Genomic DNA, 56,149 nt, shown 5'->3' with positions numbered 1-56,149 from the left:
CGCGTCCGTCGGCACGACGACCAGGCTGAGCCGGCCGCGACCGTGGTCGTCGGTAGCGGTGCGCACCACGACCAGGATGGCCGCGGCCTCGTCGACCCCCGAGATGTAGTACTTGGTGCCGTTGAGCACCCACTCGTCCCCGACCCGCCTGGCGGTCGTGGAGATCTCGTGCGAGTTCGATCCCGCGTCCGGCTCGGTGATGGCGAACGACATGATGACCTCGCCGCTCGCGATGCCCGGCAGCCACCGCTGCTTGAGCTCGTCGCTGCCGAACGCCTGGATGATCGTCCCGCAGATGGTGGGCGAGACGACGGTCATCAGTAACGGGCAGCCGGCCGCGGCCAGCTCCTCGCCGACGATCTGCATGTCGTAGATGCCACCGCCGCCCCCGCCGTACTCCTCGGCGATGTTCACGCCGAGGAACCCCTGCTTGCCGACGGTCTGCCAGAGCTCGGTGCTCTTCTCCCCGGCGAGGGACTTGGTGACGTAGTAGTCGTGCCCGAAGTCCTTGGCGATCTCGGACACTGCCTTGCGGAGGTCTTGGCGCTCCTCGGTCTCGTGCAGCTGCATCTCGCTCCCTACCACGGTCGGGCGCACCGCCGGGCGGCGGCACGCATGTCGCTCACGGCTGTTCCGCGCCGTCCTCGTCCTGGGTCGCCTCGACCACCGCGAGGACGTCGCCCGTAGCCACCTGGGCCCCGACGGTGACCGGCACCTCGGCCAGTACGCCGTCGACCGGGCTGGTGACGGTGTGCTCCATCTTCATCGCCTCGAGCACGACGAGCGCTTGGCCGGCCGTGACCGCCTCGCCGACGGGCACGGGCAGCCGCAGCACCGAGCCGGGCATCGGAGCCGTGAGCGACCCCGGCGCCATCTGCGTCGACGGGTCGACGAAGCGGGGGACCGCGGTGAACGCCGCCGATCCCGCCGCGCTGTCGACGTAGGCGCGGTCGCCGTCCAGCACGACGTCGTAGCCGCGTCGCACGCCGCCCGCCTCGAGGACGACCCGATCGGGGCTCTGCCCGAGCACGGTCACCGGCGACACCGGGATGCCGTCGACCTCGACGTCCAGGCCGTCGCGCGCGAGCAGGTAGCGCACCGTGACCTCGCGGCCGTCGCCCACCGTCCAGACCGCGGTCTGGTGCTGAGAGGGGTTGTTGCGCCAGCCGGAGGGCAGGGTCGGCTGGACCCGTGCCCCCGCGCGCCGCGCCGAGACCTGGGCGAGTGTCGCCGCGACCGCGTGCAGCCGCTCGCCGACCTCGTCGATCAGCGGCGCGCCGAGCGCAGCCGGGTCGTGGCGGTCGAGGAACCCGGTGTCGGTGCCGCGGCCCGCGAACTCCTCGTGGCGGAGCACCCGGACCAGCATGTCGCGGTTCGTGGTGACCCCGTGGATCCGGGCGTCGGCGAGGGTGGCGGCGAGGGTGCCGAGGGCCTCCTCGCGAGTCGGCGCCCACGCGATCACCTTCGCCAGCATCGGGTCGTAGAGGTGGCTCACGACGGAGCCGTCCCGCACGCCCGAGTCGACGCGGACCCCCGGGCGGTCGGCGAACCGCACGGTCCGCAGGGTGCCGGTGCGGGGCAGGTAGCCGTGGGCCGGGTCCTCCGCGTACAGCCGCGCCTCGACGGCGTGCCCGTTCAGCCTGGGCTCCAGCGCCGCGGCGGGCAGCGGCGCACCCGTCGCGACGTGCAGCTGCAGCGCTACCAGGTCCAGGCCGGTCACCAGCTCGGTGACCGGGTGCTCCACCTGCAGCCGGGTGTTCATCTCGAGGAAGGCGAAGGTGCCGTCCTCCGGGCCGCCGTTCGCGTCCAGGACGAACTCGACGGTGCCCGCGCCGACATAGCCGACGGCCTTCGCGGCCGCCACCGCGGCCGCCCCCATCTCGCTGCGCAGCTTCTCGTCGACGACCGGGGACGGGGCCTCCTCGATCACCTTCTGGTGCCGCCGCTGCACCGAGCACTCGCGCTCGAACAGCGACACGACCGTGCCGTGCGTGTCGGCCATGACCTGGATCTCGACGTGCCGCGGGCGCTGCACGTACTTCTCCAGGAACACCGTGCCGTCGCCGAACGCGGACGCCGCCTCGCGGGTGGCGGACTCGACGGCCTCGCCGAGCTCACCGGCGGCCGCCACGATCCGCATCCCGCGACCGCCCCCGCCCGCGCTGGCCTTCACCAGCAGGGGGTATCCGACACGGTCGCCGAGCTCGCGGAGCCCGTCGGGGGAGAGCCCGGTGGCGTCCCCGCCCGCGAGCACCGGCACCCCGGCGTCGGCCATCATCCGCTTGGCCGTGAGCTTGGAGCCCATCGCGTCGATGGCGTCCGGCGGCGGGCCGACGAAGAGCAGGCCCGCTTCGGCGCAGGCCCGGGCGAACCCGGCGTTCTCGGAGAGGAACCCGTATCCGGGGTGGACCGCGTCCGCCCCGGCCCGCTTGGCGGCGTCGATGACCGCGGCCGCGTCGAGGTAGGTCTCGGCCAGCGTGGCCCCCGGGAGGCGGACCGCCTCGTCGGCCTCGTCGGTGTGCCAGGCGTCGGCGTCCGCGTCGGCGTACACCGCGACGGTGGCGATGCCGAGGTCGCGGCAGGTGCGGAAGATCCGACGGGCGATCTCGCCGCGGTTGGCGACGAGCAGCTTGCTGATCACGGGCATCGTCATCACATCCGGAACACGCCGTAGCCGCGACGGCCACGGACCTCGGCGTTGTGGATCACGGACAGGCACAGGCCCAGGACCGTGCGGGTGTCGCGCGGGTCGATGATCCCGTCGTCGTAGAGCCTGCCGCTGTTGGCCAGGGCCAGCGACTCCCGCTCGATCTGCTCCTCGACCCGGCTGCGCATGGCGGCGTCGGCGTCCTCGTCGAACGGCAGGCCGCGGTCGGCCGCGGACTCGCGGGCCACGATCGAGAGCACCCCGGCGAGCTGGGCGGGCCCCATGACCGCGGACTTGGCGTTCGGCCACGTGAACAGGAATCGCGGCGAGTAGGCGCGCCCGCACATGCCGTAGTTGCCCGCTCCGTAGGAGGCGCCCATCACGATCGTCAGGTGCGGTACCGCGCTGTTGGACACCGCGTTGATCATCTTCGCGCCGTCCTTGATGATTCCGCCCTGCTCGTACTGCGAGCCGACCATGTAGCCGGTGGTGTTCTGCAGGAAGATCAGCGGGGTGTCGACCTGGTTGGCGAGCTGGATGAACTGGGCGGCCTTCTCGGCCTCCTCGCTGAACAGGATCCCTCGCGCGTTGGCCAGGATGCCGACCGGGTAGCCGTGCACCGAGGCCCAGCCGGTCACCAGCGACGTGCCGTAGAGCGGTTTGAACTCGTCGAACGCCGAGCCGTCGACGACCCGGCCGATCACGTCTCGCGGGTCGAAGGGCACCTTGGGGTCCACCGAGGCGATGCCGAGCAGCTGCTCGGGGTCGAGCAGCGGCGGGGTGGGCGCCATCGTCGGGCCGGGACCCTGCTTGCGCCAGTTCAGCCGGGCCATGACCCGGCGGCCGATCCGGATGGCGTCCTGCTCGTCCTCGGCCATGAAGTCCGCGAGCCCGGATACCCGGGCGTGCATCTCGGCCCCGCCGAGCGACTCGTCGTCGGACTCCTCGCCGGTGGCCATCTTGACCAGCGGCGGCCCGCCGAGGAAGACCTTCGAGCGGTTGCGCACCATGACCACGTAGTCGCACATGCCGGGCACGTACGCCCCGCCGGCGGTGGAGTTGCCGAAGACCAGCGCGAGGGTCGGCAGACCGAGCGCGCTGTGCTGGGTCAGGTCGTGGAACAGCTGCCCGCCCGGGACGAAGATCTCCGCCTGGGTGGGCAGGTCCGCGCCGCCGGACTCCACGACGTTGATGATCGGCAACCGGTTCTCGCGGGCGATGGCCATGCCCCGGAACACCTTGCGGAAGGTGTACGGGTTCGACGCCCCGCCCCGGACGGTCGGGTCGTGGCCGATGATCATCGACTCCACGCCCTCGACGACGCCGATCCCGACCACGACGCTTCCGCCGACGGGGAACTTCGTGCCCCACGCCGCGAACGGCGAGAGCTCCAGGAATGCCGTGTCGGGGTCGAGCAGGAGCTCGATCCGCTCGCGGACCAGCATCTTGCCCCGCTTGCGGTGCCGCGCGACGTACTTCTCGCCGCCTCCCCCGTTGGCGAGCGCGAGCTGCTCGGCGATCGAGTCGAGCTGCGCGAGCAGCCCGTCGCGGTTCTGGACGTAGCCGGCCGCACTGGGCTCGACTCGGTCCGGTAGGACGTCCACCAACGTGTTCCTCCGAGCGGGGTCGCCATCGATCTCCTGGCGCTTCACGTTAGCGGGCGCTAACGTCCGACGACAACGGGGTGGCCCGAAACGTGGCGTCGGCAGGCGCCCCGAGAACGAAGGAGGAGAGCGCATGGTCGGAGTGGCCGAGCACGTCCAGGACTCGGTGGACCCGTGGACCACGCAGGAACGTGCGGCCCTGCGCCAGATGGCGGTTTCCTTCACCCGCAAGGAGATCGCGCCGCACCTGGCGGACTGGGAGGACGCGGGTGAGCTGCCCCGCGAGCTGCACCGGCGGGCGGCCGAGGCGGGCCTGCTCGGCATCGGGTTCCCCGAGGAGGTGGGCGGATCGGGCGGGGACCTGCGCGACCTCGTCGTCCTCACCGAGTCGGTGATGGCGGGCGGCGGGTCGTCGGGTGTCCTCGCGAGCCTGCTCACGCACAACATCGCGGTGCCGCACATGGTCGCCCAGCGCGACCCGGAGCAGATCCGCCGCTTCGTCGCGCCCACGCTCGCGGGCGAGAAGATCGGCAGCCTGGGGATCACCGAGCCGGACACCGGCTCGGACGTGGCCGGGATCCGGACCACGGCCCGACGCGAGGGTGACCACTTCGTGGTCAACGGCGCGAAGCTGTTCATCACCTCGGCCGTGCGGGCCGACTACGTCACCACCGCGGTGCGCACCGGCGGGCCGGGCGCCGGGGGAGTGTCGCTGCTCGTCGTCGAGCGGGGCACCCCCGGCTTCACGGTGTCGCGGCGGCTGCGGAAGATGGGCTGGCACTGCTCGGACACGGCCGAGCTGGGCTACGCCGACGTGCGGGTGCCCGCCGCCAACCTCGTCGGCCCGGAGAACAGCGGCTTCCTGCAGATCATGCAGCAGTTCCAGGTGGAGCGGGCGTTCCTGGCCGTCCAGTCCTACGCCACCGCCCAGCGCTGCCTCGACCTGACCCTCGAGTGGGTCAAACAGCGCGAGACCTTCGGGAGGCCGCTCTCCACCCGCCAGGTGGTCCGGCACAAGATCGTCGACATGGCGACCGCGGTCGACGTGGCGCGGACATACACCCACGCCGCCGTCGACCGCATCATCGCGGGCGACACCGACGTGCGGATGGTCTCGATGGCGAAGAACCAGGCGGTGGAGGCCTGCGACCTCGCCGTCGACACGGCGGTGCAGCTCTTCGGCGGCATGGGCTACCTGCGGGAGTCGGAGGTGGAACGGCACTACCGCGACTCGCGGATCCTCGGCATCGGGGGCGGCACCACCGAGATCATGAAAGAGATCATCGCCAAGCAGATCGGGCTGTGAGCCGACCGCCCGCGCGACCACGACCAAGGAGCACGCAGTGGACTACGGCAAGTACGAGTACCTGACCTTCGAGCGGCCGTCGGACGGCGTCCTGCTGATCACGATCAACCGGCCGGAGCGGCTGAACGCGACGAACAAGCGCCTGCACTGGGAGCTCAGCACCGTCTGGCTCGACGTCGACGCCGACGACGAGTGCCGCGTCGCCGTCATCACCGGCGCGGGCAAGGCGTTCTCCGCGGGCGGCGACCTGGACATGGTCATCGACCAGGCGAAGGACTTCAAGCAGGTGGCGGCAATCTCCAAGGAGGCGGCCGACCTCGTCTACAACATCGTGAACTGCCAGAAGGTGGTCATCTCCGCGATCAACGGCGTCGCCGTCGGCGCGGGTCTCGCGGCAGCGCTGATGGCGGACATCTCGGTCATCGCCGAGGACGCCCGGCTGACCGACGGGCACCTGCGCCTCGGCGTCGGCGCGGGTGACCACGCCGCGATCGTCTGGCCCATCCTCTGCGGGATGGCCAAGGCGAAGTACTACCTCCTGACCGCGGAGTTCATCGACGGGAAGGAGGCCGAGCGGATCGGCCTGGTCTCGCTGTGCAGGCCCGTCGAGGAGGTGCTCTCGACCGCGCTCGGGGTGGCGGAGAAGCTCGCCGTGGGCCCGCAGCACGCGCTGCGCTGGACCAAGCGCTCGCTCAACCACTGGATCCGGGATGCGGGCCCGATCTTCGAGGCGTCGCTGGCCTACGAGATGCTCAACTTCTTCGACGACGACGTCCTCGAAGGGGCGCAGGCGATCAAGGAGAAGCGGGCCCCGCGCTTCCCGTCCGTCGCCGGGCCGTGAGCGAGCCGCGGGTGGCCCGGTAGGCCTGCGGCCACCAGCCCCGCGGGAGGCGCCGACCGCGGCGCCCCCCGCGGGGGTGTCTCAGCCCTCGAAGTGGCCCCGGTGCTCCTCGCGCAGCACGTTCTTCTGGATCTTGCCGGTGGCGGTGCGGGGCATGGCGTCGACGAACAGCACTGCCTTGGGCACCTTGAACCCGGACAGCCGGGTCTTCGCCGCGGCGATCACGTCGTCCTCGGTGAGGTCGGTTCCCGGCTTGGGCGTGACGATCGCCGCGATGGCCTCCGACCAGCGCTCGTGTGGCAGCCCGACGACGACGACCTCCTGGATCCGCGGCTCCGCCTCGTAGAGCGCCTTCTCCACCTCGATGGAGGCCACGTTCTCGCCGCCGGACTTGATGACGTCCTTCTTGCGGTCGGCGAACCAGAGCAGGCCGTCGTCGTCGAACCGGCCGACGTCGCCCGAGTGGAACCAGCCGTGCGCGAACGCCTCCGACGTGGCCTCCTCGTTGCGCAGGTAGCCCTCCATCGCGTGCGGGCCCCGGTAGACGATCTCGCCGGTCTCGCCGACCGGCAGCAGGGTGCCCTCGTCGTCCATGATGCCGACCTGCACGTTGGGCACCGGGAGGCCGACCGAGCCCGCGTGGCTGAGCTGGTACTCGGGCGGGAAGACCGTCGTGATCGGGTTCATCTCCGTCTGCCCGAAGCCGAGCGCGAAGTCGCAGTCGAAGACCTCGATCGCCCGGCGCAGGTCGGTGTCGGGCATCGGCGCCATGGCGTAGAGGGCGAGCCGCAGGCTCGACAGGTCCCGCTTGTCGACGTCCGGGTGGTCCATCAGCGCCCGGTACATCATGGGCAGGCCGAAGATCTGCGTGATCCGCTCGGTCTCGATCGTGGCCAGCAGCGCCGCCGGGTCGAAGGCCCGCATCAACACGAGCGTGCCGCCCATGTAGAGCAGCCCGGTGGTGAAGCCGTTGAGCTGCGCCGTGTGGAACAGGGGCATCATCGCGACCGAGCGCTCGCCGGCGTTGATGCCCAGCACGAGCGGCGCGTTGAGCGACTCGATGTAGACCGCGACGTGGCTGCTGACGACGCCCTTCGGCGCCGAGGTGGTGCCGCTGGTGTAGAGGTAGCTGATCGGGTCCCGGTCGCCGACGACGCACTCGGGGTCGGTGCTCGGCGCGTCGCCCACGAAGGCGTCGAGGGACTGCCACGTGCCGGCGGCACCCGGCTCCCACGCGGCCCCGGTCCCGGGCGCGACCAGCACGTCGGTGACCGAGGAGGAGGACGCCACCCGCTGGATCGCGGCGTCCACCAGCGGGGCGAGCTGACTCTCCACCACGACGCCGCGCGCCCGCGAGTGCTCCAGCACGTAGCCCACCTCGGGCGGGCCCCACGCCAGGTTGATCGGCACGCACACGACGCCCGTCTTGGCGCAGGCGAAGTACGTGGTGAGGAACTCGACGCTGTTGCCGCTGGCCAGGGCCAGAACGTCGCCCCGGCCGTAGCCCGCGGCGAGCAGCGCGTGGGCGAGGCGGTTGACCTCGTCGTCGAGCTCTCGATAGCTGAGGCGACGCGGCCCGTCGACGACGGCCAGGTGGCCCGGGCTGCGCCAGGCCGCCCGGGTCAGCATGTCGCCCACGTTCACCCTGGTGATCAGGTTGGTGTTCAGCTCGTCCTGGGGCACGGAGGTCCTCTCGTCGGGTCTGCGCTGGCTCATGAGGGAACGAAACGGACGATGCCGAGGTCGCCGATGCGCTCGAAGGCGGCGCGCACCGCCATCCCGGCGACCACGGTCTCGGGCGCGCAGCCCTCCACCGTGGACACCATCTGCGGGCCCTCGGCCAGCTGGACGACGACCACGACGTACGGCGCGGACCGCGGCAGGTCGTTCCACGGCGGCCTGCTGACGAGGGCCGCCACCAGGACGGTCGCCTCGCCCGAGACCTCGGTCCACGCGAGGTCCGCCGAGTGGCAGCGCGGGCAGAACGGGCGCGGGTAGTGGAAGAGCAGACCGCATCCCGAGCACTCGCGCACCGCGAGGCTGCCGCGGGCGGCGGCCTCGAAGTGGCCCCGGTTGACCTCGTCGACACGGGGGAGCACGGCGGGGTCTGCGAGACCCTCCAGGAAAGCGGTGGTCATGATCCCTCCAGGACGACGGTGACGTGGCTGCAGAGCATCGAGCCGTAGGCGTGCACGACGGCCCGGTCGGCCCGCTGCACCTGCGTGCCCGCCGCACGGCCGGTCATCTGCTGGTAGGCCTCGAGGACCCCGCAGATGCCGGAGGCGGTGCCCGCATGGCCGAACCGCAGCAGACCGCCGTTGGTGTTGACCGGCAGCCGCCCGCCCGGGCGCGTCGCGCCCTCCCGGTACAGCTCGACCGCCTTGCCCCGCTCGGCGAGCCCGAGCTCCTCGAGCAGCATCACGGGGTTCGAGCTGAAGGCGTCGTAGAGCTGGGCGAGGTCCACCTCGGCGGGTGTGATCCCCGCCTCCGCGAAGGCCTTCGCCCCGGACCGGGTGGCGCCGGTCGTGGACAGGTCCGGCATCGAGGTGAGGAACCCGTGGGTGTGCCCCTCGCCGATCCCGACGACGTGGACCGGGCGGTGCGGCAGCCTCGCCGCACGCTCCGGGGACACCAGTAGGAAGGCTCCGCCACCCTCGCAGGGGATGGAGCAGTCGAGGTAGCCGAACGGCCCCGCGATGTGGCGGGCGGCGAGGACGTCTGCCGCGCTGAACGCCCCGGCATCGGCCCCGATCGCGGTCGGGTGCGCCACCGCCCACTCCTGCTGGGCGGCCACGGCCTCGGCGAACACCTCCCGGGTCTGTCCGACCTCGTTCAGCCAGGCCTGGGCGATCAGCCCGTAGAGGGTGGGGATCGACGGCGCGTAGGGGAGCTCGTAGTCCGGGTGGCAGGTCATCGTCATCAGCTGCCTGCCGACGTCGCGGATCGGCGGGAAGACCCCCGCCGAGACGCACAGGACCGCCGAGCACTGGCCGGACTGGATGGCTCGCGTGGCGACCCCGAGCATCGCCAGGTGGCTGCCGCCGCCGAGCTGGACGCCGAGCTGAAGGCCCAGGTTGTGCAGTCCGAGCGAGTCCTGGATCTCCTCGGAGAGGAAGGTGTGCTCGATCGACTCGCCCATCATCGAGCCGACGCACAGCAGTCCGTCGACCTCGTCCGGTCCGAGGCCCGAGTCTCGCAGCGCGGCGACCGCAGACTCGAGATGGAGGTCGAGGAACGGGCGGTCCAGTCTGCCGGGCGCCACCTCCGCGAAGCCGGCGAGTGTTGCGAGGGGTGTGGGCATGGGTGGACGTTAGCAGCGGCTAACATCGGGGGCCACAGTTCGAATACGGAACGACGGCCGCCGGAGGCGACGTGACCAGTCCTGAGTCCCCGTCCGCCGACGAACAGCGGTTCAGCATCGAGTTCGGCGACATGCTGTGCATGGGCTGTAGGCCTCGGGGCCGCTGCCGGTTCGGGATGGTCCTCCACCGCGGACCCGAGGGTTCGGTGGAGGGCGTCGCCCACTTTGGACCCGAGCACGAGGGCGCGGGTGGTGTCGCCCACGGCGGCTCGGTGATGGGCGCGCTCGACGAGGCCTGCGGGGCCGTGTCGCTGGCGGCCGCGGCCCTGTCGGTGACGGCTGAGATGGACGTGCGGTTCCGCCGCCCGGTGCCGCTGCAGCGCGACCTGCTGGTTCGGGCCTGGCCGGAGTCGCGCAGCGAGCGCGGCCACTGGGTCATCCGGGCCACGCTGGCCATGCCGGACGCCGATCGGCCCTTGTGCGAGGCGCGGGCCCGGTTCGTCGAGCGTGACCCCGCCCGCCACTACGGCCGCTTCCACCAGTGGCTCGCCGAGCGGGACGGCGGTGCACCCGTCAGTTGACCCCGCGCTCGCGGCCCGCCCAGTAGGGCTCCCGCAGGTCGCGCTTGAGGATCTTCCCCGCCCCGGACTCGGGCAGCGGGTCGGCTCTGAGGTCGACGGTACGCGGGATCTTGACGCAGCCCAGCTTGCTCCGGCAGTGCTCGATGAGCTGCGCTGGGCTGCACGAGGCGCCGCGCCGCGGTACGACGACGGCACGCACCCGCTCGCCCCACGTGTCGTCGGGCACCCCGATGACGGCGGCCTCGAGGACGTCCGGGTGGGTGTAGAGGATGTTCTCGACCTCGGCGGAGTAGACGTTCTCCCCGCCGGAGATGATCATGTCCGTCACGCGGTCGACGATGTCGATGTAGCCCGCCCACTCCGGCGCGCCGCCCTCGCTGTCACTCGGCGCGCCGGCTCGGCGTGGTCGGCCGCAGCGGCCGCTGCCCGCTCGGCGACGGAGGAGCAGCGTGGATGGCTGCTGGCACTGGCCGACGCCGTCTCGGGACCGCGAGGGCACCCGCCGCGGGCACATCGGGATCGCGCGCGCCGTGGCGGCGAGCGACCCGGACCGGGCGGCGAGGTCATGCTCCGCCATCTGCAGCAGTTCGAGGAGGTGCTGGACGCGCGGGGGAGGCTCGACCAGCCGGTCGTGCCGCGGGAGCGCTGGCTGGAGGGTGGGCTCGACCGGTCGTGACCAGGCCGCGGCAAGGGTGATCCGGGCCGCAGTGTGGGTGCTGTCATGGACAGGTACTTACGCATTGCGTAAATTACGCAGTGCGTAAGAAACGCCAACTCAGGAGGACACCATGGCCCGCAAGACCAGCATCACCGGCTTCCTCAGCGATGTCACCGACAACGTGAAGGACCTGGTCGACGACGTCATCGACCGCGGTCGCGACCTGGAGAAGGACACCCGCAACTCGGTGTCCGACGCGGTGTCCGAGGACCGCGACGAGGACAAGAAGGCCTGAGTCGCGCACCGGCCGCCCCCGGACCGCCCAGCGGGTCCGGGGGCGGCGTCGTGTCCACGGCCGGTCCGGGCGGACTCAGCCCGCGCCGGACAGGCGGACGGCGATGACGAGGGCGGTCACCAGGACGAGCCCCGCGACCAGGATCGCGACCAACCGTGGATCGACGGCCACCGTCCAGCGGCGGCCGGCAGGCGGAGCCGGGATGTCCATCGGGCCCAGGCTGTCCCGCACCCGGAAACGGTCGTCGAAGTCGGCGGCGTCGCGCACCCCGTCGAGCAGCTCGGCGACCGGTCCGTTCGCGACCAGGCGGCCGTGGGCCAGCACCGCGAGCCGCCCACCGAGCGCGCGGGCCAGCTCGATGTCGTGGGTGGTGACGACCACGGTCGAGCCTCGCCGGGCGTGGACGTCGCGGACGGCTGCGACCGCTCGGGCGACGGTGGTGGAGTCGAGGCCGAGGTCGATGTCGTCGAGGACGATCAAGGGGGGCTCGGGGGCCAGCGCACGGGCCAGGGCGACCCGCCGCCGGGTGTGTGCGGGCAGCTGCTCGGGGAGCCGGTCGTGCGCGTCGGCGAGCCCCAGGGTGCCCAGCCAGCGGCACACCGTCGCGTGGACCGTCTCGTCGTCGTCGACGCGCAGACGCAGCGGGTAGGCGACGTTCTCGTAGACGGTGAGCGAGCCGAACACCGACGAGTCGAACAAGGTCGCGCCGCCGAGCAGCACACCCATCGACCCGCGCAATGCGGTGAGTCCCCGCTTGTCCAGGGTGTGCACCACGCGCCCGCCCACCTCGATGCTCCCGGAGTCGGGCTTGCGCAGGCCGACGAGGTGCCGCATGAGCGTGGTCTTGCCGCCGCCGGACTCGCCCATCAGCACCGTCAGCTCGCCCGCCGGGAACTCGCCGCGCAGCCTGCGCAGCACCGGTTCGTCACCGAACCGGACGGTGATGTCGTCGAACCGCACGGCGGGTGGCCCCGCGTCCCCGTCCCCTGTCATGGACCCTCCTGTGCCGCAGGCCGCGCCGCCGCCTCGTGGCGGTGGTCGAATGGTCCCGCGCGTCGCGCGCCGAGGCGACACCGGGGCGGCTGCGCCCCGTCAGTCGAGATGGCGCCGCTCACATCGGCTGGACGCAGAATTACGCATTGCGTAAATTCGGTTCCGACGGGGGGATCCCCGCGACACCGACGATCGGAGCGTGTGACATGGCCCGCAAGAAGACCAGCCTGACCGGCTTCCTCAGCGACATCGTGGACAACACCAAGGACCTCGTCGACGACATCGTCGACCGCGCCAAGGACGTCGAGCGCGACGTGCGCAACTCCGTCGGCGACGCCGTGGCGTACGACCGCGAGGACGAGAAGCCCGCCGCGACCACCGGTACGCGCGCGACCGCCTCGGCCAAGGCCTGAGCACGTCTGCGACGCATCCGTCGACGGGCCCCGGGGGACTCCCCGGGGCTCGTCGGCGTGTCACGCGAAAGCGTGATTGGATCGGGACCGTGGACGGTGTAGAAGGCGGCGGTGCCGCGAGCCCCGGGGACGCGCGGGTGATCAAGCGGTACGCCAACCGCAAGCTCTACGACACCGGTGAACGCCGGTTCACCTCACTGGCGGCGATCCGGCGCCTGGTGCGCGACGGCGTCGAGGTCGTCGTGCTGGACCACGACAGTGGCGCCGACCGCACCGAGGAGGTGCTCACCCACGCCCTGCACCGGACCGAGCCAGGCGGGGAGGGGGCGGGCATCCCGGTGATCGCCGAGCTCATCCGCGCGCCGGGCAGGCTCGCGCGCGCGGTGCTGGGCGAGGGCGAGGGCGAGCGGGACGTCGCAGAGCTCCAGCGTCTGCGCGATGAGGTCGACGCGCTCTCGCGCAAGCTGGACCAACTGCTCGCGGAGCGCGACGGGGCGACCGGCGACCGCGAGCAGCGGACCTGACGGACCGCGCCGTCAGAGCAGCTTGAGCGGCAGGTCGACCACTCGGCGCACGGCGATGATGGGGACCACCCGCCGCATCTTCGCCTCGTCGCTTCCCGGCAAGGACGTGACCACGGTCGCCGACGCCCCGGCGACGGCGTCGGCGGTCGAGGTCACCAGCTTGCGTACGGTTCTGATCAGCACGGCTGCCTCCGAGGTGGTGTGATCGCATCGTTGCGACCAGGTGGACGGAAGGCTACTCGTCGGTAATGGACTCGTCACCCGGAGGTCGGGTGACAGCGGGCGGCCGACGCTCTCGCTTAGAGTAATCTCCCTTCAACCGAAAGTCATGAACAGGTTCGAGGAGCGCTCCATGTACAGCTCGATCGTCGTCGGCACCGACGGCTCGCCGACCTCGCACCGCGCCATCGCGCGAGCGGCGGAACTCGCCCGCGGCTCATCGGCGAAGCTCGTGATCGTGTCGGCCTACACACCCGCCAGCAGGCTCGACGAGGCAGACGCCGCCGACGCCCTCGGCGACGAGGCCTTCCTGGCCCGCGGTGCGAGCCCGGCCGAGGAGGTGCTCAAGCTCGCCGCGGACGTCGCCGTCGAGAGCGGCGCCACCGACGTCGTCACCCAGGCCGTGGACGGCGCGCCGGTAGACGTGCTCAAGGACGCCGTGAAGGAGCACGGCGCCGGGCTCGTGGTCGTCGGCAACCGCGGGCTGAACAGTGTCGCGGGCAGGCTGCTGGGCTCAGTGCCGAGCGGCGTCGCCAGGTCCGCGGGCATCGACGTGCTCATCGTCCACACCACGGACTGAGAGAGTGTTGTGAAACCTGGGCGGTCAGCCGTCGGCGCCTTCTGCTAGCTGTGCTGCCCGGACAGGTTGGTCAACCGGGTGATGGGTGGCTGACCTCGCAGGGCGGTGTGGGGCCTGTGATGGTTGTACTCGTGCAGGAACGCTGGGAGGGCCTTCCGGCGTTGCGACTCGCTGGAGTAGAGGCGTCGGAATGCCCAGCGGTCGGCCAGGGTGCGGTGGAAGCGTTCGATTTTCCCGTTGGTCTGGGGCCGGTAGGGCCGGGTCCGGCGGGGTGAGATGCCGAGCTCGGTGCAGGTGTCGCGCCACAGGTGTGAGCGGTAGGCCGGGCCGTTGTCCGACAGGACTCGCACGGTGGTGACGCCGCGTTCGGCGTACCAGGCCACGGCTCGACGGAGCACGGCCGATGCGGTGGTGGCGGTCTCGTCGTCGTGGATCTCGGCGTAGGCGACCCGGGAGTGGTCGTCGATCACGGTGTGGACGAACGCGGTGCCCATTTTCACGTTGTAGTGGCGGTTGCGGGTCTTGCCTGGGGTGGCGGCGCGGTGGCGATCGCCCTGGGCTCGGCCGACGAAGCGGTGGCCGCCGCCGTCGGGGATGTTGCCCAGTTTCTTCACATCGACGTGGAGCATGTCTCCGGGGGCGGGGTGTTCGTAGCGGCGCACCGGCTCTCCGGATGCTCGGTCCAGCCCGGAGAGCCGGTTGATCCCGCAGCGGCGCAGCACCTGATAGGCGGTGGAGGGTGCGATGCCGACGCGGGCGGCGATCTCGACCGGGCCCAGGCGCTGCTTGAGCCGCAGGTGCACGACCTTGCGCTTGATCGGCTCCGGGGTCTTGTTCGGGCTGTGGTGCGGACGCGACGAGCGATCCAGCATCCCGGCCGGGCCTTCGGCGCGGTAGCGGTCGGCCCAGCGTTTCGCGGTCTTCCAGGACACCTGGAACCGGGCCGCGGCCAGCGAGACCGGCCAGTGGTCCTCGACGATCAGACGCGCCAGCCGTAATCGGGCACGCGGGGTCAGAGCAGCGTTAGCGTGGAGCACGAGGGCCTCCCGGAGTCGGGCGTGGATGCCGTCAGACAGCTCCACACCACTCCGGGAGGTCCTCACCCATCAAGATCATTAGACCGTGTCGTCACACGACCCCCAGTTCGACCAACGTCCCCGGGCAGCACAGCTAGCCGGCGTGCGGCCTCGATCTCGACCGGGCTGGTCGGTGCGGGTAGCTCGTCACCGGCCAGCCGGGCGGCCATCAGCCGGATCATCGCGAACTTGACCGTCGCCTCGGAGTGCGCGGTCTTGCGTTCGTAGTCCCGTGCCAAGCATCTGCACCTCGTCAACCAGCCGAAGGTCCGAGCTGCGGGAATCGACGCCGGACACCGCCCAGGACCAGCTTCGCTCCGTCCCGGTGCTGCACCGACGCCGAGTGAACCACCACCACCACCGCCGACGCCAGCCCGATCGTGCCGACGAGCAGATGCGGTTTGCGGCCACGCACGCGTTTCCCGGCGTCGTAGCCGATCGCATCACCACCTTCGCTCGTCTTGATCGACTGCGAGTCGAGCACGGCGGCAGAGGGCTGCGGGTCCCGGCCGTCCTGCTCACGGACCCGATCGCGCAACGTGTCGTGCACCCGGTCCCAGGTTCCGTCCGCGGTCCAGGCACGACACCACTGGTAGGCGATCGACCACGGGGCCAGGTCATGCGGCACCATCCGCCACGCGCACCCGCTGACCAGCACATAGCTGATCGTGTCCACGATCAAGCGGCGCGAGTACACGTGCGGACGCCCGCCCAGACTCGGCGCTGTCCGCGGCAGCAGCGGCTCGATCACCGCCCACTGCCGGTCACTCAGCGACGAGTCATAAGCCCTGCGACACGAGCACACGCACACCCGCTCGGATGATCAACCACCGAGATCGACTACCCGACACGCCGCGCCGGACCGCATCCGGGTTTCACAACACGCTCTGAGGCGCGGGTCGCGCGTCAGTCGGCCGCGGCCGGTCGGGCCGGCCGTCCGATGGTCGCGGTCAGCGTGCCGACGGCCCCCCCGGGCCAAACCTGGCCCGTGCCGTCGGTCACGTGGAGCAGCCGGGGTCGGACATTCTATATCCTCACTTCCGGTCACAGCGTAGTGAGGAGCGGGATGACATCCGCAGTGTCCGAGGCCATCGACGGAGTCCGCGATGTGCTCTCGCGTGCAGGGGACAGCGTGGTCGTGGGCGGCAAGCCCGGTCCGTCGGCGACCGGCGAGGTCATCGACACGCTCGACCCGGCGACGGGTGAGGTGGTCGCGTCCATCGCCGCGGGGACGGCGGCCGACGTCGACCGGGCCGTGGCCGCGGCCACCAGGGGGCTCCGGTCGTGGCAGGAGCTCAGTGCCGCCGCGCGAGCGCGGGTGCTGTACGACATCGCCGCCCTGATCGAGGAGCACGCCGAGCAGCTGGCGACCCTGGAGACCCTCGACAACGGCAAGCCGCTCACCGAGTCGATCTTCCTCGACGTCGGGATCGCGGCCGAGGTCTGGCGGTACTACGCGGGGTGGTGCACCAAGATCTCCGGGCAGACGCTCCCGGTGTCGCCACCCGTGGGCAGCAGCTTCACCTACACGCGGCGCGAGGCGCTCGGCGTGGTCGGGCTCATCGTTCCGTGGAACTTCCCGCTGCTGATCACCTCGTGGAAGCTCGCGCCGGCCCTGGCGGCCGGCAACAGCGTGGTGCTCAAGCCATCGGAGATGACCTCGCTGTCCGCCCTGCGCCTGATGGAGCTGATCGACGAGGCGGGCATGCCGCCCGGCGTCGTGAACATGGTGACCGGCTACGGCCCCGACGCGGGCCAGGCCCTCATCGAGCACCCCGACGTCGCCAAGATCTCGTTCACCGGCTCGACCGCGACGGGACAACGCATCGTCGCGGCGAGCGCGGCGAGCCTGAAGAAGCTCACGCTCGAGCTCGGGGGCAAGTCGGCGAACATCGTCTTCCCGGACGCCGACCTGGAGAACGCGGCGCAGGGGGCCCTGACGGGCATCTTCCTGAACCAGGGCCAGGTCTGCTGCGCGGGCTCCCGCCTCTACGTCCACCGCAGCGTGCACGACGACATGCTCGCGGCCCTCGAGTCGGCGGCTCGCGGTATCGAGCTCGGTCACGGACTCGCCGACGGCACCGAGATGGGGCCGCTGATCTCCGCCGCGCAGCGCGACCGCGTGGAGGGCTATCTGCAGGCCGGGACCGAGCAGGGGGCGACGCTCGTCTGCGGCGGCGAGCGGCCGGGCGGCGAGCTCGCCGCGGGGAGCTTCCTGACCCCCGCGGTGTTCTCCGGCGTTCGCGACGACATGCGGATCGCCCGCGAGGAGATCTTCGGGCCGGTCCTGTCGGTGTTCGCCTTCGACGACGAGTCCGAGGTCGTCGGCCGGGCCAACGGCAGTGACTTCGGGCTCGCCGCCGGGGTGTGGACCTCCGACATCAAGCGAGCCCACCGGGTCGCCCACCAGCTGCAGGCCGGCACCGTGTGGATCAATCAGTACAACATGCTCGATCCCGCGGCCCCGTTCGGCGGGTACAAGGCCTCCGGTTACGGCCGGGACCTGGGCGAGGAGTCACTGCTCGGATTCACCCAGACCAAGTCGGTGTGGGTCAGCCTCGACTGACCCGCGCACCGACTGGACCAGTTCGACATCCCAAGGAGAAGACACATGGGCGTGTTCAATGACGAGGCCGAGGTCTACACCTACCTCGGCGGCATCTTCGAGATCGCGACGAAGCAGGAGGGCCTGTCGGACAAGCTCGCCGACTCCGGCGTCGTCCTCCGGATCCACTACACGGACCCGGACGCCACGATCACCGTCGACATGCCCGCCAAGACGGTCGTGACGGGGCCGGGCAGCGACGCCGAGCCGAACGTCGAGCTGTTCATGACCGCCGACACCGGCAACAAGTTCTGGCTGGGCAAGGTCAACCTGTCGGTCGCCATGGCGCGCGGGACCGTCCGGGCCAAGGGCCCGGTGCCCAAGCTGCTGAAGCTGATCCCCACCGCCAAGGAGCTCTTCCCGGAGTACGAGAAGATGCTGAAGGAGGCCGGGCGGGACGACCTCGTCGCCGTCTGACCCCCGAACCGACGAGAGGATCGCACCGTGCACAGCACGATGCAGGACTTCCCACTGACGGTGGGCTCGGTGCTTCGGCACGCGGTCGCCGTCTACGAGGAGCGAGAGACGATCACGGCGGTCGCTCCCGGGCAGGTCCGCAGGACGACCTACGCGGACCTCGGCGTCCGCTCCGCACAGCTCGCGAACGGGCTGCGTGAGCTCGGGGTGACCGGTGACCAGCGGGTCGCCACCTTCCAGTGGAGCAACCAGGAGCACCTGGACGCGTACGCGGCGGTGCCCTCGATGGGCGCCGTGCTGCACACGCTGAACCTGCGGCTCACCCCGCAGCAGCTGGCGTACGTGGCGAAGCACGCCGAGGACCAGGTCGTGATCGTCGACGACTCGGTCGCTCCGCTGCTCGCGCGTGCCCTGCCCGAGATGGACACCGTGCACACGGTCCTCGTGACCGGCTCGGGAGACGTCTCGGCGCTCGAGGGGCACGGCAAGCAGGTCCTCCGCTACGACGACGTCCTGGCGGGCCAGCCGGGCACGTTCGACTGGCCGGAGGTGGAGGAGACCGCGGCGGCCGCCATGTGCTACACGAGCGGCACGACGGGCAATCCCAAGGGGGTCGTCTACAGCCACCGGTCGATGTGGCTGCACTCGCAGGCCGCCTGCACGAGCAACGCGCTGAGCGTCGGCTACGACGACACGATCCTCGCGATCGTGCCGATGTTCCACGCGAACGCGTGGGGCCTGCCGTACGCCGCCATGATGGCCGGTGCACAGCTGCTGCTGCCGGGCCCGTTCCTCCAGGCGGCGCCGCTCGTGGCCCTCATCGAGGCGGAGCGGCCGACCATGTCGGGTGCCGTGCCGACGATCTGGAACGACATCCTGAACTACGTCCGGGACAACCCCGGCCACGACCTGAGCTCGCTCAAGTTCGTGGCCTGTGGTGGCTCGGCGGTGCCTCGGTCGCTGATGACGGCGTTCGACGAGCTGGGTGTCCGGATCGTCCAGGCGTGGGGGATGACCGAGACCTCCCCGCTGGCCGCGGTCGCGCTGCCGCCCGCGGGCTCCTCGCCGGAGGAGGCGCTGCACCTGCGGGGCACGCAGGGACGCGTGGTCGCCGGTGTCGAGGCCCGGATCGTCGACGACGAGGGCGCGGTCCTGCCCACCGACGGGAAGTCCGTCGGTGAGCTGGAGGTGCGTGGTCCGTGGGTCACGGCCGGCTACCACGGTGGCGAGGACCCCGAGAAGTTCCACGACGGGTGGCTGCGGACCGGCGACGTCGGGACCATCGACCCGCGTCAGTTCATCACCCTGACCGACCGCGCCAAGGACGTCATCAAGTCCGGCGGTGAGTGGATCTCCTCCGTCGAGCTCGAGAACGAGCTCATCGGCCACCCCGAGGTGCTGCAGGCCGTGGTCATCGGCGTGCCGGACGAGAAGTGGCAGGAGCGCCCACTGGCGGCGATCGTCGTCAAGCCCGGGTCGACCGTCACCCCCGACCAGCTCCGGGAGTACCTCTCGGACAAGGTCGCCAAGTGGTGGCTGCCCGAGCGGTGGGCGTTCGTCTCGGAGGTGCCGATGACCGGCACCGGCAAGTACGACAAGAAGGTTCTCCGCCGTTCGCACGCCGACGGCCAGCTCGAAGTCGAGGTGGCCGGGAGCTGACCCGCCGAGGCGGATGAGCCGACCACGCAGAGCGCCCGGCCGGGGATCCTCGGCCGGGCGCTCTCGCGTCCGGGTGCCCTCGGGTCAGGTCCGGGCGGTCTCAGCCGCCGGAGTCCCGCCGCCTGCCGACCACGAAGCCGGTGAGTCCGCCGACCACCACGGCCACGGCCGCGGTGCCGACGATCTGCCCCCACCCCACGGCGGCGAGGCCTGCCGTCCACAGCACGAGGGGGAGCACCAGGACGTACGAGCCCAGCGCGGCGCACGCCCCGTGCAGCGCGGCGTTGCGGGCGTCGCCGATCCGCCATCCCGCCACGACGAACGCCGCGACGGCCACGATGCTCAGCCAGAACTGTCCGACCACGGGCAGGAACTGGGCGGCGATCGGGGCGGCCAGGCCTCCGAGTAGGAGGACGGTGAACCCGGCAGAGGCCGCGCGGACCGCCGCGGGCCCGTCGATCGGACCGGTGGCGTGTGGGGCATTGCGGGCGTCGCTGCTCGTCACAGCCACCCACGCTACCGTGGTCCTCCGGCTGTCCCGGTCCGGGGCCGGGACGGCGATGCGGAGGAGGCAGGGCCATGTCCGGTCGCGAGGGCGCGACGATCCCCGCGATCGACCTCACCAAGACCCTGCTGTCCTACGCCGACGTCGACGGGCTGCTCGACACGGTGGCCCGGACGGTGTGCGAGTCGACCGGGTTCGAGCGCTCGTTGATCCTCGACGTGGACAACACGACCGGTCGGGTGCGCGGCCGGGCCGGCTTCGGCATCCCCGCAGACACAGTCTCCGCGGTCCACGGCCCCGGCTCCGAGTTCCCGATCCTGGCGGTGCTGGGCGGGCGTGAGGACGCCCTGGTCGCCAGGCCGAACGAGCTGCGCCGGCTGGTCCCCGCCGAGTACCTGAAGCTGTTCGACGTCCGCGGCGCGGTCGTCGCCCAGCCCATGCGCAGTGACCGTCTCGGCCTGCTCGGGGTCGTCTTCTGCGACTCGGGCACCGCCAGGGCCGCCGTCGACCGCCGCGACATCCAGACGGTGGGTGAGCTGTCGTCGATCGCGGCGGTGGCGTTCCAGCACGTGCTGCTGGTCAGGCGGTCGGTGGCGCTGCAGAGCCTGCGCGAGCGCGCGCGGATCGCGGCGGAGCTCCACGACGGTGTGACACAACAGCTCTACGCGGCCAACCTCGACGTCGACGAGCTCCGGTCGAACCTCACCGGTCCCGCCGCCGAGGACCCGGCGCTCGGCAGGCTCGCCGAGCGCCTGGAGACGGCGCTGGAACAGCTGCGCGCCGCGCTGGTGGAGATCGCGCGGGGCGAGGTGCCGACCAGTGGCTCGCCCCGGCGGCGCGCGGGCGAGGGCGGCGACGTGGTCGGCCGGATGCGCGGCCTGCTCGACGAGCTGGGGGAGATCGACGGCCCGACCGGGGACTTCGACGTCTCCGGGTCCGGGACGGAACCCGTCGGACCGTGCGCTGACCTGCTGGTGAGGGTGGTCCGCGAGGGACTGGCCAACGTCACCAAGCACGCGTCGGCGACGCAGGTCGAGGTGTCCGTGCGCCGAGGTGCGCAGTGGTGGACCGTGGAGCTCGACGACGACGGGGGCGGCCGGGCGGAGGAGATCCAGCCGGTGCTCACCAAGGGCAGCGGGCCGTCCTTCGGTCTGCGGAGCCTGTCGGAGGAGGCGGCGAGGCTCGGCGGTCGGCTCTGGGTCGAGCGGGCCCCGCGGCTCCTCGGGCTCCGTCTGGGCGTCGAGGTGCCCGTCGACGCCGGACGCAAGCAACAACCACCCCCCAGGTGGGGGGAACCGCAAACCCCTCAGTAGGCCCCGTATCCCGCCCGAGCGTTAGGCCGTTAGGGGGTCAAGCGGTTCGGAACTCCCGCGTCGTGAGGCGTGTGCTCCACAGGGCCGCCCTCCACGACGTCGACCGCGTGTCGCACGGCCCCTGCCGTCGGCATCGACGTCCCGACCTCGATGAGGAGGCGAAGCGTGAGCAATCCGTCGGCCACTGTTGTTCCGGCGCCCGAACGGAAGACGCGCAGCCTGCCGAGCCCCGGCAGGGCCTGGGGTGCGATCCAGAGCCCGCTCGCCCAGACGGGCGAGATGGTCCAGCTCATGGGCCAGGTCCTCTGGATGGCCATCCGCCGGCCCTGGGGCTACTGGGGCGAGGTCCGCGACCAGATGTTCGACATCCTGAAGCTGTGCTGGCTGCCCATGGCGGTGTCGTGCACGGCTTTCGGGCTGGGTGCCCCCGGGCTCCAGGGTGGAAACATCTTCAACCTCTTCGGCATCCCGGAGCGACTGGGTTCGTTCTTCGTCATGGCGAGCATCCGGGAGTTCGCCCCCTGGGTGAACGCCATGGTCGTCGCGGGAGTGGTCGGCACGGCGATCACCGCCGACCTCGGGGCGCGCCGGATCCGCGAGGAGATCGACGCCATGGAGGTCCTCGGCGTCGACCCGATCCGGACCCTCGTCCTCCCGCGTGTCGTCGCGCTGTTCATCATGACCGGCCTGCTCGACCTCGTCGCGGTGATCTTCGGGATCCTGGGCGGCTACATCGCCGCCGTCCCGATCCTCGGCGCGAACCCGGCGACCTTCACCGACAGCCTGTTCAACAACCTCTCCACCACCGACGTCTGGGGCAGCGTCCTCAAGACGGCGCTGTTCGGCCTGATCATCGGCGTGGTCTGCTGCTACAAGGGAATGCGGGCCTCGGGTGGCCCGATCGGTGTGGGGCGAGCGGTCAACCAGGCCGTCGTGATCGCCTTCGCGGCGATCTGGATCTTCAACATGGTGTTCACCACCATCCTGCTCGGGCTCAACCCCGACATCCAGGTCTACCGGTAAGGAGCCCGAGGTGACCAGCACGCTCGACCGTCCCGGGCCGGAACAGCCCCCGGAGACCACGCCCTCCCACGTCGAGGTCGGCTTCGGCGCGGACAAGGTGAAGGAGTCCTTCACCACCGGCGGCCAGATCGCCAAGTTCTCGGCCAGCATCGTCCGCAACCTCGGTGACGTCCGGCACTACGCCACCGAGGTCTTCCACCAGAGCGGGATCCTGATCCTCTCCAGCGGGCTGATCATCTGGGTCATGCAGTTCGTGATCGGCTACCAGTGCGGCCTCGAGGCGAACTACACCCTCAAGCAGATCGGTGCCCCGCTCTACTCGGGCATCTTCACCGCCTGGTGCGCGATCCGCGAGATGGGCCCGTACATGTGGGGCTACATCTTCGCGGCGAAGGTGGGCTGCGGACTCGTCGCCGAGCTCGGCTCGATGCGGATCTCCGACGAGATCGACGCCATGGAGGTCATGGGCGTCCGCTCGCGCAGCTACCTGGTCGGCACGCGGATCATCGCGGCCTGGGTCGCCATGCCGTTCCTCTACACGGTCGGGCTCGGCATCATGTACGTCGCCGAGTACCTCACCGTCGTGGTCCAGCTCGGCGGTGTGTCGCCGGGTGGCTACTCGTTCGTCTTCTGGCTCTACCAGAACCCGCTGGACTTCCTGTACTCGTTGATCAAGGTCATGAGCATGGGAACAGTCATCATCTTCGTCGGCTGCTACTACGGCTACAACGCGAGCGGCGGCCCCGTCGGGGTCGGTCGGAACACCGCGAAGTCGATGATGCTCAACATGGTGCTGATCCACGTCGTGGGCGTCCTCGGGACCCAGCTGTTCTGGGGTCTCGCGCCCAACGCACCCATCGCCAACTGACCGACCTTCGAGCGCTCAGCTCCCCCACCGGAGGTACCACGATGTTCGCGCAGTCCCGCCCGGACGCGGACGGCAGGCATACCCTGCACGACGACCCACCCACCGAGGTCATCCCGACCGCGCACTCGATGGTCGTCAAGAACGTCCACAAGCGATTCGGGTCCTTCCGCGTCCTGCAGGGGCTCAACCTGCAGTTCAAGCCCGACTCGATCACGACGATCCTGGGGCCCTCCGGTACCGGCAAGAGCGTGCTCATCAAGCATCTCGTCGGGCTGCTGGAGCCCGACCAGGGCGAGGTCCTGATCTTCGGGCAGGACATCTGGCGGATCTCCGAGCGCCAGCGCTACGAGATCCGCAAGCGGTTCGGGGTCCTGTTCCAGGACGGTGCCCTGTTCGGCTCCATGAACATCTTCGACAACACGGCCTTCCCGCTGCGCAAGCACACCGAGAAGGGCGAGGACGAGATCCGTGAGATCGTCATGGCGCGTCTGCAGGAGGTCGGTCTCGAGCGAGCCGTCGGCAAGTACCCGAGCGAGGTGTCCGGCGGGATGCGCAAGCGCGCCGGCTTCGCCAGGGCGCTGGTGCTGAACCCCGACATCGTCCTGTTCGACGAGCCCGACTCCGGCCTGGACCCCGTCCGGACCAGCCTGCTCAACGACCTGATCCTCAAGGTCCACGCCGAGCACGGCGGCACCTACATGCTGGTGACCCACGACATCCGGACGGCCCGCAAGGTCAGCGACTACGTCGGCCTGATCTGGAAGGGGCAGGTCGTCCACTTCGGTGAGTGCGAGGAGGCCTTCGCCTCGCAGGACCCGTTCGTGCGGCAGTTCCTCGCGGGCGAGTCGGCCGGCCCGCTGGGGATGGACTGACCATGCGCAGAGTCCTGCTCGCCCTGACGGCGGCGGTCGTGGTGCTCAGCACCTCGGCGGCCGGCTTCATGGCCGTCAACGGGCCCTACCGGGTCAGCGTCGTGCTCGACAACGCGACCAACATCATCGTCGGCAGCCTCGTGAAGGTCAACGGCTTCGACGCCGGCACCGTCGATGCCATCGAGGTCGTCGGCGGCAAGGCGAAGCTCGTCCTCGACCTCGACGGCGACCACGCGCCGCTCCACGACGGCGCCCAGGTGAGCGTCACCTGGAAGGCGCTGCTGGGTGAGCGGCTCGTCAACATCACCGACGGTCCCGACGGCAACGCCGAGATCCCCTCCGGCGGCATGATCACCGGGACCCAGCAGTCCCCGGTCGAGCTCGACACCGTGCTCGCGGCCCTCGACGCGCCGACGCGGGACAAGCTCAACTCCCTGACCCGGAACCTGAACGAGACCCTCGCGGGCAGCGAGCCGGACATCAACGGCACGCTCAAGACGGCAGGCCCGGCGGTCGGCGCGCTCGGCGACGTGCTGCGCGGGATCGGGACCGACGGCGAGGCCGTGAAGCAGCTGGTCACCCAGCTGAACCGCACCATGGAGATCCTGGCCCGCCGGGACAACGACGTCGCCCGCGTGGTGGACCAGCTCGGCGGCGCGGTCGACCAGGTCGTCGCGCAGCGCCAGGCGCTCGGCGACACCCTCAAGCAGCTTCCGGGCACCCTCGACCAGGCGGTCACGACCTTGGGCAACGTGCCGGACACCGTCGACGCGGCGGTGCCGCTGCTGCAGGCGCTGGAGCCCGCCACCGAGAAGCTCCCCTCGGTCTCCGGCAACCTCCGCCCGCTCCTGGCCGACCTGCGGCCCGCGATCGGTGACCTGCGGCCCACCCTGGTCTCCGCATCGAGGCTGCTACAGGAGACCCCCGGCCTGCTCGACCTCGGCGCCACGACGGTGCCCGAGCTGAACACCACCTTCACCGGGCTGACGCCGGCGCTGGACTACCTGCGTCCGTACAGCCCCGAGCTCGCGGGCTTCCTCACCAACTGGAACTCCGCCAACGCCAACTACGACGGCAACGGCCACTACGCCCGCATCTACGTGACCGCCGGCGCCGAGAACGTCAACGTGAACCCGGGCGTACTCCCGCCGGGCACCACGAAGGACCTCGCTCCGCTGCCCGGCTCGCTCGTCGACCAGCCGTGGACCGACGCCTTCGGGGAGGGAATGCGATGAAGAGCTCAGTGCTGCGTGTCCTGGGCGTGGTCCTGGTCGCCGCGCTCGGCACGACCGGCGCGATGAGCGGCGCCGCGAGCGAGAACCCGGCGAGCCGCGGGATGACCCTGGTCGCCGAGTTCACCGACTCCGGGCCGATCCTGACCGGGAACGACGTCAAGATCGACGGCGTCGTCGTCGGCACGGTCGCGGAGACATCGGTCCGCGACGGCCGGGCCGACATCGTCCTCTCGCTCGACCCGGCCGCCCTCCCCGTCTACAGCGACGCGCGGGTCGTCATCCGGCCCGTCAGCCTCCTCGGCGAGCGGTACGTGGACCTCGAGCGCGGGACCCCGTCGGGGAACGCGCTCACCGACGGCGCGACGATCCCCACGAGCCAGACCGGGGTCAACGTCGGGCTCGACGAGATCCTCAACACCGTCGACCAGCCCACGGGCGAGTCGCTGGCCTTCCTGGTCACCACACTCGGGGACGGCCTGCGCGACAACGGAGGCGACGTCGACGCCGCCCTGAAGGAGCTCGCGCCCGCGATGCGCGACACCCAGGCGCTGACCTCGGTCCTCGCCGACCAGAACGCCCTGCTGGGCAGCCTGGTCGACAAGGTCCAACCGGTCGCCGGGGCGCTCGCCACCGACAACGGCAAGTCGCTCGACACGCTGGTCGCCTCGACCGACCGCCTGCTGGCCGCCAGCGCGGCCCAGCAACAGCAGCTCGACCAGACCCTGGGGCAGCTGCCCGGGGCGCTCGGCTCCGCGCGGTCGGCGCTCGGCGAGCTCGCCGGCACCGCCCAGGAGACCACGCCGACGCTGCGCTCGATCCGCCCGGTCACCGAGAACCTGTCGGCGATCTCCGACGAGCTGAACACCTTCGCCGACTCGCTCGACCCCGCCCTGGCGAACGCGCAGCCGGTCCTGGAGAAGGCGCAGGCGCTGCTCGACCAGGCCCAGCCCGTGGCCGCCGACCTGCGGACCGGGTCTCCGGACCTGCGAGCCGCATCGGCGTCCGCCCGCCCGGTCGTCGACGACCTGAACGGGAACCTCGACAACGTCCTGAACTTCATCCGGTACTGGGCGATGACGACCAACGGCCACGACGGCATCTCCCACTACTTCCGGGCGCACATCATCGTGAACCCGGACATCGCGGGCGGGTTGCTGCCGCAGGGAGCACTGCCCCAGATCCTGCCCACGCCGCCCGCCGTCGGGGGGCAGCAGCCCGGCAGCGACGTCCCCGGCACGGCCGCGGCACCTCCGGTCGCGGGTGGCCTGCTGCAGGCCCCCGCCCCGCAGGACTCCGGGGCCGGACCCGACGCGACGGGACTGTCGCCTGAACAGGAGCAGGGCATGGTCGGCTACCTTCTCGGAGGGAATCGATGAGCGCGATGCGCAAGGCGCTGGGCTCGCGAGGGCTCTCGGCCCTCATCGGCCTGATCGTGCTGGTGCTGTTCGTGGTGTCGGTACTGTTCGCGTTCCGCGCGCAGTACGGGCTCCCCGGCGCGCCGACGACGATGGTCAAGGCGGCGTTCGGCGAGGTGGGGTCGCTGCGTGTCGGTGACGACGTGCGGGTGGCGAGCTCGCGAGTCGGCTCCGTGGACTCCGTCGACTACGTGGACGGCCGGGCCGTCGTCAGCCTCAAGCTCGACGGCGAACGACCGATCTACAAGGACTCCAGCGCCTCGACCGCGTCCGTGGGCGCGCGCTCGGCGCTCGGCCAGAAGTTCGTCGACCTGGACCCGGGCACCGCCTCGGCGGGCGCACTCGACGCGGGCGGCGTGATCCCCGAGCGGGTCAACCGCGGCGCCCAGGAGGTGAGCGACCTCTTCAACGTGTTCGACGAGTCGACCCGCACCGCGCTGGGCTCGACGCTGCGCGAGACCGGCGGCGGCCTGGCCGGTCACTCGCAGGACCTCAACGACGCGCTCAACGCCGCACCGACCATGCTGCCGGACCTCGGCGCGGTGTCGACCGCGCTGACCACGGACGGTGGGCGCGACCTGACCGCGCTGCTCCGGTCGGCGGACGCCCTCGCCGGGCGCTTCGAAGGTCGCCAGGAGGAGATCGCGACACTCATGACGAACCTCAGCTCGACCCTCGACGGCGTGGCCGTGGACGGGGCGAAGCCCTTCGACGAGACCTTGCAGAAGGCCCCGGACACCCTGCGCGAGGCGCAGACGGCGCTCGACGACCTGACCCCGGTGCTGGCCGACACCCGCTCCGCGGTCACGGTGGTCCGCCCCGGCGCCGAGGCGCTGGGCCAGGCCACTCCCGACGTGCGCGGCGTCCTCCGCGAGGCCGTGACCCCGCTCGACAAGGTCCCGGGCGTGGCCGACCAGGCCGAGCCCGCGGTCGAGGAGCTCACCGGCCTGATGACCGACGCGAGGCCGCTCACCCCGCGGCTCGTCCAGACCCTGCGGGACGCGGCCCCGATGCTCGCCGACGTGGCGCCGTTCTCGCCGGAGATCTCCCACTTCTTCACCAACGCCACCAGCGCGCTGGGCGACGGTGACGCGGCGGGCCACTGGCTGCGCTTCTTCCCGATCGTCGCTCCCGAGACCGTCAGCGGCATCCTGCCGGTGCCGGACCCGACCGTGGCCCGCAACGGCGACCCCGCCCCGGGGGAGCTCGAGCAGGACCGCAAGCCGCTGCCCATCATCGGAGGCAGGCGATGAGCACGACGACAGGACGCTCGCGTCCGGTGTTCACCCCGATCCGCATCGGGATCCTGGTCACCCTGATCGGCCTGGTGTTCGGCGCGGCGCTGTTCGGCAAGGACCGGATCATCACCACGCTCACCCCGGGCGAGACGGTCACGGCGAACTTCCCGCAGCAGTACGGCCTGCAGAACTACACGACGCGCGTCAAGGTCGCCGGGGTCCCGGTGGGCAAGGTGGTCGACGTCGAGCAGCAGGACGACGGCACCGCCCTCGTCACGATGAAGGTGGACCACGGCACGACCGACCGCGTCGGCACGACCCCGTCGGCCGAGATCCGGCCGACGACCCTGCTGGGCGGCGGCTACTACCTGGAGATCGTGCCGGGCGGCCCGCCCGGCACCTGGGAGGGCGAGATCCCGCTCGACCGCACCGCGGTGCCGGTGGAGCTGGACAAGGTCGCCGCGGCCCTGCAGCCCGACGCTCTGCGCGGGCTCCAGAACAGCACGGGCAACCTCGACCAGACCCTCGCCGAGGGCGGCGGCGACGCGCTCAAGGAACTGACCGCGACCGCGCCCGCGACCCTCGGTCCGGCAGGCGGTGTGCTCGAGTCCGTCCGAGGCACGCGGCCGGAGGTCGACCTGACCGAACTGGTGCGTGGCCTGGAGTCCACCTCGCAGGCGCTCGCGGAGCACGACGGCGAGCTCGACTCGGTCGTGTCCGGCCTCGACACCCTCTCCGCCACGCTGGACCGGCGCGGGGGTGACATCTCGACAGCCCTCGGTGGTCTCCCGGAGACCCTGCGCCAGACCGACGCCGGGCTGAAGAGCCTCGACGGAACCCTCGGCCAGCTCCGGGAGACCGCGGGCCCGGCCCAGGCCTCGGTCGAGCAGCTGGACTCGCTGCTGGGCCGCACCGACCCGGTGCTGGCCAAGGCCCGCCCGGTGGTCAACGACCTTCGCGGCGTGCTGGTCGACGCCCGTCCGCTCGTGGACGACCTGGTGCCGGCCAGCTCGGGCCTGACCACCGTGCTGGACAACCTGCACGGCCCGGTCCTCGACCGGGTCAACGGGCCGGTGCTCGACACCGTGAACGGCCCGTTCCAGGGCACCGGACCCTACGAGGGCGGAGGCGGCGACAACCCGCTCTACCAGGAGCTCGCTCACATGGTGACCAACCTGGACAGCGCGTCGGCCCTCACCGACGAGAACGGTGCGGTGATCGGCTTCAACCCCGGCGTCAACGGCGGCACCGTCGCGGGCCTGCCCGGCGTCAGCGTCGAGCAGCTGTTCGCGAACCTCGCGAACTTCAAGGAGATCCAGCGATGAGCGGCACGTCCGCCACGAAGGGCCGCCTGGCCCGGTCGTGGGAGCGCACCCGCAGCGAGCCGGGCCTGTTCCGGAACGTCGCGATCATGGCAGTCCTGCTGCTGCTCGGCCTGACCGTCGGCGGGGTGATCCTGGCCAACCAGCGCTTCAACCCGCCGTGGGCCGACGACCAGGTCTTCTTCGCGACGTTCGAGTCGGCGCCTGCCATCAGCCCCGGCAACGGCCAGGAGGTGCGGATCGCCGGCATCACGGTCGGCGACATCCGCGGCGCGTCCGTCGACGAGGACGGCCACGCCCGGCTCGAGCTCGCGGTGCAGGGCGACCACCCGGTGTACGACAACGCCACGGTGGTGCTGCGGCCCAAGAGCCCGCTGAACGAGATGTACGTCGAGCTCAACCCGGGCGGTCCGCCCGGCAACCCGCTGGGGGAGGACGCCGTCCTCCCCGTCGGGAGCTCGCAGAAGCCGGTGCAGGTCGACGAGGTGCTCTCGCACCTCGACGACAACACGCGGTTCGCCCTGACCAGCCTGCTGTCGGAGTCCGACACGGCGCTGGCCAACGCCCCCCAGACCCTCCCCGAGGGGTTGACGAACACCCAGCAGGTGCTCGAGGACCTCAAGCCGGTGGTGGACCAGCTCGACACCCGCCGCGACAAGATCGCCCAGCTGGTGACCGCGCTGAGCCAGGTGTCCACCGCCGTCGGCGGGGACAACGAGCGGATCAGCAGGCTGGCCACCAACCTGCAGCAGACCCTGACCGTGCTGGACCGGCAGAACCCGGCCCTGGACTCGTCGCTGGCACAGCTGCCGGACCTCAACACCCAGCTCGACGCCGCCATGCGGGGGGTGACCGACCTCGCCGGCGAGCTCGACCCGGCCCTGGGCAACGTGCGCGCGGCCAGCGACCGGCTGCCCGCCGCGCTGTCCCGGGTCGAGGACTCGGTCGGCACGCTCGACACCACGCTCGACGTCCTCTCACCGGTGCTGGCGAAGGCCCGCCCGGTCGTCGGGGACCTGCGGCCCGCGTTGGTGGACGTCAACGGCGCACTCGGCGACCTGATCCCGATCTCCGAGCAGCTCGACCCCGTCACCTCGGCCGCGCTGCCCTACCTCACCGACCTCCAGGCCTTCGTGTACAACACGAACTCGGTCGTCAGCCTCCGGGATGCCAACCGCGGCATCCTCCGCGGGCTGCTCCAGGTCTCGCCGACCACCCTCCCGCTCCCGCTCCAGGGTCTCGCGACCCCGACCCCCCGGTAGGCGACGATGCGTATCCCCGTCTCCGTCCTCCCCGTCGCCCGAAGTGTCATGGTCGCCCTGTTCGTCGCGTTCTGCGTGCTCGTGCTCGGCTACCTCTGGTCGAACGCGGGCGGGACCATCCCGCTGCTCACCAAGCAGGGCTACACCGTGTCCCTCGCGATGAAGGACGTCGACAACCTGGTCCCGAACTCCGACGTCCGGCAGGCCGGTGTCAGGATCGGCAGGGTCTCGGCGGTCTCCATCGAGGGCGGCGACGCCCAGGTGACGCTCGACATCGACCCCGCCTACGCGCCGCTGCACGAGGGCGCGACGGTGACCATCCGCAACAAGACGCTCATCGAGGAGACCTACGCCGACGTCGCGGACGGCTCCGGTGCCGTGTACGCGGAGGGCGCGACCATGCCCGCCGACGCGGCCCGGCCGAGCGTCCAGCTCGACGACGTGCTGACGAGCCTGGACGAGCCGACCCGTGAGGCGCTCGGTTCGACGGTCCGCTCGCTGAGCAGCGCGACGGAGGGGTCGAAGGACGACATCTCCGCCACCATGGGCGGGCTCGGAGAGCTCGGCCGCGAAGGCGGCACGGCGCTCTCCGCCCTCGCGGAGCAGTCGCAGGACCTCGCGGCGGTCACCGGCAACACGACCGCGCTGCTGCGCGCGCTCGACACCGGCCAGGGTCGCATCGCGGACCTCGTGCAGGACGCGGGCAACCTGACCGGGGCGGTGTCGGAGAACCGCGCCGACCTGGAGGCGGTGATGCGCAAGCTGCCCGGCGTGCTCGACACGGCCAAGACCGCGAGCACCAGCCTGACCACGCTGTCGGAGTCGCTCGCGCCGGTGGCGCGCAACCTCGACACCGCCGCCCCGGATCTGTCGGCGGCGCTGCAGGAGCTTCCGGCGACGTCGGCCGACCTGCGCGGCCTCGTGCAACCGCTCGACGAGACGCTCGACCGCGCACCGGACACCCTGACGCGTGTTCAGCCGTTCAGCGACGCGACCCGACAGCTCATCCCCACGCTGCAGATCAACCTCTCGGACCTGAACCCGACCCTGGGCTACCTTCGGCCGTACGGCAAGGACACCGCACTGTGGTTCGCGGGTCTGAGCCAGACGCTCGGTGTCTCCGGTGACGGGAACGGCAGTGCGCTTCGGGCCTTCGTGGTGGTGAACGAGAAGTCGGTGAACCAGCCGCTGAACACCCAGTTCGGTCCGTTGGAGAAGTGGAACCCGTACCCGGAGGCCGGCGCCAACTCCGATCCACGGCGCAGCTTCGACGGCGAGTACCCCCGCATCCAGGAGGAACCGCAGCCGAACTGACCGACAAGGCGTCCCGGTCCCGCCCCCTCCCCGGGGTGGGCCGGGACGCATCCGTTCGTCCGATGGGCTCCCCGCAGATGACCGACAGACAGCGCGCGGCGACGACGCCACGCCCCCCCGGCCGTGTCCGGAAGGCGCTGCGCGCCGCGACGACCGCAGTCCGGTCGCGGCGCAGAGCGCTCGGCTGGAAGGCGGTGGGCGGCGGTGTGCTGCTGGTCGCCCTCGCGGCCGTCGTGGTCGGCGGGCTGCTCCGCCTCCACATCGACGCGGGGACGGACTCGTTCGTCGCGCCGGACGACCCGAGTGCCCTGGCACTGCAGGAGGTGGGCTCCGCGTTCGGCGGGGACCCCGTCGTCGTGCTCCTGGAGCAGGACCAGCCCCGCGCGCTGCTGTCCAGCGCGACCCTGCCGAAGCTCCTCGACCTCGAGGGAAGGCTCGCCCGGCTCCCCGACGTCGCGGCGACCTACGGGCCGGCGACCGTGCTGAACCAGGTCGCCGGTCGCTCGCAGGACCTGCTGGCCGAGCTGAGCGGCTACCGCGACGGGCTCGCGTCCGCCGCGGCGCAGCGGGCCCAGCAGGCGGGAGCCGACGCGGCCGGGGTCGCGGCGGCCGCCAGGGCGGCCACCGACGACTTCGACCGGCGCTACGGCCCGCTCCTGGTCCAGGGTCTGCCGACGGGGCTGCCGACGCTGCGCAACGACCGGTTCGTCGGCAACGTCGTGTTCGACGAGGCCGGCGACCCTCGTCCGCAGTGGCGCTTCGTGGTGCCCGGCCCCGGGTCCGCCGCGGTCCTCGTCCGCCCGCGCCAGGACCTCGACCAGGCCGGCCTCGAGCAGCTGGTCGCCCACGTCCGCGAGCAGGTCGACGCCAGCGACCTCGGCCCGGACACGCGGGCGACGGTGTCCGGGGTCCCGGCGATCGCGGCGGCGCTGGGCGACCGCGTGCGCACGGAGGTGCCCTTGCTCGGTGCCGTCGCCCTGGCCGCGGTGGGAGCGTGCTACCTCGCCGTGCGGTGGACCGGCAGGCGCGAGCGGCTGCTGCCGCTGGCCGCCACCGGGATCGGCACGGCGGTGACCCTGGCGGGCTTCGGCTGGGCCGGACAACCGCTGTCGCTCGGCGTCATCGCGTTCCTGCCGGTGCTCATCGGGGTGGGCAGCGACTTCACGACCTACCTGACCCGACGGGCCTCCCGGCGGCTGGTGGTCGTCGTCGGGGCCGCCACGGCCGCCAGCTTCGCCAGCCTCGCGACGAGCCCCGTCCCGACCGTGCGGGACCTCGGCATCACACTGGGGATCGGAATCCTCGTGGCGGTCGGGTCCGGGCTCGTGCTGGCCCGGCGGGCAGGCAGCCCCGAGCCACCGCAGGCGACTGCGGTCCCGGGGGGCCGTGGTGTGCCCCTGCGCACCAGGCTGGTCGCCGGTGCCGCCGCGGTGCTGCTCGCCGGGGCCGGATGGGCCTTGCTGCCGAGCCTCGAGCTGCACGCCGACCTCCAGGGCTTCGCGGGCGGCCTGTCGGCGCTCGACGACGCCGAGCACGTCGAGAACGTGCTGGGGTCGGGCGGTGAGTTCACCATCGCGGTGTCCGGCGGCGGGGTGGCCACGCCGGAGGTGATGAGCTGGATGACCGAGGCGCAGAACGCCGTGGTCGCCGCCGAGGGGGACCGGATCCGGCCCGTCGTGTCGCCGCCGTCCATGATGTCGTTCCTCGGCGCCGCCCCCACCGCCGAGCAGGTCGACGCCGCGCTGCGTCTGCTGCCGCCGTACCTGACGGGCAGCGTGGTCAACTCGGACCGCTCGTTGGCGGTGATGACCTTCGGGACCCGGCTCAGCGACGCCGAGGAGCTGCGCGACCTGCGCGACTCCGTCCTCGCCACACTCCCACCGCCGCCACCCGGGACCTCCGTGGAGCTCACCGGTCTGCCGATGGTCGCGGTGTCGGCCTACGAGGACGTCTCCGCCGACCGCTACCTGGCCAACATCCTGGGGATCGTGGTGGCGGCCGCCGTGCTCGCCCTCGGCCTGCGCCGGCGCGTGGACGCGGTGTGGGCGGGAGCCTCCGCCGCGGTGGCGACCGGCGTCGGGCTGCTGTTGCTGTGGCTCACCGGTACCGGTCTCACCCCCGTCACCGTCGCACTCGGGTCGCTGACCGCTGCCGTCGGCTGCGAGTTCACCGTCCTGCTGCTCGACGCCGCGCGTCGCGGGGACCGCGGGCTGCGCCGGGCCGTCCTGCTCGCCGCGGCCGCGTGCGCCACCGGCTACGCGGTCCTGACCCTTTCCCAGCTGACCGTCGTCGCGCAGTTCGGGCTGCTGCTGGCCCTGTCGGTGGCGGTCGCGCTCGGCGCGGCCCTGCTGACGGAGTGGCTCGCCCGTACCCTCGGGCCCGCTCGCGCGTTGGACGACGAAAAGCGCGAACCCGATCTGGTGGGAGTGCACTGATGCACCGACAGCACACGGCGGAGCCGCACGGCGTCGACGACGTCCCGGGCGCCGAGACGGCCGAAACCGTCGAGACGGGAGCAACGGGTGAGGACGGCGATGGTGCGACCGACCACGCCGACCCCACCGAGACCTCGGACGCAGTGGACACGCTGGACGGCGCCGATGCCGCGGACACGGTGGACGACGCGGACGCCGCCACGACACGGAGCTGGTGGCCGCCACGGGTGCCGACCCCGGCGCGCGGGCGGATCGTCGCGGCGGTCCTGGCCGTGGTGCTCCTCGCCGGTGCCGGGACCCTCGCGTGGTGGCGCGTCACCGCACTGCCCGAGGACGCCGCCTTCCGCTATGCGGGCCAGGTGACCACCGTCGACCAGCTCGACCAGCGGATCGACGCCCTGCGCGCGCTCTACGGAGTGGAGGAGCCGCAGGACCCCGCAGAGGCCGACGCCTTCCGCCGCGACGTCGCGAAGTCGGTGGCGCTGAGCGACATCCTCGACGACGCCGCGGCGGCCGATCAGGTCGTGGTTGCCGACAAGCAGGTCAGCGACACCCTCGACCGCTACATCGAGCAGCAGTTCGGCACCGACGGCCGCGCCGCGTTCGTCACGGCGCTGGGCAACGTGGGAACGTCGGAGGCGGCCGTGCGCGACGAGGTCCGCAGGCAGCTCACGGTGAGTGCCCTCATGACGAAGGTGGTCGGCACGATCACCGTCACCGACGACGACGTCGAGGCTGCCTACGACGAGCGGCGAGCCACCCTCGGCACCCCGGAGCGGCGCAGCCTGCGCAACATCGTGGTGAAGGACCAGGCGGCGGCACAGGCCGCGCTCGACCAGCTCCGGTCGGGGGCCCCGATCGAGACCGTGGCCGCGGGCGCCAGCCTCGACGCCAGCACGAGGGACAAGGGCGGGGCGCTCGGCGACGTCGCGAAGGGCGAGCTGGAGGCCTCGGTGGGCGAGGCGGCCTTCGCCGTCGCCCCCGGCGCGTTCTACGGACCGGTGCAGGGCGAGCACGGGTGGAACGTGGGTCGGGTCGACGGGGTCACCCCGTTCGTGCCCGCGAGCCTCGACCAGGTGGCCGCGGGCCTCAAGCAGGCGCTGCAGGTCGAGCGGACCCTCGCGGTGTGGAAGGACTGGCTCGGCGCCCGTATCCAGGACGCCGACGTCGAGTACGCCGACGCCTACCGCCCTGCCGACCCGGACGCGGTCCCGTCGACCTTGACCCCGACCGAGCCGGCGCGATGATCCCGGTGTTCGTGAACGTCGGTGGTTCGGTGCTGCTGGGGGTCATCGCGCTGCTGATCGGGACGTGGGGGGTTCGCAACGCCGGGGCCCTCGTCCCGGCGAGCCTGCCCGAGCAGACGAGGCACAGCCGTGAGCGGACGCTTCGCCGCGGCGCACGGACGTGTCAGGTGGTGGGCCCGGCGCTGGCCCTCGCGGCGCTCGCCCTGACCGTGTGGTGAGCGCTCCGCCCGTGCCCCCCGGACCCCGGGCGGTCCTCGTTGACGACCACGAGATCGTCCTGGAGGGACTGGAGCGGGCCCTCGTCCGGGAGGGCATCCCCGTTCTGGCGTCCTTCCGGGACGCGGAGTCGGCGCAGGAGTTCCTGCGTGGCTCCGAGGTCGAGCTGTGTGTGGTGGACCTGCGGCTCGGCGCCGAGTCCGGCACCGATCTCGTGCGCGCGATCCGGAGCCTGCGACCACAGACGAGGGTCGCCGTGCTCACGAGCTTCGAGGACAGGGCGGCCGTCGCCGCTGCGGTGGACGCCGGTGCGACGGGCTACTTCCTCAAGGACGCGTCGTCGGGTGAGCTGTGCGAGGGGCTGCGCCGCGTCGCGGGAGGTCAGCTCGTCATCGACGCCCGGCTGGTATCGGCCGTGCTCGGGGATCGGCCGAGACCCCTCACCGAGTCGGACGTCGCGATCCTGCGGCTGGTGGCCGAGGGGCTGTCGAACCGCGAGATCGGGGCGAGACTGCACCTGTCGCCGCACACCGTCAAGGAGTACCTCTCCCGGACGATGCGCAAGCTCGGCACCCGCACTCGCGCCGAGACCGCCGCCCGGGCGGCGCAGGAGGGCCTGCTCCCCCCGGTGCTCTGACCACCTCGCAGAACCCCGCTCACACCCATCGGACGGGCAGCCGCAGGTGTGCCACGAGTCCGCCGCCGGATCGCTTGCGCAAGGTGAGGATGCCGTCCATCGCGGTCGTCAGCTCCTGGACGATCCACAGGCCCAGACCGCTCGTGCCGCGCCGGTCCCCGAGGCTGGTGTAGAGGCTCGTCACCACGCCGAGCTGGTCGTCCGGCAACCCGGGACCGCGGTCGCGTACCTCGACCACCAGCGCGTTCTCCCGGCGCGACAGGTCGAGCTCCACGGCCCCGCCACCGTGTCGGCGAGCGTTCTCGGTGAGGTTGACCAGGATGCGCCGCAGGCGCTGCGGGTCACACACGACCGTCGCGTCGGGCGGCCCGACCGACCAGGAGGACTCGGCAGGGGCGAGCCCCGCCGCGCTGATCACGCTCGCGGCCAGGTCGGCGAGCCGGACCGTCCGGTCACGCACCCGCCCGGTCGGGTTGCCGTCGGCGAGCGCGACATCGGCCAGCCCGTTGAGCATGTCCTCGAGGTGCCGGGCATTCGCGCTGATCAGGCCGAGCATGGGGTCGTCGGAGGCGTCGTCTCGCCGCTCCGCGCTGCGGGCGAGGGCCGAGATGGAGGCCACCGGCGTCCGGAACTCGTGCAGGATCACCCGCAGCCCGTCCAGCCGGGCGTTCTGGGCGGTGAGCAGCCTCGACCGCAGGTCTCGCTCCGCCTCGAGCGCGTGCCGCTCCGCGATCGCCTCCGCTCGGGTCTCGGCGGTGAGCTCGTACCCGCGGCGGATCCTGCGCAGGAACACGCTGACCAGCAGCGCGGTCGCGACGAGGTAGAAGGTCCACCAGCCGCCGCGGACCAGGACGTCGCCGACGTCCGCGGCGGAAGCGCCCGCGAGCCCGGACGCGGTCAGCGTGAGGCCGAGCGTGGCGGCCAGCCCGACGCCCCAGTTCTTCTCGACCCGCAGGCTGGCGGCGATCACGACCAGGGGCAGGGCCGCGACCGCGAGACTGGCGGTCCCCCCGGTCAGGGCGCACGCCAACAGGGTCAGCAGGGAGTCGGCGAGGCTGACGACCCAGGCCTTCGGCGACCGGGCGACCACCAGCCGGATCACCACGAGCCCGCCGGCGTAGGCGAGTGCGACGACCACGGTGACCAGCAGCGCCGGGCGGAAGCGTTCGGCCACGGGAACCGGCAGCAGTGCGAGCGCCAGCAGGGACGCGGCGACGCACACCCGGATGGCCAGGACGACGAGCGCGTCCGGGCGCTCTCGGACCACGTTCGCCACGTCCCTCCGGTCCCAGCCCTGGCGTGGGCCGACCGTGATCATCGACCCTGCACGTGCCGGTGCGCAGAGGGGGTCATGAGGGCCACTGTCCCCACGAGGAGCACCGCGGCCGCGACGAACACATGCCACGTGGCACCCCATGCGAGGACGACCAGCCCGAAGGCGCCTAGGCCCACGAGCGCCATGCGCGCCCACGCGCGGCCCGCGAGCAGCATCACGAGAGCACCGAGGACCGCGATCGTCACGAACACTCCGAGCACGCCGCCGGTGGCCATGGCGGGCGGCCCGCTCACGACCCCGGCGCCCAGCGCTCCCTCGACCCGTTCTGCCTCCGGGTTGGCCGAGGTCTGGCCGAAGAACTCGGCGGCGAACAGAGCGGTGACCACCGCGAACACTGTGAAGGCGGCCCCCGCGGCCCAGAGCGTGGCGGGAATGCGGCCCGCCGACCTCGGCGTCGGCTGCGTCACCTCAGATGGCGTTGACATGTCGCGGATCGTAGCGGCGTGCCTTGTCGTGCGAGGGGGTCCGTGAGGGCCGAACGACGGCGTGGGCCGGCCCCTGCGTGCCATCGCAGGCGCGGAAGGTCCGATGACGGCGAGATGACACCATGTGACTGTGTGCACAGGTTCGCTCGACGACGAGGAGACTCACGGATGAAGACGAAGGCCGCTGTTCTCTGGGGCCTGGGCCAGAAGTGGGAGGTCGAGGAGATCGACCTCGACCCGCCTGGTCCCGGCGAGGTGCTGGTCAAGCTCACCGCGAGCGGACTGTGCCACTCTGACGAGCATCTGATCACCGGCGATCTGCCCTTCCCGCTCCCCGTCGTGGGCGGTCACGAAGGTGCAGGTCGCATCGTCGAGGTCGGCGAGAACGTCACCGACCTCGAGGAGGGCGACCCGGTCGTCCTCACCTTCCTGCCCTCCTGTGGTCGCTGCTCCTACTGCGCCCGCGGGCTGACCAACCTGTGCGAGCTCGGCGCGGCGGTCATGATGGGCCCGCAGCTCGACGGGACGCACCGGTTCCACGCCCGGGGCGAGGACATCGGGCAGATGTGCCTGCTCGGCACGTTCTCCGAGTACACCGTGGTGCCGGTGGCCTCGGTCGTGAAGGTGGACGAGGGCACGGCGCTGGACAAGGCCGCGCTGATCGGCTGCGGCGTGACGACCGGGTACGGCAGCACGGTCCGCGCCGCGGACATCCGCGCCGGAGACACGGTCGTGGTGCTGGGCGCGGGCGGTATCGGCATGAACGCGATCCAGGGCGCCCGCATCGCGGGCGCGAAGACGATCGTTGCCGTCGACCCGGTCGCGTACAAGCGCGAGCGTGCGGTGGAGTTCGGGGCGACGCACACCGCCGAGTCCGCCGACGCGGCGTGGGAGGTCGTCAGCGAGCTCACCCGCGGCAGGCTGGCCGACGCGTGCGTGATCACGACCGACGTCGCCGAGGGCAGCTACATCGGCCCGGCGCTCGGGCTGGTGGGCAAGCGCGGCCGGGTCGTCGTCACGGCGATCGGCCACCCCGAGGAGCAGCAGATGACGGGCTCGCTGCTGGAGCTCACGCTCTACGAGAAGCAGATCAAGGGCGCCCTGTACGGCTCGTCGAACGCCCAGCACGACGTGCCGGAGCTGCTGGGCCTCTACAACTCGGGCCAGCTCAAGCTCGACGAGCTGATCACCCGCGAGTACACCCTCGACCAGGTCAACGAGGGATACGCCGACATGCGGGCCGGACGCAACATCCGAGGACTCATCCGCTACTGAGCCCACTGGACGTCACCGACCACCACGAGATTAGGAGCCACCCATGCCCATCGATCGCGTGATCGCACACAACAACCGCACCGGCTGGGGCAGCCTCACCGAGTCCGGCCTGCGTCTCGACTCGTTCCCGATGAAGCTCTTCGCCAAGGGCAACAAGAAGTTCTGGAACCCGGCCGAGATCGACTTCTCGCAGGACGCGGCCGACTTCGCGGCGATGACCGACGACGAGCGGCGCATGACGCTCGTGCTCGCGTCCCAGTTCATGGCAGGTGAGGAGTCGGTCACCCAGGACCTGCAGCCCTTCTGCGCGGCGATGGCCGCGGAGGGCAGGCTCGGCGACGAGTCCTACCTCACCCAGTTCATCTTCGAAGAGGCGAAGCACATGCAGTCCTTCCGCATGTGGTTCAACGCGATCGGCCAGTCGGCCGACCTGCACTCGAACGTCGAGTACAGCTCGGCGTACGACACGATCTTCAAGCAGGAGCTGCCGAACTCGCTGTTCGCGCTGCTCGAGGACCCGTCGCCCGCCAACCAGATCCGCGCGTCGGTCACCTACAACCACGTCGTCGAGGGCACGCTGGCACTGACCGGCTACTTCGCGTGGGCGCGGGTGTGCGCCAGCCGGGGCATCCTGCCGGGCATGCAGAAGCTCATCAAGCTGATCGGAGACGACGAGCGCCGCCACATGGCGTGGGGCACGTTCACGTGCCGCCGCCACGTCGCCGCCGACGACAAGAACTGGGAGGTCGTCGACGAGCGCATGCAGGAGCTGCTCCCGCCGGCCCTGCAGCTGATCGTCGCGCTGTTCGACCAGTTCGAGAACGAGGGCCGCGAGACGCCCTTCGGCATCAGCATCGACGAGATGAGCGACTACGCTCTCGACAAGGTCAACCGTAGGCTGACCTCTATCGAGAGCGCTCGCGGCCAGGACGTGTACGCCATCGACGAGGACTACTCTCCGATGGACATGGAGGACAAGTTCGGCAGCGAGGACGAGGACAAGATCAAGGAGGCTCTGGCGGTCCCCGCCTGAGTCCCACGTGCGGTCGGGGCCGGTGCCGCCGGCCCCGACCGCGTGTACCGCGACAGTGAAGAGGAGACGGAATGGCCTTCGTGATCGGTGCTCCGTGCGTCGACGTCATGGACAAGTCGTGCATCGAGGAGTGCCCGGTCGACTGCATCTACGAGGGCGAGCGGATGCTCTACATCCACCCGACCGAGTGCATCGACTGCGCAGCCTGTGAGCCGGTGTGTCCCGTGGAGGCGATCGTGTCGGCCCAGAAGGTCGACGACGAGTGGCGGCCGTTCCAGGAGTCCGCGCGGTCCCAGTTCGAGACGGTCGGCTCGCCCGGCGGCTCGTCGAACGTGGACGTGCTCGACGACACCGCGTTCGTCGCGGGTTTCCAGAAGGACGACTGACCTCCACCAGGGAGCCGTGACCATGTCCGACGACATCGACGTCGACCTCCTGCTCATCGGGGCAGGCCCGGCCGGTCTGTTCGGCGCGTACTACGCGGGCTTCCGTGGCCTGCGCACCGCCGTGCTGGACGCCCAGCCCCAGCTCGGCGGGCAGGTCAGCGCCATCTACCCCGAGAAGAACATCTACGACGTCGCCGGGCTGCCCGCGGTGCGCGGCCAGTCGCTGATCGACGGGCTCGCCGAGCAGGCCGCGCGGTTCGACCCCCGGTACCTCCTCGGCCAGCAGGCCGTGAAGCTCGAGCGCGGCGGAGACGAGCGCTGGACGGTGACGACCGACCTGGGGACGCGCGTGAACGCCGGCGCGGTCGTGATCACCAGCGGCGTCGGCTCGGTCACCCCGCGTCCGCTGCCCTGCGACGCGGAGGCGTTCCTCGACAACGGGCTGCGCTACTTCGTGCCCAAGCTCGACGTGCTCGACGGCAAGGACGTGGTGGTGGTCGGCGGCGGTGACTCCGCGGTCGACTGGGCGCTGGCCGCGCTCCCGCGGTCCACGTCGGTGACCCTCGTCCACCGTCGACAGCAGTTCCGGGCCCACGAGCACTCGGTGCAGCAGCTGCGGTCGAGCTCGTGTCGGCTGGTGCTCGACGCCACCGTGAACGCGGTGCTGGGAGACGGTGCGGTGAGCGGGGTCGAGGTGCACGCGAAGGGCAGCGAGCCGGAGGTCCTCCCCGCGCAGGTTGTCGTGGCGGCGCTGGGCTTCCTGATGAACCTCGGCCCGATCAAGGACTGGGGGCTCGAGCTCGACGGACGCTCGATCAAGGTCGACTCGAGCATGAGGACCTCGTTGCCGGGTGTCTTCGCCGCGGGTGACGTCACGACGTACCCCGGAAAGGTGAAACTCATCGCCGTGGGCTTCGGCGAGGTGGCGACGGCGGTGAACAATGCTGCGGTGGTGATCGACCCGAACAGCTCGCTGGCACCGGGGCACTCGAGCGACGCCATGCCGGTCGCCGCGGTCTGAGCCGATCAGCGGGGCCGCGCCACGCGCCCGTCGCGAGGCGGCAGGAGGACCGGCAGGGGCCACCCGCCGGAGACATCGAAGGAGCTGTCATGGCACGCCGTTCCACCCCGTTGACCAAGTTCCTGCAGGACGTCGTGGACAACAGCAAGGACCTCGTCGACGACCTGATCGAGCGCGGGCGCGACCTCGAGGCGGACGCGCGGTCGAGCCTCTCGCGAGCAGCCGACGACCGGGACGAGGAGGACGAGGAGGACGACGAGGACCTGGCCCGGCTCCAGGCCTCGCTCGCCGAGCTGTCGTCCAAGGTCGACACGCTGGCGAAGTCGCAGAGGCCCGCCCCGAAGGCCGCGTCGCCCGCGGCGGCCACTCCCGCCTCCAAGCCCGCCTCCACGCCGGCCGCGAGCGCCACTCCCAAGCAGACCCGGACGCCCGCTGGCAAACCGTCGGGCGAGACGGGACCCACCGCGTCGGGCTGAGCCTGCGCGGAAGGAGGCGGCATGGGCGGCGTGCACCGACGGTTGCGACGGGACCCGGGAGGGTCGTGCTACGACGTGGACGACCGGCGCCCGATGGACCTCGCCGAGCTCGCGGACCATGTCCGGACCGGCGGCACGTTCGAGGCCGTCGCCCACGACACGGGACGCGACTGCACTCGCCTGGTCCTGGCGGACCTGCTGCGCAAGGAGGCCGCCGACCAGATCGGAGCGGGACTGGCGGGCGGTCTGGCCGCGGCCGCGTCCGCCGGCCGGACCATGTTCCAGGGGATGCTCGGAGACATACTGACGCCGCGGTCGGCGCGGCGCGACGACGACCGGCCGGGCGGGGGGCACCCGCGCAGGAGGTCCCCGCGCCCGGCTGACCACTGGCAGAGCAGGACAGACGACGATGCAGATTGAGGCGGCGGCCGAGCGGTCGTTCGCGGTGCCCGCGAGCCGGCTGTGGCCGCTGGTGTCCTCGGTGCGCGGCTACCTCGACACGATTCCCGAGGTGGTGGCCTACGAGTGCGACTCGGCAGGCCGGGTGGCCGCGTTCGACGCGCGGCTGGCCGTCGGGCCGGTCACCTGGAAGCTGGCGGGAAGCGCCGCGGTCGACGAGATCTCCACGGGGGAGACCGTGTCGGTCAGCCTCACGGTGCCGAAGCTGGTTCTCGGCTACGCGGGCGGGGTGTCGGTCCACGACGTCGGCGAGGGCTCCTGCCGGGTGGAGTACAGGGGCACCATCACCTGCGAGCACAAGATGATCGGCAAGCTGCACTTCCTGCTGCGTCAGATCCTCGACGACCACGTCGCGCGGTTCCTCGACGGTGTCGTCGGGGAGGCGGAGCGCACGTTCCAGGCCGAGCAGGCACTACTGCGGCGCGGCAATCCATCTCAGCGCAGGGGCTGAGAAGACCCAGGGGGGCCGACGATGGCTACTCGGGACCGGGTGCGCCTGGTTGCCAGGGTGTTGGGCGGACTCGTCGCGGGCGAGGCGCTCGGCATGGTGGGTGTAGGTCGGGGGCGGGGTGTAGGTCGGGGGCGGGGCGCCGACGGCCAGACCGCCGACGGCGGGCGGCGCCGTGCCCGCGCCGTCCGCCAGGCGCTCGAGGATCTGGGGCCGCTCTACATCAAGGTCGGCCAGATGTTGTCGACCCGCCCGGACCTCTGCCCGCCCGCGATGATCGACGAGTTCCAGAATCTGCACGAGCAGGTCACCGTGCGCCCGTTCGACGACTTCGAGCCGGTGCTCGAGGCGAACCTCGGCGCCTCGTGGCGCGAGATGTTCGCCGAGATCAAGACGGACCGCCCGCTGGGCGCGGCGTCGCTGGCGCAGGTGTACAAGGCGTCGCTGCGCAACGGCGAGGACGTCGTCCTGAAGATCCAGCGCCCGGCCGTGCGGGAGGCGATGGAGGACGACATGGTTGTGCTCCAGCGCGCCGTCCGGATGCTGTCCAAGCGGATGCCGCAGTTCAGCGACGTGCTCGACCTCAACGCGATCCTCGAGGTCATCTTCACGGCGATGCGACCGGAGCTCGACTTCCGCATCGAGGCGAGCAACATGGAGGACGGCAGGCCGACCGTCGCGGACTTCGACCTGCTGCGCATCCCCGAGGTCGTGCACTCGACCCCGCAGGTCCTCGTCCAGTCGGTGGCCTCCGGGCGGTCGATCCGCGACGTCAACCGGGACATGTTCGCCGACTCCGAACGCGACGAGATCGGGCGGCAGCTGCTGGCCTGGTGCTACCGGAGCTTCTTCGTCGACCGCATCTTCCACGCCGACCCACACCCCGGGAACATCTTCGTCCAGCCCGGGTCGCCCGCGTACATCATCGACTGGGGCATGGTCGGCAAGGTCGACACGCGGACGTCGACCGCTCTCGCGCTGCTGCTGCTGAACATGTCGCTCAACGACGGCGCCGGGTTCGCCCGGTCCTGGCTCGAGCTGGGCCGGGCCACGACCTGGGCCGACCTTCCCGGTTTCTCGGGCGACGTCGCACGCTACCTGCCGACGGTCGTCGGGGCCTCGATGGAGAACCTGAACCTCGGTGTCTCACTGACCAACGTCCTGCGGTTCGCCACCCAGCGCGGCATCCAGACCAGCCCGATGATCGCGTTGATCACCAAGTCGTTCGCGAACATCGACGGCTGCGTCCGCTACCTAGCCCCCCACCTGTCGATGGTCGAGGTGTTCGAGGACGAGCTCAACGGCATCCTGTTCGCGATGACCCGGGACTTCCTGTCGCAGAACCGGGCGATCCGGACCGGTGTCGAGTCGCTCCTGGCGGCGTCCGAGGCCCCGCACGCGGCGCGCACCCTGATCGCCGACGTGATCGACAAGGACCTGACCATCCGGGTGGGCGACGCGCAGCGGCTGCGCTCCACCAAGGAGGACCGGGAGGACAGCCGGTCGGCCAGGCGCAACCGCGCGATGATGGTCGGCGCGCTCGCCGGGGCGTGGGCTCTCGGCAGACGCGGCCGCTGACCGAACGCGTCCGGTGGGCCCCAGCTCCGCCTCCACTCCCGCAGGAGATTCGATGTCACCCGATGACCGTCCCACCACCGGGAGGTGGTTCGAGGAGCTCGCCGTCGGGACGGTGGTGCGGCACGCGACCCGGCGCACCGTCACCGAGGCCGACAACGTGCTCTTCACGACGATGACGATGAACCCGGCGCCGCTACACCTCGACCACGACTACGCCGCCCGCACGGAGTTCGGCAGGCCGCTGGTGAACAGCATGTTCACCCTGGCCCTCGTGGTGGGTCTGTCGGTGCCGGAGCTGACGCTGGGGACCATCGTCGCCCAGCTCGGCCTCGACGACGCGACGTTCCCCGCGCCCGTCTTCCACGGCGACACCGTCCGCGTGGAGACCGAGGTCGTCGAGGCCCGGCCGTCGAGAACGCGCCCGACCCAGGGGCTGGTCGTGTTCGAGCACCGGGCGTTCAACCAGCGCGGCGAGCTGGTCTGCCGGGTCCGGCGCACCGGTCTGATGCACCGCAGGCCCACGGGCCCCGCGGCAGGGGCCTGAGTCCTCGTGGGTGATGAGCCGCTCACCGTCCGCAGCCTCCTGTTCGTCCCCGGTGGCCGCGTCGACATGCTGCCGAAGGTCGTCCGCAGCCGACCGGACGCCGTCGTCGTCGATCTCGAGGACTCCGTCGCCCACAGCGACAAGGAACGGGCCCGGGTCGCGGTCGTCGAGGCGCTGACCGCAGACCGGCCGGGCGCGGGGACGGTCCTGATCAGGATCAACGCCCGTGGCACCTCGTGGCACGACGACGACCTGGCCGCGGCGGGCGCTCTCGTCGGCGCGGGCCGCGTCGACGGGCTGGTGCTGCCCAAGTACGAGCGGGTGGGCGACCTCGACCGGGTCCGCGGGGCGCTGCCGGGGTCGGCTCGGGTCGTCGTGGGCATCGAGAGCGCGCGCGGAGTCGCCGACGTGCGCCCGCTGCTGGAGGCGGGCCCCGACGCGGCGTACTTCGGTGCCGAGGACCTGGTCGCCGACATGGGCGGGCGACGCACCCCGGGCGGCTCCGAGGTGCTCTACGCCCGCAGCCGGGTGTGCCTCGCCGCGCACCTCGCCACGGTGCCCGTGATCGACCAGGCCGTGGTGGCGGTGCGTGACGCGCGGCGGTTCCGTGCGGACGCCGAGCAGGCCCGGGACCTCGGCTACCACGGCAAGATCTGCCTGCACCCGACGCAGGTCGAGGTGACGCACGAGGTCTTCACCCCGTCGCCGGACGAGGTGACCCGGGCCCGTGCCGTCCTGGAGGCCGCGAGCGCGGGCGTCGCGGTGGTCGAGGGGCAGATGGTCGATGCCGCCCACGTGGCGATGGCCCGCCGGGTCCTCGCCCGGACGAGGACGGCCTGATGCGCCCTCGTCGCGGGGGTGAGGCGGTCGTGCGACCTCGAGGTGCATCACCCCCAGTCCGGTACCAGCGCGATCTTCACGGCACCGTCGCGCCGCGCAGCGAATGTCGTAGGCCCGAGCGGTCTCCGACAGCCCCATCCTGTGGGTGAACAGCCGCGAGAGGTCGATCGGGCAGTTCTCGGCGAGAGCGAACAGCGTCCGAAGCCGGTCGGTGCCCGCTGGGCAGAGGCTGGTGACGATCCGGCGCTGGTAGAACCCGAGCCCTACCGGGAGCTCCAGGCTGCGGTGGGCGGCGTGAACCCCGAGCGCGGCCACCTCGCCGACCGCTTCGGTTCACCGTTGTTCGGCGTGTCGGCGCGGTGTGTCCAGTCGCGCCGGCCATCAGCTCTCCATCTCGTCCGTGTGGGGGCCTCGGGGCGTGTGCTCGGATGGCGCCCTCCGGCTGATCGGACGGGCGTCCCACCGACAGTGGGCGACAGGCTCATCACCGAGGCGGCACCGCGATCACGAGAGCCCGAATCTGCGCATCTTGCGGTAGAGGGTGTTCCGGCCGACCCCGAGCGCCCGAGCGGCGGTGCTCCGGTTCCCACCCGCCTGCCGGAGCGCCTCTGCCACGGCCTCTCGTTCGGCCGATTCCAGCAGCCCCGATGCGGGCCGGCGCACCCGCAGCTCGTCCGGCAGGTCGTCGATCTCGACTGTCCCGCCGCCCGTGCGGCGGGCCAGCGCGACGACCGTGGTGTGCAGCTCGGCCAGGTTCCCGGGCCAATGCCAGGCCAGGAGGGCTGTCCAGACGTCGGGGGAGAAGCGGGTCGACGACTCCGGTGGCGGCAGTTCGGCCAGCGTCGCTTCAACCAGGGACGGCAGGTGCTCCCGGCGATGAGAGAGACCGGGCAGCGCGATCGTGGACGCGAACCTCCGGACGAGGCCGAGCACCGCGTCGTCCGCCGCGCCGAGGTCGGCGGTCAGTGCGAGTGGTGCGCCTCGGGCGACGAGCGCCTCGATCTGGCCCGCGGTCGGCGCCGGTCGCATGTGGACCCGGCGAAGCACCAGCCCCCGGCCCCGTTCGGCGGCGGCCTCGGCCTCATCGAACCAGCCCCCGCGGTGGGGCTCGACGACGAGCGGGTCCGTCGCCCCGAGCGCGCGCAGGACCCGCATCGCCACGCACAGCTTGCCCGAACCGCTCGGGCCGCTCAGGGCGAGGACCTCGCGGTGGCGCACCGCCGCGCCGAGGCGCCGGTCGATGTCGGGCAGCTCGTGGAGCCGTGCTCGCGGCGTGGTCGTGCGGGTCGGCGGCGCGGCGGCACCCGCCCCCGGTGGCAGCCGGTCGACCGGCCGAGGACCGGTGCGGCCCGACAACCTGACACAGAAGGCCCGGACCACTCCGCTCTGGATGGGCTCGACCAGTGCCTCGTGGAGGCCGTCGGCGAGCGGCACCGCCATCCGTCGAGGCCGCGTGAGGCCGCGTTCGCTGAGGAAGGGCCACAGCAACCCGTGTACGGCCGGCCCGGTGTGCAGGAGCCCCGGTCGGTTGGCGAGGACCGAGTGCGCGTCGACGACGAGGACCGGGCCTGCGCTGCTGCCGAGGGCCAGGTGGGCCTCGATCAGGACACGGCGCCGGTCGCCCGCGTCGTCGAGGAGCCTGTCCTCGACCTGTCGGGCGGTGTCGCTCGCCATCACCGTCATCAGGGGATGTCCGTCGCGGACGGAGCACGCGAGGGAGAAGGTCCCCACCAAGCGGCCCGTCCCCGGCTCGGAGATCGGGCTGCTGGCGCAGGTCAGGCCCTCCAACAGGGGGTTGTAGTGTTCCGGGCCGCGGACCAGGACCGTCCGACGCTCCACGAGCACGGTCCCGATGCCGTTCGTGCCCACCGACCTCTCGGAGAAGTCGAATCCCTCGGCGGCGCAGGCCCGGTCCATCACGTCGCGCTGGCGCCGGAGCGCGGCGTGGCGCAGCACGATCCGCCCCGTCGCGTCGGACAACACCATGGCCACCGGCATGTCACCGAAGCCGGCCGCCAGCCGGTCGAGGACCGGCACGGCTGCGCGGAGCAGGAGCGACGGCTCCTCGTCGGCCGGTCGGAAGTCGATCTCGGTGACACCGACGGGCACGTCGTCCCCGAGACAGCGACGCCAGCTCTGCTCGATGTGTCGTGGAACCCCTGCCGCGCCGGGCGCGGCGCTGAGCGGTCCGCCGCTCACCAGCGCCTCACGACGCAGCCGGATACGGCTGCGCTCGGCGTCCGACAGCACGGGCAGGTCATGGACTGCGTCGCCCATCGCGTCTCCCGGCCGTGTCGGTCATCCGAGCGTGGGGTCGACCGCCCGACGCCGGTCGGGACCGCGGCCGGACGTCGCCCGTGGCCTCGACCCTAGGCCGGCCGCGCGAGCCGTCCGTGTCCCGTCTCGGGACACCGACCGCTCGCGGTGTTCCGAATCGGAACACCCGACGATCGTGAGTCGTGGGTCACAGTCGTCTCCCTCCCTCCTCCGCGGAGGAGGGAGGTCCGGTGACGAGCCGAAAGGACCGACATGACAACGGCGCCACCATCTCGAGCCGTCGAGACATCACCCGCGTCCGATGCCCTGCGCGCGCTCTACGCGGACTGGGCCGAGATCATCGCCACCACCCCGGGCCTGACGATGCGGCTGTTCCGCAGCATCTTCGACGAGTGGCACCAGCCGACCCGCGAGCCGGAGGACGTCTGCTACCGCGAGGAGACCGTCGGTGGGGTGCCGGGCATCTGGGCGCTGCCCGCTGGTGCGGACACCTCGAAGGTGTTGCTCTACACACACGGTGGCGGCTTCGCGGTCGGCTCCGCCGCCAGCCACCGCAAGCTGGCCGCGCACGTCGCGAAGGCCCTCGGCGTAACCGCCTTCGTCCTCGACTACCGCCGGGCGCCCGAGCACCCACACCCGGCCCAGGTCGAGGACGGGGTCGCGGTGTTCTCGGCACTCCTCGAGCGGGGCGTCGCGCCGACGGACATCACGACCGTCGGCGACTCGGCGGGCGGGAACCTCGCCGTCGCCATCGCGCTCGCGCTGCGCGAGCGGGGTGCGCCTCTGCCGGGGCAGGTCATCGCCTTCTCGCCCTGGCTCGACATGGAGAACGCGGGCGAGACCCTCGTGACGAACGACGCCACCGACGCGCTGATCACCGCCCCGCTGCTCGAGGGAATGATCGCGGGAGTGCTCGCCGGTGGTCTCGTCGACCCGAAGACCCCGTTGGCGAACCCTCTCTACGCGGACTTCGAAGGCTTCCCCAGGCTGTACGTGAACGCCGGAGCGGTGGAGTCGCTGGTCGACAACGCGACCAGGCTGGCGGACCGGGCGCGGGCCGCCGGGGTCGACGTGACCCTGTCGATCGCCGACGGCATGCAACACGTCTTCCCGTTCCTCGCGGGCAACGCCCCCGAAGCCGACGACGAGATCGCCGCCATCGCGCGGTGGTACCGCGGCTGACCCCCCCGTCCCCACTGAGAGGAGCACCATGAGCACCACTACCCCAGCCGCCGACGTCGACGCCGTGGTCGTCGGCGCCGGCTTCGCCGGCATCTACATGCTGCACAAGCTGCGCAACGAGCTCGGGCTCACCGTCCAGGGCTTCGAGAAGGGCGGCGGTGTCGGCGGGACGTGGTACTTCAACCGCTACCCAGGAGCGAAGTCGGACACCGAGGGCTTCGTGTACCGGTACTCGTTCGACGAAGACCTGCTCCAGGAGTGGGACTGGTCGACCCGCTACCTCGACCAGCCCGACGTGCTCGCCTATCTCGAGCACGTGGTCGATCGCTTCGACCTGCGTCGCGACATCAAGCTCGACACCGAGGTCGTCGCCGCCGGGTTCGACGACTCCACCGGCCTGTGGACGGTGACCACCGGTGACGGGGCGCGACTCACCTGTCGCTACCTGGTCAACGCTCTGGGTCTGCTCGCGAGGAGCAACCTGCCCGACATCCCCGGCCGGGACAGCTTCGCGGGCACGCTCGTGCACACCAACGCCTGGCCGTCGGACCTCGACATCACGGGCAAGCGGGTCGGCGTGATCGGGACCGGATCGACCGGCACCCAGTTCATCGTCGCGGCCGCCCGCACGGCCGCGCACCTCACGGTGTTCCAGCGCTCACCGCAGTACTGCGTGCCGTCGGGCAACGGGCCCGTCGACCAGGCCGAGGTCGAGCGGACCAAGAAGAACTTCGACGCCGTCTGGAAGCAGGTTCGCGACTCGGTCGTGGCCTTCGGGTTCCAGGAGAGCACCGTCGCGGCGATGAGCGTCTCGGAGGAGGAGCGCCGCCGGGTGTTCCAGGAGAACTGGGACAAGGGCAACGGCTTCAGGTTCATGTTCGGGACCTTCGCCGACATCGCCACGGATCCCGACGCGAACGCGGCCGCCGCCTCGTTCATCCGCTCGAAGATCGCGGAGATCGTCGACGACCCGGAGACGGCTCGGAAGCTGACCCCCACCGACGTCTACGCGAAGCGACCGCTGTGCAACGAGGGGTACTACGAGACCTACAACCGCGACAACGTCGAGCTCGTCTCGCTCAAGGAGGACCCGATCGAGCGGATCACGCCCACAGGCGTCCGCACGGCCGGGGGGGCCGAGCACGAGCTCGACGTCCTGGTGTTCGCCACCGGGTTCGACGCGGTCGACGGCAACTACCGGGCCATGGACCTGCGCGGCCGCGGGGGCCGCCACATCGACGACCACTGGGCCGGCGGGCCCACGAGCTACCTCGGCATCGCGAAGTCCGGCTTCCCGAACATGTTCATGATCCTCGGCCCGAACGGACCCTTCACCAACCTGCCGCCGAGCATCGAGGTCCAGGTCGACTGGATCGGTGACCTCATCGCGGCGGCGGAGCGCGACGGCGTCGGGACGGTGGAGCCGACGGTGGAGGCCGAGGACGGCTGGACGACCACCTGCACCGAGATCGCCGGGATGACGCTGTTCCCGCAGGCCGAGTCTTGGATCTTCGGGGCGAACATCCCCGGCAAGAGGAACGCTGTCATGTTCTACATGGCAGGCATCGGCGCGTACCGACAGCAGTTGGCCGAGGTCGCAGACGCGGGCTACCGAGGTTTTGACATGCACCCCGGGACCGACGGGCGGACGGCTTCGGGGCCTTAACCCGGATTGTGGACACGGGGTGGATTACGCGGCGATCGGGACGGGACGGTAGTCGCGTAGGCGTTCTCGCGGGTGTCGGGGGCTGGTAGCCCGCACCAGGAGTGCCGGCGTCGGGGTTGTAGCTGGTGAGCCAGCGGAACAGCTGGCGATGGCAGGTGAGCGCGTCGGGCCAGGAGTTGCTGTCCTGCAGCCCTTCCCGCTTCACGGTGGCGTTGAAGGACTCAGCGAGGGCGTTGTCTGCTGAGGAGCCGACCGCGCCCATGGGACTGGACGACACCGAGCCGGTCGCAGAGCTGGGCGGAGCGCCGCTGGTGTAGACCGAGCCGTGGTCGGAGGGGAAGATCGCCCCGGCGAGGTTGCCCCGGGTCGCCGCCGCGGCGAGCAGGGCGCTCCGACGAGTTCGGTGCGGAGGTGGTCGGCGATCGCCCACCCGGCCAGGCGTCGCGAGTGGCAGCCGATCACGGTGGCCAGAGAGAGGTTCTCGCCCGAGGCGAGGGGCAGGTAGGTGACGTCGCCGACGTAGATCCGTTCGGGGCGGGCGGGGTGAAGTCGCGTTCCAGTAGGTCCGGAACCGCGGTGTCGGCGGGCTCGGGGATCGTGGCGCGCACTGTCAAGTCCCGGGTTTGGTAGAGGTCTCCATCAAACCCGGGACGAGACAGACCGTCGTGTTCGCTCCCGGAGATCGATGCCAGGGCGGCTTCGAGGTGTTGCGCCGACGGCCGACGCCTGAGCGTGGTTGGGGCTTCCGTACCGGCCCCCTGGACGACCGTGCATGCGGAGTATGGCTGTTCGCATACGAGCTCTTCCGGGACCGGGTCAAGGGGTCGCTGGAGGGCGGCATCGGTTTCCGCGATGGGCCGGGGTCGCTGTTCGCGGCCGAGCAGCGATGGGCGATGTGTGTCGCGCTTGCGCCGGCGCACGCTCGGCTCACTGGGCGTGCGGATCCGGCTCGCGTGGTCGAGAAGTGCGACGAGCTGATCGGCCTTGCCGAACGCGACGCCTACGACGACGCGGTCTTCTCCGTGCGATCGCTTGACATTCCACTCGGGCAGCTTCGAGCGCTGCGTTCCCAGCTCGTCGAGACTCCCGAGCTCGCTTCCGCGCCCTCCCCGGCCCCTGACCTCGACCCTGTCGGCGGGCGGGTGTGGGCGCTGTACTCCCCGGAGCGTCTCCTCGAACTGGCGCAATGGACCTACAGCGCTGCGCTGACGATCTACCGCGACCTCGTTGCGGCGTGGTTCCCAGGTCTCCTGGGGGTTCTGGGGAAATCCTGCGTGCGGGCACTCGAGATCACGGCGACACTCAACGTCGGTTCCGGGCCTGACCTCGCCGACGGGCCGAGAATCAGCTACGGAGTGGGGCCTGCCCCGGCCGACGCGGAGGGCGATCGTGTCCGCGTCACCATAGGCAGCGGGGCGCTTGAGATCGGGCAATGGCGCGACACCGAGCCCTTCGTCAGACAGATCGACGAGTGGCGCAGGCACCACCGCGACGTCGCGGAGTCGGCCGGTTCTCGCGCGCGGTCACGATGCTGGAGGTGCTCACCGAGCGGCCTGCGACGAAGATAGCGCTGAAGTGGATCGCTGACGACCTCAAAGATCTGGGCTTTGGCTGGATTCAGCCGAAGCTATGACCCGCATGGAGCCACTCGTGGTGCGAAACCCTGCGCGTGGTGCGAGTTCTGGAGGGTGGAGAGGGGGATTCTGTCAGCGTTGTCGCTGGTAGGCGGCTTGTGATGGGGTTCGTGGGGTCTGGCAGTCAAGGGGTCAGGGGTTCGAATCCCCTCAGCTCCACCCTTCTGATTTGATCTACCTGCGGTTGTTGCGGCAGGTCAGGGCCGGTGAGCGGCCCCGGAAACTCGAGTTGTCCCGCGCGATCCGCGGTTCGTGGATCTTCGATGTGGTCGCATTGTGGTCGCGCCGCGGCGTCCCCATGTTCAACAGGATCGCTGGACGAGCTCGGCGGCGGTGATGGCTGTCGCGATGGCATCTACTGCTTGTTGCGCGGCGTAGGGCACGAGGTGTCCGTAGATGTCGACGGTGGTGGAGATCGTCGAGTGGCGCAGCGTCTTCGACGCCATGGCCAGGGGTACCTGCGAGCTGATCATCAGGGTGGCGGCGAGGTGCCGGAGGTCGTGAACACGGATGCGCGGCACGCCCGCCGCGGCGCAGAGGTGGTGGAAACGGCGTAGGACCACCTCGGGGCGTAGCGGCGCGCCGTCGGCCTGGCTGAAGACCAGCTCGGTGGTCGCGTTGTGTGCGGCTTGGGCGCGTCGTTGTCGCTCGAAGGCCGCGATGACGCGGTCGGAGAGTCCGACCCAGGCGTGGCTGGACTTCATCTTCGGGCTGGTCATCACGGGTGTGCTGTTGCGAACGTTGGACAGGGTGTAGCGCACGAACAGGACCGCGTCGTCGAGGTGGACGTCGCACCAGTGCAGTGCGAGCGCTTCGCCTTTGCGCAGACCGGTGCCGATCAGGACCTCGAAGAGGTTCGCGAGTGGGTCGTCGGTGGCGTCGCAGTGCCGGAGGAACGTAGCGGCGTCGGTCGATGTCCAACACGGCATGATCCGCTTCGGTGGGTGCGGCAGCGGCGCGTGCCGGGCGGCGTTGTCGTGGAGTCGTCGTTTTCGGATGGCGTCGCCCAGCGCGCTTGAGAGCGTGGCGACGAGCCGGCGGACGGTGGTGGGGCCGCGGCCTGCGGCGAGTTGATCGTCGATGAAACAGGCGACGTGCAGGTGGTTGAGTTTCTCGAGCCGGATCGCGCCGAGCGCGGGCACGAGGTCTTTGGTGACGTAGTCGGTGTAGATCGCGAGCGTCGTGGGCTTCAGTGATCGGGCCTTCTCGTGCAGCCACGTGTCGAGGTAGTCGGCCACGGACTCGGTGTCGTCGAAGACGATCCCGACGCGCTCGCACTCCAGGACGTGGTCGAGCCCGGCGACGGCGGCGGCGCGCGTGAGGAAGCCGCCGCGGCGCAGTGTGCTGCGTCTCCCGGTGAGCGAGGGCATGTCGACGGCGAAGGTCCAGCTGCCGTGGCGACGTGTGCTCGAGAGCATGGGGCAGCGCGCTCCGAGCTGCTTACCGTCGGCGCCACGGCAGGCGCACCGCCGGTAGACACGGCCGCGGTGGGCTGTCTTGCGCATGATCGTCGACCTCCTCGGGCGCGCACGGCGCGTGCCGGAGGACGACGGTGGCCCGACCGCGACCACATCGCGACCACAGACGGGGTTGACGCTGGTCGGCGAGGTGCGACTTGACGGTCGGTCAACGAATCTGCTTGCACCTTCCAGGAAACTTTAGCTTGAGCTAAAGTGGTGGCCGGAGGTCGCATGTGGGAGATCTACCTGACCGACGAGGTCCACGAGTGGCTCGACGGGCTGCTCCGTGGCGACGTGGACACGCACTATCAGGTGGTGTCGGCGATCGAGGCCCTCGCGGAGGGTGGCCCGAACCTCGGGCGGCCGCTGGTCGATCGGATCAAGGGCTCGACGGTCCACAACATGAAGGAGCTGCGTCCGGGTTCGGCGGGGAGCAGTGAGGTGCGGATCTTGTTCGCCTTCGACCCCTGGCGTAGTTCGGTTCTGCTGGTCGCGGGAGACAAGTCCGGGCGCTGGGCGGAGTGGTATCGGCAGGCCATCCCGCGTGCGGAGTTGCTGTACGCGACGTATCTGAAGGAACGGGAAGCTGAGGAGGGCGAGTAATGAGTGCTGCGCGGTGGTCGGAGATTCGAGACGAGCACGTCGCCGCGGCGGGGGAGGAGCGCGTCGAGCGCCAGAAGGAGCGGCTGCTCGGACAGGTTCGGGCTCGCCGGCTGGCTGAGACCCGTAAGCGGCGCGGGTTGACGCAGCGCCAGGTGGCCGAGGTGATGGGAGTGACCGTCGGGCGGGTGAGTCAGATCGAGAACGGTGAGCTGGCCGGTATCGAAGTCCTCGACAGGTATGTGCGTGCCCTCGGCGGTGACCTACAGATCGTCGCGAACTTCGGAGACGAGCAGATCAAGGTCGGTTGACGCATCGTGAGCTGATCGTCGATTCGCACGTGCCGAGCGGCCCGTGTTGAGAAGCTGGCCGACACCACTCGGACGTGACAGGATGATGACCAAGCGTAGCGGGCGAATGGGCTTCGGTCATGGCATGTCGGGCCGCTGACGTGCCCCGACAGGTGATGGGGGATAAGCAAGGTGGGGCGTCGGCGCGGTCTTCTGGCCGAGATGCGGCGACAGTCGGCAATTCAAGCGCGCGAGCGTCAGCGAGCGCAAGCGGCGTACGTACGGCAGCAGGCGGCTGCTCTGCGTGAAGCCGAGCGAGCGCGGAAAGCCGCAGAGCGCGCAGCCAATCAGGTGGCGCGCGCTGATGCACGCGCGGCAGCTGAAGCGGAGAAGGCACGCAAGCAGGCCTATCTCGAGGCGCGGCTGGCGGAAGTGGACGCGAGGAACGCTTCATTGCACGCCGGTCTCGAGGAGCTCGATCAGTTGCTGAGCGAGACCCTCACCCGCGACGACTACGTCGACCTACAGAAATTGAAACAGCTCGTCGAGCATCCCTTGTTCGACGCGGGCCAGGATGGACGACCGCTCCCGGCGCCAC

The 56,149-nt window shown here is 71.2% G+C and carries 55 protein-coding genes and 2 pseudogenes (2 of these 57 only partly in view); 40 read left to right on the top strand and 17 right to left on the bottom strand.

Going from position 1 to position 56,149, the window contains the following annotated elements; all coding sequences use genetic code 11:
- The 3 genes in view from L3X23_RS18450 to L3X23_RS18440 are tightly spaced (at most 52 nt apart) and all read right to left on the bottom strand, a layout consistent with a single transcriptional unit that may run on beyond the window.
- Positions 1-570, bottom strand: the 5' end (the start) of a protein-coding gene (locus L3X23_RS18450) for an acyl-CoA dehydrogenase family protein (RefSeq protein WP_237193369.1). It extends 585 nt beyond the left edge of the window; only the first 570 of its 1,155 coding nucleotides appear in the window; the start codon lies at positions 568-570; the stop codon falls past the left edge of the window.
- A 52-nt stretch (positions 571-622) separates the two neighbouring features.
- Positions 623-2,641: a biotin carboxylase N-terminal domain-containing protein gene (locus tag L3X23_RS18445; RefSeq protein ID WP_308116985.1), complete on the bottom strand. Its 2,019-nt coding sequence runs from the start codon at positions 2,639-2,641 to the stop codon at positions 623-625.
- A gap of 11 nt (positions 2,642-2,652) precedes the next feature.
- Positions 2,653-4,251 (bottom strand): carboxyl transferase domain-containing protein, encoded by a 1,599-nt coding sequence (locus L3X23_RS18440; RefSeq protein ID WP_237193367.1) that lies wholly within the window; start codon positions 4,249-4,251, stop codon positions 2,653-2,655.
- A 133-nt stretch (positions 4,252-4,384) separates the two neighbouring features.
- Between L3X23_RS18440 and L3X23_RS18435 the strand changes: the two genes are divergently transcribed.
- Together L3X23_RS18435 and L3X23_RS18430 are read left to right on the top strand one after the other, a co-directional pair.
- A complete protein-coding gene (locus tag L3X23_RS18435) occupies positions 4,385-5,557 on the top strand; it encodes an acyl-CoA dehydrogenase family protein (RefSeq protein WP_237193366.1) in 1,173 nt (390 codons plus the stop codon).
- A 37-nt stretch (positions 5,558-5,594) separates the two neighbouring features.
- On the top strand, positions 5,595-6,398 hold the full coding sequence (locus L3X23_RS18430; RefSeq protein ID WP_237193365.1) for an enoyl-CoA hydratase/isomerase family protein: 804 nt from the start codon (positions 5,595-5,597) through the stop codon (positions 6,396-6,398).
- A gap of 81 nt (positions 6,399-6,479) precedes the next feature.
- Here L3X23_RS18430 and L3X23_RS18425 read toward each other — a convergent pair whose 3' ends face one another.
- From L3X23_RS18425 to L3X23_RS18415, 3 genes are read right to left on the bottom strand one after another with little or no spacing between them, the layout of a single operon-like run.
- The gene (locus tag L3X23_RS18425; RefSeq protein WP_237193364.1) at positions 6,480-8,114 is read right to left on the bottom strand and encodes an AMP-binding protein; all 1,635 of its coding nucleotides are present in this window, start codon (positions 8,112-8,114) and stop codon (positions 6,480-6,482) included.
- Positions 8,111-8,536 carry a Zn-ribbon domain-containing OB-fold protein gene (locus L3X23_RS18420; RefSeq protein ID WP_237193363.1) on the bottom strand — a complete coding sequence of 142 codons (426 nt, stop codon included), beginning with the start codon at positions 8,534-8,536 and terminating at the stop codon, positions 8,111-8,113. Before L3X23_RS18420 ends, L3X23_RS18425 begins: the two co-directional genes overlap by 4 nt.
- Positions 8,533-9,699 (bottom strand): thiolase family protein, encoded by a 1,167-nt coding sequence (locus tag L3X23_RS18415; RefSeq protein ID WP_237193362.1) that lies wholly within the window; start codon positions 9,697-9,699, stop codon positions 8,533-8,535. The genes L3X23_RS18420 and L3X23_RS18415 overlap by 4 nt, the downstream gene beginning before the upstream one ends.
- A 71-nt stretch (positions 9,700-9,770) precedes the next feature.
- Between L3X23_RS18415 and L3X23_RS18410 the strand changes: the two genes are divergently transcribed.
- On the top strand, positions 9,771-10,280 hold the full coding sequence (locus L3X23_RS18410) for a PaaI family thioesterase (protein WP_237193361.1): 510 nt from the start codon (positions 9,771-9,773) through the stop codon (positions 10,278-10,280).
- Here the strand turns inward: L3X23_RS18410 and L3X23_RS18405 are convergent.
- Entirely contained in the window at positions 10,273-10,857 is a 585-nt protein-coding gene (locus L3X23_RS18405) for a hypothetical protein (RefSeq protein WP_237193360.1), read from the bottom strand. The two genes, L3X23_RS18410 and L3X23_RS18405, sit on opposite strands and share 8 nt — an antisense overlap.
- A gap of 211 nt (positions 10,858-11,068) precedes the next feature.
- On the opposite strand from L3X23_RS18405, the gene L3X23_RS18400 reads away from it, so the two are divergent.
- Positions 11,069-11,233: a hypothetical protein gene (locus L3X23_RS18400; RefSeq protein ID WP_237193359.1), complete on the top strand. Its 165-nt coding sequence runs from the start codon at positions 11,069-11,071 to the stop codon at positions 11,231-11,233.
- 75 nt (positions 11,234-11,308) lie between these two features.
- On the opposite strand, the gene L3X23_RS18395 is transcribed toward L3X23_RS18400, so the two are convergent.
- Positions 11,309-12,226, bottom strand: a complete 918-nt coding sequence (locus L3X23_RS18395; RefSeq protein WP_237193358.1) for an ABC transporter ATP-binding protein — start codon at positions 12,224-12,226, stop codon at positions 11,309-11,311.
- A gap of 206 nt (positions 12,227-12,432) precedes the next feature.
- Here L3X23_RS18395 and L3X23_RS18390 point away from each other — a divergent pair, with 206 nt between their 5' ends.
- Together L3X23_RS18390 and L3X23_RS18385 are read left to right on the top strand one after the other, a co-directional pair.
- The gene (locus L3X23_RS18390; protein ID WP_237193357.1) at positions 12,433-12,639 is read left to right on the top strand and encodes a hypothetical protein; all 207 of its coding nucleotides are present in this window, start codon (positions 12,433-12,435) and stop codon (positions 12,637-12,639) included.
- 89 nt (positions 12,640-12,728) lie between these two features.
- Complete coding sequence (locus L3X23_RS18385; protein ID WP_237193356.1) at positions 12,729-13,163, top strand: polyhydroxyalkanoate synthesis regulator DNA-binding domain-containing protein; 435 nt, start codon at positions 12,729-12,731, stop codon at positions 13,161-13,163.
- A 12-nt stretch (positions 13,164-13,175) separates the two neighbouring features.
- Here L3X23_RS18385 and L3X23_RS18380 read toward each other — a convergent pair whose 3' ends face one another.
- The gene (locus tag L3X23_RS18380; protein WP_237193355.1) at positions 13,176-13,346 is read right to left on the bottom strand and encodes a hypothetical protein; all 171 of its coding nucleotides are present in this window, start codon (positions 13,344-13,346) and stop codon (positions 13,176-13,178) included.
- 169 nt (positions 13,347-13,515) lie between these two features.
- On the opposite strand from L3X23_RS18380, the gene L3X23_RS18375 reads away from it, so the two are divergent.
- On the top strand, positions 13,516-13,962 hold the full coding sequence (locus L3X23_RS18375) for a universal stress protein (protein ID WP_237193354.1): 447 nt from the start codon (positions 13,516-13,518) through the stop codon (positions 13,960-13,962).
- 44 nt (positions 13,963-14,006) lie between these two features.
- Here L3X23_RS18375 and L3X23_RS18370 read toward each other — a convergent pair whose 3' ends face one another.
- Positions 14,007-14,999 (bottom strand): IS481 family transposase, encoded by a 993-nt coding sequence (locus L3X23_RS18370; RefSeq protein ID WP_237193353.1) that lies wholly within the window; start codon positions 14,997-14,999, stop codon positions 14,007-14,009.
- 62 nt (positions 15,000-15,061) lie between these two features.
- Positions 15,062-15,849: pseudogene (locus L3X23_RS18365) on the bottom strand (IS5 family transposase).
- 255 nt (positions 15,850-16,104) lie between these two features.
- Here L3X23_RS18365 and L3X23_RS18360 point away from each other — a divergent pair.
- Genes L3X23_RS18360 through L3X23_RS18350 form a run of 3 tightly spaced genes read left to right on the top strand, consistent with a single transcriptional unit; the run spans position 16,105 to position 19,719 of the window.
- Positions 16,105-17,604, top strand: a complete 1,500-nt coding sequence (locus tag L3X23_RS18360) for an aldehyde dehydrogenase (protein ID WP_237193352.1) — start codon at positions 16,105-16,107, stop codon at positions 17,602-17,604.
- Between the two features lie 45 nt (positions 17,605-17,649).
- Positions 17,650-18,060 carry an SCP2 sterol-binding domain-containing protein gene (locus L3X23_RS18355; protein ID WP_237193351.1) on the top strand — a complete coding sequence of 137 codons (411 nt, stop codon included), beginning with the start codon at positions 17,650-17,652 and terminating at the stop codon, positions 18,058-18,060.
- A 27-nt stretch (positions 18,061-18,087) separates the two neighbouring features.
- Positions 18,088-19,719, top strand: a complete 1,632-nt coding sequence (locus tag L3X23_RS18350) for a long-chain fatty acid--CoA ligase (RefSeq protein ID WP_237193350.1) — start codon at positions 18,088-18,090, stop codon at positions 19,717-19,719.
- A 100-nt stretch (positions 19,720-19,819) separates the two neighbouring features.
- Here the strand turns inward: L3X23_RS18350 and L3X23_RS18345 are convergent, their stop codons facing one another.
- Positions 19,820-20,224, bottom strand: coding sequence for a hypothetical protein (locus L3X23_RS18345; protein ID WP_237193349.1), 405 nt, complete (start codon positions 20,222-20,224; stop codon positions 19,820-19,822).
- Positions 20,225-20,298: 74 nt separating this feature from the next.
- On the opposite strand from L3X23_RS18345, the gene L3X23_RS18340 reads away from it, so the two are divergent.
- From L3X23_RS18340 to L3X23_RS36225, 14 genes are all read left to right on the top strand, one after another.
- The gene (locus tag L3X23_RS18340; RefSeq protein ID WP_237193348.1) at positions 20,299-21,537 is read left to right on the top strand and encodes an ATP-binding protein; all 1,239 of its coding nucleotides are present in this window, start codon (positions 20,299-20,301) and stop codon (positions 21,535-21,537) included.
- A gap of 165 nt (positions 21,538-21,702) precedes the next feature.
- Complete coding sequence (locus L3X23_RS18335) at positions 21,703-22,560, top strand: ABC transporter permease (RefSeq protein WP_237193347.1); 858 nt, start codon at positions 21,703-21,705, stop codon at positions 22,558-22,560.
- 97 nt (positions 22,561-22,657) lie between these two features.
- A complete protein-coding gene (locus L3X23_RS18330; RefSeq protein ID WP_374204995.1) occupies positions 22,658-23,428 on the top strand; it encodes an ABC transporter permease in 771 nt (256 codons plus the stop codon).
- A gap of 41 nt (positions 23,429-23,469) precedes the next feature.
- Positions 23,470-24,300, top strand: a complete 831-nt coding sequence (locus L3X23_RS18325; RefSeq protein ID WP_237193345.1) for an ABC transporter ATP-binding protein — start codon at positions 23,470-23,472, stop codon at positions 24,298-24,300.
- Between the two features lie 2 nt (positions 24,301-24,302).
- A complete protein-coding gene (locus L3X23_RS18320; protein ID WP_237193344.1) occupies positions 24,303-25,535 on the top strand; it encodes an MlaD family protein in 1,233 nt (410 codons plus the stop codon).
- Positions 25,532-26,911, top strand: coding sequence for an MlaD family protein (locus L3X23_RS18315; RefSeq protein WP_237193343.1), 1,380 nt, complete (start codon positions 25,532-25,534; stop codon positions 26,909-26,911). The genes L3X23_RS18320 and L3X23_RS18315 overlap by 4 nt, the downstream gene beginning before the upstream one ends.
- Entirely contained in the window at positions 26,908-28,203 is a 1,296-nt protein-coding gene (locus L3X23_RS18310; RefSeq protein WP_237193342.1) for an MlaD family protein, read from the top strand. The genes L3X23_RS18315 and L3X23_RS18310 overlap by 4 nt, the downstream gene beginning before the upstream one ends.
- Complete coding sequence (locus L3X23_RS18305; protein WP_237193341.1) at positions 28,200-29,513, top strand: MlaD family protein; 1,314 nt, start codon at positions 28,200-28,202, stop codon at positions 29,511-29,513. The genes L3X23_RS18310 and L3X23_RS18305 overlap by 4 nt, the downstream gene beginning before the upstream one ends.
- Positions 29,510-30,772, top strand: a complete 1,263-nt coding sequence (locus tag L3X23_RS18300; RefSeq protein ID WP_237193340.1) for an MlaD family protein — start codon at positions 29,510-29,512, stop codon at positions 30,770-30,772. Before L3X23_RS18305 ends, L3X23_RS18300 begins: the two co-directional genes overlap by 4 nt.
- 6 nt (positions 30,773-30,778) lie before the next feature.
- Positions 30,779-32,086 carry an MlaD family protein gene (locus tag L3X23_RS18295; RefSeq protein WP_237193339.1) on the top strand — a complete coding sequence of 436 codons (1,308 nt, stop codon included), beginning with the start codon at positions 30,779-30,781 and terminating at the stop codon, positions 32,084-32,086.
- Positions 32,087-32,163: 77 nt separating this feature from the next.
- Positions 32,164-34,521: an RND transporter gene (locus tag L3X23_RS18290; RefSeq protein ID WP_237193338.1), complete on the top strand. Its 2,358-nt coding sequence runs from the start codon at positions 32,164-32,166 to the stop codon at positions 34,519-34,521.
- Entirely contained in the window at positions 34,521-35,768 is a 1,248-nt protein-coding gene (locus L3X23_RS18285; protein ID WP_237193337.1) for a peptidyl-prolyl cis-trans isomerase, read from the top strand. Before L3X23_RS18290 ends, L3X23_RS18285 begins: the two co-directional genes overlap by 1 nt.
- The gene (locus L3X23_RS18280; protein WP_237193336.1) at positions 35,765-35,986 is read left to right on the top strand and encodes a hypothetical protein; all 222 of its coding nucleotides are present in this window, start codon (positions 35,765-35,767) and stop codon (positions 35,984-35,986) included. Before L3X23_RS18285 ends, L3X23_RS18280 begins: the two co-directional genes overlap by 4 nt.
- An 11-nt stretch (positions 35,987-35,997) precedes the next feature.
- Positions 35,998-36,621 carry a response regulator transcription factor gene (locus L3X23_RS36225; RefSeq protein WP_237193335.1) on the top strand — a complete coding sequence of 208 codons (624 nt, stop codon included), beginning with the start codon at positions 35,998-36,000 and terminating at the stop codon, positions 36,619-36,621.
- A 19-nt stretch (positions 36,622-36,640) separates the two neighbouring features.
- On the opposite strand, the gene L3X23_RS18270 is transcribed toward L3X23_RS36225, so the two are convergent.
- Entirely contained in the window at positions 36,641-37,939 is a 1,299-nt protein-coding gene (locus L3X23_RS18270) for a sensor histidine kinase KdpD (protein ID WP_237193334.1), read from the bottom strand.
- Positions 37,936-38,382 (bottom strand): hypothetical protein, encoded by a 447-nt coding sequence (locus tag L3X23_RS18265; protein ID WP_237193333.1) that lies wholly within the window; start codon positions 38,380-38,382, stop codon positions 37,936-37,938. The genes L3X23_RS18270 and L3X23_RS18265 overlap by 4 nt, the downstream gene beginning before the upstream one ends.
- Before the next feature lie 168 nt (positions 38,383-38,550).
- On the opposite strand from L3X23_RS18265, the gene L3X23_RS18260 reads away from it, so the two are divergent.
- The 10 genes from L3X23_RS18260 to L3X23_RS18215 all read left to right on the top strand — a co-directional run bounded on the left by L3X23_RS18260 (position 38,551) and on the right by L3X23_RS18215 (position 46,442).
- Positions 38,551-39,657: an NDMA-dependent alcohol dehydrogenase gene (locus L3X23_RS18260; RefSeq protein ID WP_237193332.1), complete on the top strand. Its 1,107-nt coding sequence runs from the start codon at positions 38,551-38,553 to the stop codon at positions 39,655-39,657.
- Between the two features lie 43 nt (positions 39,658-39,700).
- Complete coding sequence (locus L3X23_RS18255) at positions 39,701-40,690, top strand: R2-like ligand-binding oxidase (RefSeq protein WP_237193331.1); 990 nt, start codon at positions 39,701-39,703, stop codon at positions 40,688-40,690.
- Between the two features lie 71 nt (positions 40,691-40,761).
- Positions 40,762-41,076, top strand: a complete 315-nt coding sequence (gene fdxA / locus L3X23_RS18250; RefSeq protein ID WP_237193330.1) for a ferredoxin — start codon at positions 40,762-40,764, stop codon at positions 41,074-41,076.
- Between the two features lie 22 nt (positions 41,077-41,098).
- Positions 41,099-42,097 (top strand): NAD(P)/FAD-dependent oxidoreductase, encoded by a 999-nt coding sequence (locus L3X23_RS18245; RefSeq protein ID WP_237193329.1) that lies wholly within the window; start codon positions 41,099-41,101, stop codon positions 42,095-42,097.
- An 89-nt stretch (positions 42,098-42,186) separates the two neighbouring features.
- Positions 42,187-42,573: a hypothetical protein gene (locus L3X23_RS18240; RefSeq protein ID WP_237193328.1), complete on the top strand. Its 387-nt coding sequence runs from the start codon at positions 42,187-42,189 to the stop codon at positions 42,571-42,573.
- 21 nt (positions 42,574-42,594) lie between these two features.
- Positions 42,595-42,993 (top strand): hypothetical protein, encoded by a 399-nt coding sequence (locus L3X23_RS18235; protein WP_237193327.1) that lies wholly within the window; start codon positions 42,595-42,597, stop codon positions 42,991-42,993.
- Positions 42,983-43,483 (top strand): SRPBCC family protein, encoded by a 501-nt coding sequence (locus tag L3X23_RS18230; protein ID WP_237193326.1) that lies wholly within the window; start codon positions 42,983-42,985, stop codon positions 43,481-43,483. Before L3X23_RS18235 ends, L3X23_RS18230 begins: the two co-directional genes overlap by 11 nt.
- Before the next feature lie 21 nt (positions 43,484-43,504).
- Entirely contained in the window at positions 43,505-45,058 is a 1,554-nt protein-coding gene (locus L3X23_RS18225) for an AarF/ABC1/UbiB kinase family protein (RefSeq protein ID WP_237193325.1), read from the top strand.
- A gap of 52 nt (positions 45,059-45,110) precedes the next feature.
- On the top strand, positions 45,111-45,602 hold the full coding sequence (locus L3X23_RS18220) for a MaoC family dehydratase (protein WP_237193324.1): 492 nt from the start codon (positions 45,111-45,113) through the stop codon (positions 45,600-45,602).
- 6 nt (positions 45,603-45,608) lie between these two features.
- Positions 45,609-46,442 (top strand): CoA ester lyase, encoded by an 834-nt coding sequence (locus L3X23_RS18215; RefSeq protein ID WP_237193323.1) that lies wholly within the window; start codon positions 45,609-45,611, stop codon positions 46,440-46,442.
- A 504-nt stretch (positions 46,443-46,946) separates the two neighbouring features.
- On the opposite strand, the gene L3X23_RS18210 is transcribed toward L3X23_RS18215, so the two are convergent.
- Positions 46,947-48,719, bottom strand: a complete 1,773-nt coding sequence (locus tag L3X23_RS18210) for a sigma-54-dependent Fis family transcriptional regulator (RefSeq protein WP_237193322.1) — start codon at positions 48,717-48,719, stop codon at positions 46,947-46,949.
- A 252-nt stretch (positions 48,720-48,971) separates the two neighbouring features.
- Between L3X23_RS18210 and L3X23_RS18205 the strand changes: the two genes are divergently transcribed.
- On the top strand, positions 48,972-49,901 hold the full coding sequence (locus L3X23_RS18205) for an alpha/beta hydrolase (RefSeq protein WP_237193321.1): 930 nt from the start codon (positions 48,972-48,974) through the stop codon (positions 49,899-49,901).
- Between the two features lie 28 nt (positions 49,902-49,929).
- Positions 49,930-51,567, top strand: a complete 1,638-nt coding sequence (locus L3X23_RS18200; RefSeq protein WP_237193320.1) for an NAD(P)/FAD-dependent oxidoreductase — start codon at positions 49,930-49,932, stop codon at positions 51,565-51,567.
- Here L3X23_RS18200 and L3X23_RS18195 read toward each other — a convergent pair.
- Positions 51,564-52,175 (bottom strand): annotated as a pseudogene (locus L3X23_RS18195) (DDE-type integrase/transposase/recombinase); the annotation flags it as partial. The gene L3X23_RS18200 and the pseudogene L3X23_RS18195 sit on opposite strands and share 4 nt — an antisense overlap.
- 15 nt (positions 52,176-52,190) lie before the next feature.
- Between L3X23_RS18195 and L3X23_RS18190 the strand changes: the two are divergent.
- Positions 52,191-53,135, top strand: a complete 945-nt coding sequence (locus tag L3X23_RS18190; protein ID WP_237193319.1) for a hypothetical protein — start codon at positions 52,191-52,193, stop codon at positions 53,133-53,135.
- Positions 53,136-53,503: 368 nt separating this feature from the next.
- Here the strand turns inward: L3X23_RS18190 and L3X23_RS18185 are convergent, their stop codons facing one another.
- The gene (locus L3X23_RS18185; RefSeq protein ID WP_237193318.1) at positions 53,504-54,439 is read right to left on the bottom strand and encodes a site-specific integrase; all 936 of its coding nucleotides are present in this window, start codon (positions 54,437-54,439) and stop codon (positions 53,504-53,506) included.
- Between the two features lie 453 nt (positions 54,440-54,892).
- Between L3X23_RS18185 and L3X23_RS18180 the strand changes: the two genes are divergently transcribed.
- The 3 genes from L3X23_RS18180 to L3X23_RS36220 all read left to right on the top strand — a co-directional run.
- Complete coding sequence (locus tag L3X23_RS18180; protein ID WP_237193317.1) at positions 54,893-55,264, top strand: type II toxin-antitoxin system RelE/ParE family toxin; 372 nt, start codon at positions 54,893-54,895, stop codon at positions 55,262-55,264.
- Positions 55,264-55,572: a helix-turn-helix domain-containing protein gene (locus tag L3X23_RS18175; protein ID WP_237193316.1), complete on the top strand. Its 309-nt coding sequence runs from the start codon at positions 55,264-55,266 to the stop codon at positions 55,570-55,572. Before L3X23_RS18180 ends, L3X23_RS18175 begins: the two co-directional genes overlap by 1 nt.
- A 171-nt stretch (positions 55,573-55,743) precedes the next feature.
- On the top strand, positions 55,744-56,149 hold the beginning of the coding sequence (locus L3X23_RS36220; protein WP_237193315.1) for a restriction endonuclease. The gene runs 1,319 nt beyond the window's last position; the window shows 406 of its 1,725 coding nt (coding positions 1-406); the start codon lies at positions 55,744-55,746; its stop codon lies off the right edge, out of view.

The sequence above is a fragment of the Pseudonocardia sp. WMMC193 genome (genome assembly GCF_021728735.1).
Classification (GTDB): domain Bacteria; phylum Actinomycetota; class Actinomycetes; order Mycobacteriales; family Pseudonocardiaceae; genus Pseudonocardia; species Pseudonocardia oroxyli.
Note: the sequence above shows the minus strand (reverse complement) of the source record. Positions and strands in the feature narration are given on the sequence as shown.

Bases quoted from the DNA above. Each gene is read 5' to 3' on its own strand.
- L3X23_RS18420 (WP_237193363.1), bottom strand. From the start codon at position 8,536: ATGACCACCGCTTTCCTGGAGGGTCTCGCAGACCCCGCCGTGCTCCCC.
- L3X23_RS18280 (WP_237193336.1), top strand. From the start codon at position 35,765: ATGATCCCGGTGTTCGTGAACGTCGGTGGTTCGGTGCTGCTGGGGGTC.
- L3X23_RS18425 (WP_237193364.1), bottom strand. From the start codon at position 8,114: ATGAGCCAGCGCAGACCCGACGAGAGGACCTCCGTGCCCCAGGACGAG.
- L3X23_RS18245 (WP_237193329.1), top strand. From the start codon at position 41,099: ATGTCCGACGACATCGACGTCGACCTCCTGCTCATCGGGGCAGGCCCG.
- L3X23_RS18270 (WP_237193334.1), bottom strand. From the start codon at position 37,939: ATGATCACGGTCGGCCCACGCCAGGGCTGGGACCGGAGGGACGTGGCG.
- L3X23_RS18305 (WP_237193341.1), top strand. From the start codon at position 28,200: ATGAGCACGACGACAGGACGCTCGCGTCCGGTGTTCACCCCGATCCGC.
- L3X23_RS18210 (WP_237193322.1), bottom strand. From the start codon at position 48,719: ATGGGCGACGCAGTCCATGACCTGCCCGTGCTGTCGGACGCCGAGCGC.
- L3X23_RS18400 (WP_237193359.1), top strand. From the start codon at position 11,069: ATGGCCCGCAAGACCAGCATCACCGGCTTCCTCAGCGATGTCACCGAC.
- L3X23_RS18295 (WP_237193339.1), top strand. From the start codon at position 30,779: ATGCGTATCCCCGTCTCCGTCCTCCCCGTCGCCCGAAGTGTCATGGTC.
- L3X23_RS18205 (WP_237193321.1), top strand. From the start codon at position 48,972: ATGACAACGGCGCCACCATCTCGAGCCGTCGAGACATCACCCGCGTCC.
- fdxA (WP_237193330.1), top strand. From the start codon at position 40,762: ATGGCCTTCGTGATCGGTGCTCCGTGCGTCGACGTCATGGACAAGTCG.
- L3X23_RS18220 (WP_237193324.1), top strand. From the start codon at position 45,111: ATGTCACCCGATGACCGTCCCACCACCGGGAGGTGGTTCGAGGAGCTC.
- L3X23_RS18325 (WP_237193345.1), top strand. From the start codon at position 23,470: ATGTTCGCGCAGTCCCGCCCGGACGCGGACGGCAGGCATACCCTGCAC.
- L3X23_RS18175 (WP_237193316.1), top strand. From the start codon at position 55,264: ATGAGTGCTGCGCGGTGGTCGGAGATTCGAGACGAGCACGTCGCCGCG.
- L3X23_RS18290 (WP_237193338.1), top strand. From the start codon at position 32,164: ATGACCGACAGACAGCGCGCGGCGACGACGCCACGCCCCCCCGGCCGT.
- L3X23_RS18395 (WP_237193358.1), bottom strand. From the start codon at position 12,226: ATGACAGGGGACGGGGACGCGGGGCCACCCGCCGTGCGGTTCGACGAC.
- L3X23_RS18315 (WP_237193343.1), top strand. From the start codon at position 25,532: ATGAAGAGCTCAGTGCTGCGTGTCCTGGGCGTGGTCCTGGTCGCCGCG.
- L3X23_RS18260 (WP_237193332.1), top strand. From the start codon at position 38,551: ATGAAGACGAAGGCCGCTGTTCTCTGGGGCCTGGGCCAGAAGTGGGAG.
- L3X23_RS18230 (WP_237193326.1), top strand. From the start codon at position 42,983: ATGCAGATTGAGGCGGCGGCCGAGCGGTCGTTCGCGGTGCCCGCGAGC.
- L3X23_RS18405 (WP_237193360.1), bottom strand. From the start codon at position 10,857: ATGGCGGAGCATGACCTCGCCGCCCGGTCCGGGTCGCTCGCCGCCACG.
- L3X23_RS18225 (WP_237193325.1), top strand. From the start codon at position 43,505: ATGGCTACTCGGGACCGGGTGCGCCTGGTTGCCAGGGTGTTGGGCGGA.
- L3X23_RS18320 (WP_237193344.1), top strand. From the start codon at position 24,303: ATGCGCAGAGTCCTGCTCGCCCTGACGGCGGCGGTCGTGGTGCTCAGC.
- L3X23_RS18415 (WP_237193362.1), bottom strand. From the start codon at position 9,699: ATGCCCACACCCCTCGCAACACTCGCCGGCTTCGCGGAGGTGGCGCCC.
- L3X23_RS18255 (WP_237193331.1), top strand. From the start codon at position 39,701: ATGCCCATCGATCGCGTGATCGCACACAACAACCGCACCGGCTGGGGC.
- L3X23_RS18375 (WP_237193354.1), top strand. From the start codon at position 13,516: ATGTACAGCTCGATCGTCGTCGGCACCGACGGCTCGCCGACCTCGCAC.
- L3X23_RS18240 (WP_237193328.1), top strand. From the start codon at position 42,187: ATGGCACGCCGTTCCACCCCGTTGACCAAGTTCCTGCAGGACGTCGTG.
- L3X23_RS18200 (WP_237193320.1), top strand. From the start codon at position 49,930: ATGAGCACCACTACCCCAGCCGCCGACGTCGACGCCGTGGTCGTCGGC.
- L3X23_RS18310 (WP_237193342.1), top strand. From the start codon at position 26,908: ATGAGCGCGATGCGCAAGGCGCTGGGCTCGCGAGGGCTCTCGGCCCTC.
- L3X23_RS18285 (WP_237193337.1), top strand. From the start codon at position 34,521: ATGCACCGACAGCACACGGCGGAGCCGCACGGCGTCGACGACGTCCCG.
- L3X23_RS18435 (WP_237193366.1), top strand. From the start codon at position 4,385: ATGGTCGGAGTGGCCGAGCACGTCCAGGACTCGGTGGACCCGTGGACC.
- L3X23_RS18265 (WP_237193333.1), bottom strand. From the start codon at position 38,382: ATGTCAACGCCATCTGAGGTGACGCAGCCGACGCCGAGGTCGGCGGGC.
- L3X23_RS18390 (WP_237193357.1), top strand. From the start codon at position 12,433: ATGGCCCGCAAGAAGACCAGCCTGACCGGCTTCCTCAGCGACATCGTG.
- L3X23_RS18340 (WP_237193348.1), top strand. From the start codon at position 20,299: ATGTCCGGTCGCGAGGGCGCGACGATCCCCGCGATCGACCTCACCAAG.
- L3X23_RS18355 (WP_237193351.1), top strand. From the start codon at position 17,650: ATGGGCGTGTTCAATGACGAGGCCGAGGTCTACACCTACCTCGGCGGC.
- L3X23_RS18235 (WP_237193327.1), top strand. From the start codon at position 42,595: ATGGGCGGCGTGCACCGACGGTTGCGACGGGACCCGGGAGGGTCGTGC.
- L3X23_RS18180 (WP_237193317.1), top strand. From the start codon at position 54,893: ATGTGGGAGATCTACCTGACCGACGAGGTCCACGAGTGGCTCGACGGG.
- L3X23_RS18300 (WP_237193340.1), top strand. From the start codon at position 29,510: ATGAGCGGCACGTCCGCCACGAAGGGCCGCCTGGCCCGGTCGTGGGAG.
- L3X23_RS18360 (WP_237193352.1), top strand. From the start codon at position 16,105: ATGACATCCGCAGTGTCCGAGGCCATCGACGGAGTCCGCGATGTGCTC.